Annotated in this window: 32 protein-coding genes and 1 tRNA gene; 17 read left to right on the top strand and 16 right to left on the bottom strand. The window is 39.9% G+C overall.

What is annotated here, in order from left to right:
* Positions 1-81: IS3 family transposase (locus tag ACFSR6_RS18380; RefSeq protein ID WP_379081631.1), on the top strand; the 81-nt coding region annotated here is incomplete at its 5' end.
* Positions 82-377: 296 nt separating this feature from the next.
* On the opposite strand, the gene asnS is transcribed toward ACFSR6_RS18380, so the two are convergent.
* The 4 genes from asnS to ACFSR6_RS18400 form a co-directional block, all read right to left on the bottom strand.
* Entirely contained in the window at positions 378-1,826 is a 1,449-nt protein-coding gene (gene asnS / locus ACFSR6_RS18385; RefSeq protein ID WP_379081564.1) for an asparagine--tRNA ligase, read from the bottom strand.
* A 287-nt stretch (positions 1,827-2,113) separates the two neighbouring features.
* Positions 2,114-3,106 carry a transglutaminase family protein gene (locus ACFSR6_RS18390; RefSeq protein ID WP_379081566.1) on the bottom strand — a complete coding sequence of 331 codons (993 nt, stop codon included), beginning with the start codon at positions 3,104-3,106 and terminating at the stop codon, positions 2,114-2,116.
* 117 nt (positions 3,107-3,223) lie between these two features.
* Complete coding sequence (locus tag ACFSR6_RS18395; protein ID WP_379081568.1) at positions 3,224-4,159, bottom strand: alpha-E domain-containing protein; 936 nt, start codon at positions 4,157-4,159, stop codon at positions 3,224-3,226.
* Positions 4,160-4,172: 13 nt separating this feature from the next.
* On the bottom strand, positions 4,173-5,621 hold the full coding sequence (locus tag ACFSR6_RS18400) for a circularly permuted type 2 ATP-grasp protein (protein WP_379081571.1): 1,449 nt from the start codon (positions 5,619-5,621) through the stop codon (positions 4,173-4,175).
* A 726-nt stretch (positions 5,622-6,347) separates the two neighbouring features.
* Here ACFSR6_RS18400 and ACFSR6_RS18405 point away from each other — a divergent pair.
* On the top strand, positions 6,348-6,869 hold the full coding sequence (locus tag ACFSR6_RS18405) for an AAA family ATPase (RefSeq protein WP_379081633.1): 522 nt from the start codon (positions 6,348-6,350) through the stop codon (positions 6,867-6,869).
* A gap of 152 nt (positions 6,870-7,021) precedes the next feature.
* Here the strand turns inward: ACFSR6_RS18405 and ACFSR6_RS18410 are convergent, their stop codons facing one another.
* The 6 genes from ACFSR6_RS18410 to lpdA all read right to left on the bottom strand — a co-directional run bounded on the left by ACFSR6_RS18410 (position 7,022) and on the right by lpdA (position 12,708).
* Positions 7,022-7,153, bottom strand: coding sequence for a hypothetical protein (locus ACFSR6_RS18410; RefSeq protein ID WP_379081573.1), 132 nt, complete (start codon positions 7,151-7,153; stop codon positions 7,022-7,024).
* Positions 7,154-7,301: 148 nt separating this feature from the next.
* Complete coding sequence (locus ACFSR6_RS18415) at positions 7,302-7,829, bottom strand: ferritin (protein WP_379081575.1); 528 nt, start codon at positions 7,827-7,829, stop codon at positions 7,302-7,304.
* Between the two features lie 671 nt (positions 7,830-8,500).
* Positions 8,501-8,860, bottom strand: a complete 360-nt coding sequence (locus ACFSR6_RS18420; RefSeq protein WP_379081577.1) for a hypothetical protein — start codon at positions 8,858-8,860, stop codon at positions 8,501-8,503.
* 101 nt (positions 8,861-8,961) lie between these two features.
* Positions 8,962-9,801, bottom strand: a complete 840-nt coding sequence (locus tag ACFSR6_RS18425; protein WP_379081579.1) for an MBL fold metallo-hydrolase — start codon at positions 9,799-9,801, stop codon at positions 8,962-8,964.
* An 89-nt stretch (positions 9,802-9,890) separates the two neighbouring features.
* Complete coding sequence (locus tag ACFSR6_RS18430; RefSeq protein WP_379081581.1) at positions 9,891-11,027, bottom strand: acyltransferase family protein; 1,137 nt, start codon at positions 11,025-11,027, stop codon at positions 9,891-9,893.
* Positions 11,028-11,319: 292 nt separating this feature from the next.
* Positions 11,320-12,708, bottom strand: coding sequence for a dihydrolipoyl dehydrogenase (gene lpdA, locus ACFSR6_RS18435; protein WP_379081583.1), 1,389 nt, complete (start codon positions 12,706-12,708; stop codon positions 11,320-11,322).
* 673 nt (positions 12,709-13,381) lie between these two features.
* Here lpdA and ACFSR6_RS18440 point away from each other — a divergent pair.
* Complete coding sequence (locus tag ACFSR6_RS18440) at positions 13,382-16,744, top strand: TonB-dependent receptor (protein ID WP_379081585.1); 3,363 nt, start codon at positions 13,382-13,384, stop codon at positions 16,742-16,744.
* 475 nt (positions 16,745-17,219) lie between these two features.
* Here the strand turns inward: ACFSR6_RS18440 and ACFSR6_RS18445 are convergent, their stop codons facing one another.
* The 3 genes from ACFSR6_RS18445 to ACFSR6_RS18455 all read right to left on the bottom strand — a co-directional run bounded on the left by ACFSR6_RS18445 (position 17,220) and on the right by ACFSR6_RS18455 (position 21,921).
* A complete protein-coding gene (locus ACFSR6_RS18445; protein WP_379081587.1) occupies positions 17,220-17,615 on the bottom strand; it encodes a c-type cytochrome in 396 nt (131 codons plus the stop codon).
* A gap of 164 nt (positions 17,616-17,779) precedes the next feature.
* Positions 17,780-18,961 carry an AIR synthase related protein gene (locus ACFSR6_RS18450; RefSeq protein ID WP_379081589.1) on the bottom strand — a complete coding sequence of 394 codons (1,182 nt, stop codon included), beginning with the start codon at positions 18,959-18,961 and terminating at the stop codon, positions 17,780-17,782.
* 785 nt (positions 18,962-19,746) lie between these two features.
* The gene (locus ACFSR6_RS18455) at positions 19,747-21,921 is read right to left on the bottom strand and encodes a glutamine synthetase III family protein (RefSeq protein WP_379081591.1); all 2,175 of its coding nucleotides are present in this window, start codon (positions 21,919-21,921) and stop codon (positions 19,747-19,749) included.
* 203 nt (positions 21,922-22,124) lie between these two features.
* On the opposite strand from ACFSR6_RS18455, the gene ACFSR6_RS18460 reads away from it, so the two are divergent.
* Positions 22,125-22,973 carry an energy transducer TonB gene (locus tag ACFSR6_RS18460; protein ID WP_379081593.1) on the top strand — a complete coding sequence of 283 codons (849 nt, stop codon included), beginning with the start codon at positions 22,125-22,127 and terminating at the stop codon, positions 22,971-22,973.
* An 18-nt stretch (positions 22,974-22,991) separates the two neighbouring features.
* The gene (locus ACFSR6_RS18465) at positions 22,992-23,342 is read left to right on the top strand and encodes an FEKKY domain-containing protein (protein WP_379081596.1); all 351 of its coding nucleotides are present in this window, start codon (positions 22,992-22,994) and stop codon (positions 23,340-23,342) included.
* Positions 23,343-23,938: 596 nt separating this feature from the next.
* Here ACFSR6_RS18465 and purL read toward each other — a convergent pair.
* A complete protein-coding gene (gene purL / locus ACFSR6_RS18470; RefSeq protein WP_379081598.1) occupies positions 23,939-27,622 on the bottom strand; it encodes a phosphoribosylformylglycinamidine synthase in 3,684 nt (1,227 codons plus the stop codon).
* 329 nt (positions 27,623-27,951) lie between these two features.
* On the opposite strand from purL, the gene gloA2 reads away from it, so the two are divergent.
* The 4 genes from gloA2 to fbp all read left to right on the top strand — a co-directional run bounded on the left by gloA2 (position 27,952) and on the right by fbp (position 30,716).
* Positions 27,952-28,335 carry an SMU1112c/YaeR family gloxylase I-like metalloprotein gene (gloA2, locus tag ACFSR6_RS18475; RefSeq protein ID WP_379081600.1) on the top strand — a complete coding sequence of 128 codons (384 nt, stop codon included), beginning with the start codon at positions 27,952-27,954 and terminating at the stop codon, positions 28,333-28,335.
* 1 nt (position 28,336) lies between these two features.
* Complete coding sequence (locus tag ACFSR6_RS18480) at positions 28,337-29,038, top strand: tRNA1(Val) (adenine(37)-N6)-methyltransferase (RefSeq protein WP_379081602.1); 702 nt, start codon at positions 28,337-28,339, stop codon at positions 29,036-29,038.
* Positions 29,039-29,125: 87 nt separating this feature from the next.
* Positions 29,126-29,617, top strand: a complete 492-nt coding sequence (locus ACFSR6_RS18485; protein WP_379081604.1) for a metallophosphoesterase family protein — start codon at positions 29,126-29,128, stop codon at positions 29,615-29,617.
* A 19-nt stretch (positions 29,618-29,636) separates the two neighbouring features.
* Positions 29,637-30,716 carry a class 1 fructose-bisphosphatase gene (gene fbp, locus ACFSR6_RS18490; protein WP_379081606.1) on the top strand — a complete coding sequence of 360 codons (1,080 nt, stop codon included), beginning with the start codon at positions 29,637-29,639 and terminating at the stop codon, positions 30,714-30,716.
* Here fbp and rnhA read toward each other — a convergent pair.
* Complete coding sequence (rnhA, locus tag ACFSR6_RS18495) at positions 30,713-31,180, bottom strand: ribonuclease HI (protein ID WP_379081609.1); 468 nt, start codon at positions 31,178-31,180, stop codon at positions 30,713-30,715. The genes fbp and rnhA overlap by 4 nt on opposite strands.
* A 174-nt stretch (positions 31,181-31,354) precedes the next feature.
* Here rnhA and ACFSR6_RS18500 point away from each other — a divergent pair.
* The 3 genes from ACFSR6_RS18500 to ACFSR6_RS18510 all read left to right on the top strand — a co-directional run bounded on the left by ACFSR6_RS18500 (position 31,355) and on the right by ACFSR6_RS18510 (position 33,920).
* Positions 31,355-31,430, top strand: a tRNA-His gene (locus ACFSR6_RS18500).
* Between the two features lie 401 nt (positions 31,431-31,831).
* Complete coding sequence (locus ACFSR6_RS18505; RefSeq protein WP_379081612.1) at positions 31,832-32,434, top strand: DUF416 family protein; 603 nt, start codon at positions 31,832-31,834, stop codon at positions 32,432-32,434.
* 739 nt (positions 32,435-33,173) lie between these two features.
* A complete protein-coding gene (locus ACFSR6_RS18510) occupies positions 33,174-33,920 on the top strand; it encodes an aspartyl/asparaginyl beta-hydroxylase domain-containing protein (RefSeq protein WP_379081614.1) in 747 nt (248 codons plus the stop codon).
* A 180-nt stretch (positions 33,921-34,100) separates the two neighbouring features.
* On the opposite strand, the gene ACFSR6_RS18515 is transcribed toward ACFSR6_RS18510, so the two are convergent.
* On the bottom strand, positions 34,101-35,027 hold the full coding sequence (locus tag ACFSR6_RS18515; RefSeq protein ID WP_379081616.1) for a bifunctional UDP-sugar hydrolase/5'-nucleotidase: 927 nt from the start codon (positions 35,025-35,027) through the stop codon (positions 34,101-34,103).
* A gap of 161 nt (positions 35,028-35,188) precedes the next feature.
* Here ACFSR6_RS18515 and ACFSR6_RS18520 point away from each other — a divergent pair, with 161 nt between their 5' ends.
* The 5 genes from ACFSR6_RS18520 to ACFSR6_RS18540 all read left to right on the top strand — a co-directional run.
* Positions 35,189-35,728, top strand: a complete 540-nt coding sequence (locus tag ACFSR6_RS18520; RefSeq protein ID WP_379081619.1) for a phage tail protein — start codon at positions 35,189-35,191, stop codon at positions 35,726-35,728.
* A gap of 10 nt (positions 35,729-35,738) precedes the next feature.
* A complete protein-coding gene (locus tag ACFSR6_RS18525) occupies positions 35,739-36,284 on the top strand; it encodes a phage tail protein (protein ID WP_379081622.1) in 546 nt (181 codons plus the stop codon).
* A gap of 23 nt (positions 36,285-36,307) precedes the next feature.
* Positions 36,308-36,856 carry a phage tail protein gene (locus ACFSR6_RS18530; protein ID WP_379081624.1) on the top strand — a complete coding sequence of 183 codons (549 nt, stop codon included), beginning with the start codon at positions 36,308-36,310 and terminating at the stop codon, positions 36,854-36,856.
* 22 nt (positions 36,857-36,878) lie between these two features.
* On the top strand, positions 36,879-38,024 hold the full coding sequence (locus ACFSR6_RS18535) for an ABC transporter substrate-binding protein (RefSeq protein ID WP_379081627.1): 1,146 nt from the start codon (positions 36,879-36,881) through the stop codon (positions 38,022-38,024).
* Positions 38,025-38,061: 37 nt separating this feature from the next.
* On the top strand, positions 38,062-40,636 hold a 2,575-nt coding region (locus tag ACFSR6_RS18540), incomplete at its 3' end, for a beta strand repeat-containing protein (protein WP_379081629.1).

Genomic DNA, 40,636 nt, shown 5'->3' on the forward strand with positions numbered 1-40,636 from the left:
TATTATAACAATAAAAGGATAAGATTGAACTTAAATGGAATGAGCCCGGTTGAATACCGGGCACAAGTCTTAAATAATTAATAAGTTTGTCCAACTTTTTGGGGGCAGTCCAGCGCTGTGGGCTTTTTGCTTCAATCAGGTTTAGGTGGCTGCAACAGAAGAAGGGTTAAGGGAGGGAATGACCAACCGTTCCTACGGAACGACAACGCCCATTTTACAATTGGCTACCCCTGAATCGTCACGATGGGAGGAAATAAAAAAAGCGGTCAGATTTTTTAACCTGACCGCTTTTTTATTTACAGGGCTTGTTCTTTTATCGCCAAACGCTGATCGCTAATCGCTTTACGCTGATCGCCTGGCGCTAACCCTAGCCACCCTTAAAACTCTGCGTTTTTAGGGAATCTTGGGAACGCAATTACATCGCGGATATTGGTCATGCCGGTTACGAACAATACCAAACGTTCAAAACCTAAACCGAAACCAGCGTGCGGTGCGGTACCAAAGCGGCGGGTATCTAAATACCACCACAATTCCTCCTGCGGGATATTTAAGGTTTCCATGCGTTGGATTAAGCGATCTAAACGCTCTTCACGCTGCGATCCGCCAATCATTTCGCCAATGCCCGGGAACAGGATATCCATAGCGGCAACAGTTTGCCTGCCTTCGGCATCCGGTTCGTTCTGGCGCATGTAGAACGATTTAATATCTGCAGGGTAATCGGTTAAGATTACCGGCTTTTTAAAATGTTTTTCTACCAGGTAACGTTCGTGCTCGCTTTGTAAATCAGCTCCCCACTCATCAATCAGGTATTTAAATTGTTTCTTCTGGTTAGGTTTAGAAGATTTTAATATCCTGATGGCCTCTGTATAGGTTAAACGTTCAAAATCGTTGGCCAGGCAGAAATCCAGTTTTTCCAATAAACTCAATTCGCTGCGCTCGTTTTGCGGCTTTTGTTTATCTTCTTCAGCCAGGCGGTTATTTAAAAATTCCAGTTCCTCTTTGCAGTTGTCTAAAGCATATTTAATTACATACTTCATCATGTCTTCGGCAAGCTGCATGTTGTCTTCCAGGTCGGCAAAAGCAAACTCAGGCTCAATCATCCAGAACTCGGCCAAATGGCGGGTGGTATTTGAGTTCTCGGCCCTGAAGGTAGGTCCGAAAGTATATATCTTACCAAAAGCCATGGCAGCCAATTCGCCCTCTAACTGGCCCGATACGGTTAAGTTGGTAGCACGGGCAAAGAAATCCTGCGAGAAATCAACTTTACCTTCGTCAGTGCGTGGCGGGTTGTCGAAATCTAAAGTGGTAACTTTAAACATTTCGCCGGCACCTTCAGCATCACTGGCCGTAATTACCGGGGTGTGCATGTACACAAAGCCGCGTTCGTTGTAAAACTGGTGGATGGCGAATGCTAATGCATGGCGAACCTTAAAAACGGCGTTAAAAGTATTGGTACGGAAACGCAGGTGTGCAATTTCGCGTAAAAACTCCAGGCTGTGTTTTTTAGGTTGCAAAGGGAATTTCTCCGGATCGCTGTCGCCTAAAATTTCAACACTGGTGGCTTTAATCTCAACGGTTTGGCCTTTACCAAGCGATTCGATCAGTTTACCCGTTGCAGAAATGGCGGCTCCGGTAGTGATTCTTTTTAACAGCTCATCAGGCAGATTATTAAAATCGATCACAACCTGGATATTACTCATGCAAGATCCGTCATTTAAGGCAATAAACTGATTATTACGGAAAGTTCTAACCCATCCCATAACCGTTACTTCTGTGTCAAATGCTGTCGACTTTAATAAATCTTTAATTTGCTGTCTCTTAATCATATTGTTATTTGTAAAAGGCGCAAATTTAGAAAAAAAGTTTATCAGTTGGCAGTTTTCGGTATACAGTTTTCAGTTTTTTGCATAAGCTTGGTTTAAACTGCCAACTGTACATTGGTTATTGGTTATTAGTTCATTGGTAATTGCAAATTGATTATTGGTCATTAGTTCATTGGTCATTAGTTCATTGGTAACTGCAAATTGATTATTGGTCATTGGTCATTAGTAATTGCAAATTGATTATTGGTCATTAGTTCATTAGTAACTGCAAACTGCCAACTGAAAACAGCCTACTGTTGTTGTTGTTGCTGCTGCTGCATCGCTTCCATATACTGCTGATAGCTGTTTTTGGTTCTTGCAGTAGTGATTGTTCCAGTGGGTTTGCTGTAATTCACTTCCTTTGGCTGGAAATAGGTTTCGTTGTCGTTAAAATCTTCATCGTTATAGCCAACCGAAACATTCACTTCCATAATGTGCTCAAAACTGCCTTTATAAACACCTTTTACAGGTGAGCAGTCTGCAAAATTACGGCCTACCGCCAAACGTACATGGTTTTCGTTTACGATGCAATTATTGGTGGGGTCTAAACCCAGCCAGCCGTATGCAGGCAGGTAAGCCTCTGCCCAGGCGTGGGTAGCGCCTTCGCCGCGCATGCCGTCTCTGTTGGGGCAGATGTACCCGCTTACGTACCTTGCCGGTATTCCGGTTAAGCGCAACATGGTAGTAAGTATATGTGCAAAATCCTGACATACACCGGCCTTCAGCTTCAAAATCTCTTCAATGGTAGTATCGACAGCCGTTACGCCTTTAATATATTCGAAGTTATTAAAAACGTAAGCGCAATATTTTATGGCAGTTTGGTAGGGGGTATCATCAGCCTCCTTAATGCCCAAAGCTGTTGCCTTAAGTTGGCTAATCCCATCGAAACTTTCCTGTCGTAAATAATCAATATAAGGTACTTCATATTTAAGCGCATCCAGGCTGTTCCATTGCTCGCTACTAAACATATCGTCTTGCGGTAATGGCTTTGCAAAAGTTTCTACACTTACCTTCGAGAAGATTTTGAGCTGGGTGTGGGGTTCGTTTTGAGTGAAAGTACCCACCTCGTTGCCATAATAATCGATAAAGATTTCAATTTCAGGACTCCCGGAAATATTCAGGTCGTGTTTAACCACTTTTTGGAACTCATCTTTAATCGGAAATAAAATAATCTGGTTCGCGCTATCCCGAACGGGCGATTCGTATTTGTAATTGGTAATATGTTTGATTTTAAAAATTGGCATAAGGGTTATTGTTATTTATAGGTTACCACAGTTAATAAGGATAAACACCACCGGATAATCGGTAAAAAATAGTATCTGTGTTAATTTGTGCCCATTTGTGCTTAAATATTGAATTGTTTATGAATTTGCAAAATAATATTCATTTAAAAGATTTCCGATGCCGAAGAGTTCAGCCCTGATCTCGGTAAGGTAATGATGCAACTGCCCTTCGTTCATGGTGTTAACGGAGCTATAGGTAATCATACTTTTTAAACGACCTATTTTAAAAGATAAACTGTTGTAGTGCTCGATATTACTTTCGCTCTTTAGCCGTTTGAAATACCTTTCTATGTTGTTCATGGCATATAATGCCGAACGCGGAAAATCGTTGTTGAGCATCACCAGTTCGATGATGTTTTTCGCATCAAAGCCTTGCCTGTAAGTCTTCAGGTATAATTCATAACCGCCTAACGATAATAATAAATGTTTCCAATAGGAAATATCGGTTAATAAATCGGGATTGCTGCTGATCGAACTGAATTTAATATCCAGGATGTCGACTGACTGTATGCCCCGCTCCAGGTGCTTGCCAATATTCATAAAACTCCTGCTTTCGCCACGTTCCATTGCGCTATCAGCTGTCCCGTTATAGAGCATTATCTGTTTGATTAAAATATCCAGGGCAGTAATGGGGTCGTCTTTTTGCACGTACCATAACAGCTTTTCATCTTTAACAGTATGGTAGTATTCGTTCAGGCATTGCCATAAATCTTTGGGGATGTGCTCCTGCACACTCCTTGCATTTTCGCGGGCCAGGGTAACAATGTTTAAAATCGAATTTGGATTTTCACGGTTTAACAGCAGGTATTCGATTACCGCACGGCTATCATGCTGGATGTTCAATAATTCGTTTTCATCGTCTGAAGAAAAAATCCTGATGACGGGTTTCCAGGTAAATTCCTGTATGGTATCTTGTGAGGAAGCATAATTTATTTTTAACATGCGCAGCATACCGTCGCTGCGCTCAACATATCTGCTTAACCAATATAAACTTGAAGCAACTCTACTTAACATATTATTCTGTATTCTAAGAAGTTAAAACCCATGTATCTTTACTGCCGCCGCCCTGCGAACTGTTTACCACCAGCGAACCTTCTTTTAGCGCTACCCTGGTTAAGCCTCCGGGAACAATTGAAATGCCATCAGGGCCATTTAAAGCGAACGGGCGAAGGTCGATCCGCCGCGGTGCCAGTTTTCCGTTGATAAAGCACGGTGCAGACGACAGGCTGATGGTGGGTTGGGCAATAAAATTGCGCGGATCTTTCAATACCTCAATTTTATATTCTTCCGTTTCCTGTTCGCTTGATGCATGCCCCATCAGCATGCCATAACCGCCACTGCCATTGGTTTTTTTTATGACCATGGTATTGATGTTTGCAAAAACATAATCGAGCTCTTCTTTATTGCTGAGCTGGTAGGTGGGTACATTTTTTAAGATGGGATCTTCGTTCAGGTAATACCTGATCATATCCGGCACATAGGTATAAACGGCTTTGTCGTCGGCTACACCATTGCCTACGGCATTAATAATGGCTACATTGCCTTTACGGTAAGCACCCATCAGGCCGGCTACACCCAGTACACTGTTTGGGTTAAACACCAAAGGATCGAGATAGTCGTCGTCTACACGGCGGTAAATCACATCTACCTGCTGCAGGCCTGTAGTGGTTTTCATGAATACCTTTTGGTTTTTAACTACCAGGTCGCGTCCTTCTACCAGTTCTACACCCATTAAACGGGCCAATGTGGTATGTTCGTAATAAGCAGAATTATACATGCCCGGACTTAGCAGTACAATGGTTGGATTGGAAACTGCCCTTGGCGAAAGGGCCATTAAATTTTTATACAGGATAGCCGGATATTCGGTTACGCTCCTTACGCCGCACTGGGGGATAAGATCAGGGAATAACCTTTTGGTAATTTCCCTGTTTTCGAGCATATAACTTACGCCAGATGGCGTGCGCAAATTATCTTCCAGTACGTAAAATGTACCGTCGTGATCCCTGATCAGGTCTATTCCGGCAATATGGATATAGATATCGTGCAGTACATTTACATTATGCATCTCCCTAAGGAAATGCGGACAGGAATAAATGACATTTATAGGTACAATTTTATCTTTTAAGATAAATTGATTGCTATAAACATCTTTTAAGAAAAGGTTAAGTGCTTTTAAACGTTGTTTTATTCCCTTTTCTATAAAATTCCATTCAGAAGAGGTGATAATACGGGGGATAATATCAAAAGGAAAGATTTTTTCGATTCCTTCGCCGCTATCGTATACGGTAAAGGTAATTCCCTGGCTCATGAACAGCTTTTTGGCGAGTTCTTCCTTTTTGTTTAGGTTTTCGAGCGATTCTTTAGAGAAATTGTTGATAAAGTTTGTGTAATGATCACGGTAATGATCACCATTTAAAAACATTTCGTCGTAGGTTTTAGGATGATTTGAATAGCTTTTAATAAAATCTTCTATCATTTTTCTTAAATATTTCCTTAAAATATGTTTTTATAAGTAAATAATGATGTTTTTTATCTATAAAATTAATATTTATACTGATTTTTAATGTTTTGTATGGTTATTTATGTGCTATTATTTGTGTTTTTTATATTTTTTATTGAAATATTTAATTTTTTTAAGAAAAATACTTGCAAATATTAATAAAGTTCGTACTTTTGTAGTGCTCGTTAATTATTATTATATATTTGGTTTAAAAAAAGCGCTGTGATAGCGCTTTTTTTATAAAACTCTTAAGACTTATTCATAATCAACATAAACCAAACAATCCAAACCAAGAAAGCTCCAGAAAAACTGGAGCTTTTCTTTTTTAGAATGTTGCCCGCGTTATACGATAATGATCAGATGAAGTGAAGCTGGAAAGGTAAGCAGTATCGTTATTTCGACTGAAACACAGTGAAATTAAGATGCTTTGGGATTAGAATAGTCGTCATTCTCGCATCTGGCCCGGCCTGATGCTATATGTCTTACGATTTCCCAATTAATGATTTAATAAAATCCTTTTGGGTCTTCGGCTCTTTTCCGGATGATCTGCAGGAAACAAAGGGATTTGGTTGAGCTTTTTCCCGCAGATTTAAAAAAGATAAGTAACGCGGATTAAAAGATGATTAAGTTAAGGTTCCTCTAAAAATCTTCTATTCTTAACGCGTAATTTATTTAGAATAAGTAGCTTTGATAAAAGAATTTATGCTATTAATACTCTTTAGAGGCCGACCTGGAACAGGTAAGACAACGATGTCAAATTTGGTCTCTGCTAAAATGAGCGTACCAATTATTAGGAAAGATGACATTTACGATCAACTTGTTTCCTTATCAGGCAACCATGATCTACGGAATAAAATAACCTTTAATATCATTTATAGCCTCGTTACCAGTAACATTCATAATTCATCGACATTAATCATAGACTGTCCTTTTCAATTTGAAGAGGATATAACCTCATTTAGAGCGTGGTGCAGAACTCATCAAGTACACTTGAAAACAATTCTTGTGACTTGTAGTGATGAGCGGATATGGTCAGAACGGTTTAAAGAGCGTGTAATAAATCCAGCACCTAATCAGCTTATCACTGACTTTGAAGAGTTTAAAAGTAGATACAAGGTGATGCAACTCCAACCTGATGAAGGTGAACTTTTGATTGACACAATTGTGCCACAAGATCACAATGTTAAGACTGTGCTAGAATTTTTAAGCTCGACAAGTATATAGCTTAAAAAATAAGTTTCCTCTGCGTTCTCATGGAGCAAGCCTGGGTGCTATTTAATAGTTAGGCAACTTAGGTTACAGACTATTTTCTCTAAAACCTTATCCGTCCTTTTAATATTGTATATGTTATGATTCAGTAGATGGCCACTGCTGCTTTATCCGATAATACAACGCAGCTTTTGCCTGTAAGAAATAAAGCCAACGATCTTGTCTTTGTGCATATTCAGGCCGAACGCTTTGTCCAACTGCGGAACAATGTTTACATCTGCATTATTCTGCTCTTTCATAAATGTCCTCCTTTTCTATACGAAAGACATTTTTGTAAGCCTGGGAGTTTTATTGAATCATATCACTTAGGTACTAATACGGTATCAAAAAAAGGCAAAAAAAAAGCTACCCGGTTAGGAGTAGCTTTAAGCTATGTTTTGTTGTTGTTTATTCTTCGGAATAATTGATTTTGTTCACGTGTTTGTCGATTTCCCATCTTCCGGTACCTTCTTCGCCAATTACTTCGAACAATTCTAAGGCCCTGCGTGCTTTGTATTCTTCTTCGCGTTGCTCTTTCAGGAACCAGTTTAAGAATTCCATGGTTACAAAATCCTGCTCTTTGTGGCATTTAGCTGCAATGTTTTTGAAGCTTTGGGTAATTGCGATTTCTGCTTCCAGGGCATCTTCAAAAACTTCTCTGAAACTGGAGAAGTCTGTTTTGATTCCGCTTACTTCAGGAGAGATGGCATTTCCACCCATGTCTAATACATATTTAAACAATTTAAGCTGGTGTACCCTTTCTTCTTCAGATTGTTTTAAGAAGTAATCTGCCGAATAGTCGAAGCCATTTTGATCGCACCAAGATGACATAGATAAATATAGTGATGAAGAGTGTGCCTCTTTCTTGATTTGTTGATTTAACAATGCTTCAATATCCTGCGATATTAAACATTGGATACGCATTAAGTCTTTCATAATTCTGTGCTTTAATAACAATACAAATGTAAAATGAATTTGTTCGGCTTTATAATTTATTTACAATATGAAATTAGTCTAAATTGCTGATAATTAGTTATTTGTAATCAGTTTAAATAAGACGGGAGGGCGGTGGTAATGTTAGAATAACGCGATACGGATTGTAGTTGAGGATCAGGTGTATAGTGAGTAGTTTTCAGTTGGAAGTTGACAGTTTTCAGTTGGCAGTTTTTAGCACCTGACTATCTCTTTCCAATAATCTGTCATCCTGAATGCAATGAAGGATCTTTTATAATGCAGGTATACGGAGAAAGGTTTCTCTATGGCGTTACACTCCGGTCAAATGACGATTCGGTTAGCGGTTTGCAATTTGGAGTTAGTAATTAACCGGTTTATACAGCTAACCGATTATTCTGACCATTAAGAAGTTAAGAAAATTAAGGTTTTAGTAATGGTTATAAGGGATGTGGCTATTAATCATTGTTAAACCACTCGTTTCAGATCCTGAATCAAGTTCAGGAGGACGGCTGTGAGTAATTGCAGTTAACCAATTTGCTGCACCGACGAACAAATAACTAATGAACCATTGAACTAATGCCCAATAGACCGATGACTAATGACCAATGAACCAATGACTAATGACGAATAAACTAATGCCCTATGAACCAGATCTAGTAAACCAACCTATAAAGACAGTCGCTTATAATGTGGTTTAGCTTAAACATGGTAAATGTTCCTTGCAGTAAATCTTTTAAAGCAATGATTTCTAGTGCGCTTAATAAATAGATATGTTCGCAGCCGTTAAAGGTAACGAGTTCAAAATTGGCTTTTTGGGTATTTAACAGGAGGGCGTCGATATTGATCTCTTCTACTACCTTTTTTAATTTTTGAAGAGATAAGCAGTTGAAGCGGGCAAATTTGCCTCCAAAATCTACATAAAAGCAATTTAGTTTATCTGATTGATAAACAGAACCATGGTTGTTTGAGAATACGTTAACCAGTTGGTTGATATCGACACATGCTTTTTCCATTGGTTACAAAAATTGTGATTATTTAGATTAAATACAAATAAAATCCAAAATAAATTTGTGTGGTACCCCATGGAAAGTCCAATAATAAAGTAATGATCCTGTTAAACTTCGCTGAGTTTAAAGGTTTCTGCTACACGGATACCTTTTTCTGTGCGTTGTAGGGTACAGCATTCGTTAAGGGGATCGTGTTCCAGGTATAAGATATAATTGTTGTTAACAGCTTCTTCTAAAAAGGCCTGCTTTTCGGTCAGTGTTTTTAATGGGAACATATCATAAGCCATTACATAGGGCAGGGGCAGGTGACCAACTGAGGGTAAAAGATCGGCCATGTAAACGATGGTTTTGCCTTTATAGTTAATTTTCGGCAGCATCATGGCATCGGTATGTCCATAAGCAAAGCTGATGTTGATGTCTTTTTGCCAGGCTATGTTTTCCTGTTCGGCAATAAATTTAAGCTGGCCGCTTTCCTGTAAGGGTAAAATATTCTCCTTTAAAAATGATGCCTTTTCACGTGCATTGGGCGCTATTGCCCATTGCCAGTGCTTTTCATTGCTCCAGTAGGTGGCATTGCCAAAAGCAGGTTTCAGTTTATCCCCGTCCCTTACTACTGCACCACCCACATGATCGAAATGAAGGTGTGTTAAAAAAACATCAGTAATATCGCTGGTCCTGAATCCCAATTGTGCCAGCGATTTTTCCATGCTATCATCGCCATGGAGGTAATAATGGCTGAAAAACTTCTCATCCTGTTTATTTCCAATTCCGGTATCCACCAAAATCAGTTGATTGCCTTCTTCGATCAGTAAACAGCGCATGGCCCAGGTACAGAGGTTATTGGCATCGGCCGGATTGGTTTTTTGCCAGATTGCTTTGGGCACTACGCCAAACATGGCACCGCCGTCGAGTTTAAAAAAGCCTGTGTTTATGGTATGGAGTTTCATCTGTAGAGTAAGGAATGTGATTGGTAAAATTACACAAATCTTTTCGGTTTGATTGATCGGGTTATGTTGGACTGGTAAGTTACTGTTTTTTAATCCCTCGAAGGAATCAGTGTATAGCGGTTCTTTAATTTAAGGAAAGGTTTTTCAAAATAACGGTAAGATAGTGATGCCAACACTACGGTTATAATAAATGCAATGATAAAACCGATGCTGTTTTTCCACTCGGCCAGGCCTATCGTTTTGCTGAATGCTGCCAATTCATTTTTGAAGATGACATAGGTTATCCAGTAAATAGTGATGTGGAATATATACATTCCATAAGAGATGCGGCCGAGGTAAACAAGTGCGCCAGGCATATATTTTGATGATGCTCCGTAAAACGATAAAAACATTGATGTTACCCCGATAAGAATAAGAAACCAGCCGCTTACCGATTGCATTACGGTATTGAGATGAGGGGCATCGGCTGTTACTTGGCAAACCATTGAGGCCATTAGCCAGCAAACGATTCCGGTAATAAAAAGACCGATACGTACGGCAGCGTTCCATTTGGGTAACCTGCCCTTTAAAAATATGGATAACAGGATCCCTGCAGCAAAAAACTGAAACTGAACGAAACTATTGGTCCATTGACCATTAAATCCACTTGTGGGCCTTAGCGCATAATACACAATGGTGATGTAGGCGGCTAAAATTGATAGGATCGAAAAAGCAATGGTACCTTTCTTTCCAGTAAAAAGCAGGATCAGTGGCAACAGGATGTATAACTGTTCTTCGACAGACACGCTCCATAAAGGGTTAATACAGTACGACTGCCATTCGTTAAAGGTAATATACCAGTTGCCGGCAAAAAAGGTAAAGGCCAGCTGTGCTTTTGCGGGGATAGCTGATGAGAAAATATGAGTGGTATGGGTTAGCAGTACCATGGTGAAGAAAAATGTAAAATACAAAGGCCAGATGCGTAAAATACGTCTGATGTAAAATGATTTAACCTCTATTTTTCCAAAATGCATATCCTCCCGCCGGAGGAGTTCCGTAATCAGAAAAGAACTCAAAAAGAAAAAAAGTGGTACACCGTAATTGCCTAAGAGGCTTAGGTGGTAAGCCCAAAAGTATTTGCCTGTATCAACAGGTGCTAAATCCAGCCGGTGCACAAAGAAGACAAAAAGGAATGCGCAAAAACACAGTACATCAAGTTCGGGTTTGTAATAACGGTTTACACTCATAATTTGATTTAGGCAAAAAATAAATGATATAAAGGTGCATGTAGCCTTTATCAGTACTTATAATAAAATATTTGGTTTATGGCCCGATGTAAATCTTTGGCGGCCGGGCTAAATATATGAAATACAGGTGCTACCGGCAAATAAAAAAAGTGATAAATGGCCTGAAGGGGAGGATTGGTTGGGCGTTTGCAGCATATATCATAACAAAAAACCCTTTAGAATTAGCTAAAGGGTTTTATAATAATATTGATTTCGCTTATGGTTTGGGCCTTATGCCTTCTACCTTTAAACCTTACAAATGTATCACTTCTCCATAAGCATCGGCAGCAGCTTCCATAATGGCTTCGCTCATGGTTGGGTGAGGGTGAACCGATTTAATGATTTCGTGTCCGGTTGTTTCTAATTTACGGGCCACAACAATTTCGGCAATCATTTCGGTTACGTTGGCACCGATCATGTGTGCGCCCAATAATTCGCCGTATTTTGCATCGAAAATTAGTTTTACAAAACCATCTTTAGCACCGGCAGCACTCGCTTTACCTGAGGCCGAGAATGGGAATTTACCGATTTTTAACTCATAACCTGCTGCCTTGGCTGCTTTTTCGGTGTAACCAACCGAAGCAATTTCTGGCGTGCAATAAGTACATCCCGGAATATTATTGTAATCTAAAGGCTCTACATGCTGACCCGCAATTTTCTCTACACAGATAATACCTTCTGCAGAAGCAACGTGAGCGAGGGCTTGTCCGCCAACCACATCGCCAATAGCATAGTATCCTTTTACCGAAGTGTTGTAGAACTCGTCGGTAACAATTTTACCTTTTTCGGTTTTGATTCCTACTTCTTCTAAACCAATGTTTTCGATGTTGGCCACAATGCCCGCCGCAGAAAGTACGATATCGGCTTCGATGGTTTGCATACCTGAAGCTGTTTTAACCGAAACTTTGCAACCTGCACCACTGGTATCAACAGATTCAACACTGGCTGAGGTCATTACATCGATACCGGTTTTCTTTAAGCTGCGCAGCAGTTGTTTTGAAACGTCTTCATCCTCAACCGGAACAACGTTTTCCATGAACTCAACAATGGTTACTTTGGTGCCCATGGTGGCATAGAAATAAGCAAACTCGACACCGATAGCACCTGAACCTACTACTACCATGCTTTTTGGTAATTCAGGAAGTACCATGGCCTGGCGGTAACCGATAATTTTTTTGCCATCCTGTTTCAGGTTAGGCAATTCTCTTGAACGTGCACCTGTAGCTATGATGATATTTTTAGCGGTAAGTTCTTTTTGCGAACCATCAGCACCTTTAACTTCTAATTTATTGCCGGGTTTAACTTTACCCGTACCCATAATCACGTCAATTTTATTTTTCTTCATTAAAAACTGAACGCCTTTACTCATGCCATCGGCAACACCACGGCTACGTTTTACCACAGCAGCAAAATCGGCAGTAGCACCCGAAGTAGTAATTCCGTAATCAGCAGCATGATTGATATATTCGAAAACCTGAGCGCTTTTTAAAAGTGCTTTGGTAGGGATACAGCCCCAGTTTAAACAAATACCACCTAATGATTCACGCTCAACAATTGCAACTTTTAGTCCCAATTGAGAAGCTCTGATCGCAGCTACGTAACCACCTGGGCCGCTGCCTAAAACAATAACGTCGTAATTCATCTGTTTTTTCTAATTTGTTTTTTATCCGTCAGACGGAGCTTACCATAATTTAACCATAATTATGGACGGTTCATATCTATTTTAAAGAGATTTGTTTTTAATTGTTCTGCATTAACCGGTAATCCAAAGGTCACGGTTATCTGTTCATCTAATTCTGTACACTACAAAAGTTAAAGGCTTTATCCCTTTAATAATCGCTCAAAACTAAAAAAAAAATGTCAATTGAATAGGGCAATGTTAATATAGCCTTTAAAAATTACATTGGAGGGTTATTGTTCAGAAAGTTCTGTTTGAAAATAATCGTTATTATCCGGTTGATTGGCAGAATAATATATGGTATAGGTAATAAAAAGTTAAATAATCAGGATGTTCGGGGTAAAAAAATGGTGTTAATATATATAATTTAAATAATACCAAAGTTAACATCAGTTTTATGTTTAAATTATAATCAACTGAATGTTTCGTTATTAAAAATTTAGCTTTAATGACAATGTATTGATAAACTGAAAGTTATATTTTGGGTAATATGTGTTAAATGTTGAAAAGTTTTGGCCGACTTAATAATTTTTTAACATTGGATGTTAAAATGTGTTAAATTTTATTAAGACATTTGCAACAATAAAATCCCTATTAGATTATTATTCAACAACAAAAAACATTTAAAGAACAAAGTATGAAGAAATCTTTACTTTTAAGATTAGTACTGGTTATTGTTGCATTTGTAGGTATTACTTTCGGCGTTAACGCACAGGTAACCACTTCATCAATGACAGGAACAATTAAGGATGCCAAAGGCGCCTTGCCTGGTGCGAGTGTTAAAGCAACGCACACACCAACCGGGACTGTTTATTCGGTATCTACAAATAACGATGGCCGTTTTACCATCGGTGGTATGCGTGTTGGCGGTCCTTACACCATTGAAGTAAGTTTTGTTGGTTACAGGCCAGAGAAACAAACTGAAGTTTATTTGAAATTAGGTGAGCCTTATCTTTTAAATTTAGTGTTAACAGACAACAGTTCTACACTTGCAGAGGTTAAAGTGGTTGGTCAAAGTACCAATTCAATCATGAATTCAAGTAGGAATGGTACTTCTACGGTGATCAGTAAACAGCAGATCCAAAGTCAACCAACTATCAGCAGAAGTGTTAACGACTTAACCCGTTTAACACCACAGGCTAACGGTACATCAATTGGTGGCGGTAATTACCGTTCAAACAACTTCACTGTAGATGGGGCTAATTTTAACAACCAATTTGGTATTGGTCAGAACATTCCTGCGGGCGGTTCTCCAATTTCAATCGATGCGTTAGAGCAGATTTCGATTAACGTGACTCCATTTGACGTTCGTCAAACTGGTTTTACGGGAGGTTCTGTTACAGCCGTAACCCGTTCTGGTACCAATACTTTTTCTGGTAATGCTTTTTATACTATGCGAGGAGAAGAGCAGCAAGGAAAAAGAATAGGCGAAACTTATAGAATCCCTGTTTTACAAAAACTTGATGAGAAAAATTACGGTTTTAGCTTAGGTGGCCCAATTGTAAAAGATAAGTTATTCTTCTTTGTAAACTACGAAAAGAAACATACTATTCAACCAGGAACCAACAAAATTGCATCAACACCTCAACTTCCTTTTGGCGGTGCAAATACACCATCATTTGTTGCAAAACCAACCGTAGATTTCTTAAATACAGTTTCATCTTATCTGCAATCTAAGTATGGTTATGAAACAGGTCCTTATCAGGGTTATTCTAATATAAGTGATAACGAGAAAATGTTTGCCCGTTTAGATTGGAACATTACAAAAAATCACCGTTTTAGTGTAAGATATAATCAGGTAGAAAGTCAATCACCATCGTCTTTAAGTACTTCTACAACTGGTTCTGGTGTAACTTTTTCAAGTGCCAATAATAGAGCAGCAAGTACTGCATTATCATTTGCAAATTCTAACTATTACCAAGCGGCAAATCTATACTCTGCTGTGGCAGAATTAACTTCATCTTTTGGTAGTAAAGTAACGAACGTAGCAAGGGCAACTTATTCTCATCAAAATGATCCAAGGAAATCGGATAGTAGCCCATTTCCATTGGTTGATATCTTAGATGGCCCGGCTGTAGCAACAACTTTCGGTTATGAGCCATTTACTTACGGAAACTTAAGAGATGTTAAAGGTTATACTTATTCTGATGATTTAAGTATCGCTTTGGGAAAACACAACCTTAGTTTAGGTTTACAAGCTGAATTTAGCACTACCAAAAATGGTTTCCAACGTTTTGGTACAGGTTACTACGTATTTAATTCTTGGGCTGATTTTGTAAATAATGCTAAACCTTCGAATTACGCTGTTACTTATCCCTTAACTGCGGATGGTTCTCAAGCTTATCCAAGTTTTAAATTTAATCAGTATTCTGCCTATTTACAAGATGAATTTACTGTATCTGACCGTTTAAAACTAACAGCTGGTTTGCGTCTTGAACAAGCCACATATCCTGATGTAAGTGAAATTAGAACACACCCATTGGTTGCTGGCTTAAGTTTTAATGGACAAAAAGTAGATACTGGTGTTTTACCTGAAAATAGAATTTCTTATTCACCACGTTTTGGTTTTAACTGGAATGTATTTGGTGATCGCTCGTTCCAGGTACGTGGTGGTACTGGTATCTTTACCGGTCGTATTCCATTTGTATGGATTGTTTCTCAATCAGGTGACGCTGGGTTATTACAATATACCCAAACTTATTCAGGACAAGCAAATACACCGTTTTTTAATCCAAGCATAGCTCCAAATTTACTAAGCGCTGCTCCTGCTGCAGGATCTTCAATTCCAAGCAGCATTAGTGTAATGTCTCCTAACCTGAAATTACCACAAACATGGAAATCAAGCATTGCATTTGATATTAAATTACCTTGGGGTATTATTGGAACTTTGGAAGGTATTTATGGACGTGACTTAAACGTTGCGGTTGCTCAAAACATAAACTTGGTTAACCCAACTGCATTAAACATCAGTGGTTATGGCGATAATAGATTAATGTTCCCTTCAGGTGGTCAATTGCCTACAACATCAGCAGGAGCTTTCGCCAGACAATTTGTTTCATTAACAAACGGCGGTGCCGTTGCATCTACCGCAGCTACCACAAGTTCATCTGGTTTCAACGTAATTCAGATGACAAATTCAAAAGGTGGTTACAACTGGTTAGCTACTGCACAGTTAACGAAGCAATTCCAAAGCGGATTATCTGCAATGATCGCTTATACCAGATCTGATCAGCGTAATTACGGCGATGGTGGTGGTGACCAGTTATTGAACTTGTGGTCAATTCCTGCAACTTCTGGCAACCCAAATAAACCAACTCTGAGTTATTCTCAAAACTTAAATCCTGATCGTATTATTGCTAACATTTCTTACAGAAAAGAGTATTTCGGAAATTTAGCAACTTCGTTCTCATTATTCTATGAGGGAACTCAACAAGGAAGATTCTCTTATACTTATAGTACAGATTTTAACCGTGATGGTCAATCGGGAAATGATTTAATTTATATTCCTAAACCAGGAGAAATGACAGCTTCATCATTCGTTGCTATTCCTGCTGGAACAACCAATTATAAAGGAGCGTATAGCGCTCAAGACCAGGCAGATATTTTCGAAGCTTATATCCAGCAAGATGCCTATTTAAGTAAACACAGGGGTGAATTTGCTCAGCGTAATGCAGCAACTTCTCCATGGAGAAATCAGTTTGATTTTAGGTTAACACAAGAGGTTTTCAAGAACTTTGGTAACACTAAAAATTCTTTCCAATTTACAGTGGATATCTTCAACGTAGGTAATTTATTAAACCGTAAATGGGGTAATGTAAACTTTGTAAATAGTTCTTCTATCTTAGTTCCACAAAATGTTGGCGCTATAAGTGATACTACAAAGCCTACATTTAGACTTAATAACAGTCAAGGTGATATTACTAGAGAAACATTTGGTACTTCTCAGACCATTTCTTCAACTTACTACATGCAGTTTGGTGTTCGTTATAACTTTAACTAATACTTAATAGTTTATATTATTAAAAGCGCCGTTCATATTTGATCGGCGCTTTTTTTATTAAATCAAAACCATTTCCTTTCGAATATGATGCTATGATTAGTCTGTCGACTAAAAACAAATTTATAAACAATGAGCAGTTCGAAACAGATACATAACCATCAACCATTAAAGCATGGGCAGAGGCGCATGGTGGCGTACCTACCATAGTTGCTGATACCTCAAAAAGCAAAGGAGCCGGTCTTTTAAGAATACATTTCCCTATCTAGGGCAATAACTCATCCGGCTTAAAAGAAACTGATTGGGATACTTTTTTTAAAACCTTTGATGAGCATCAACTCGATTTTTTGTATCAGGAAAATAAAGCTAGTGGAGATGAAAGTGCCTTTCACAAGTTTGTAGCAAGAGATTAAAAGCAAGAAGCCTGATCAGAAAATCAGGCTTCTTGCTTTTTGTAATTTTAACAGGATCCGTATTGTTACTTAGCTGGCTCTGTTTTACCATTGTGGCAGGTGATACAGGCAATTTGGGTAATGGTTTTGCCCTCCTCTAAAGCCTTGTGAAAATATTTCTTATTGATCTTGGCTGTCATACGCATCATATCGCGTGCGATTTCCTTCTCCGGTTTCTCATCACTGGCGAAATCCATTTTACGTGGGTTATCTTTCATCGGGGCATGGCAATGGCTACAGCGCACACCTAAAGCAAGTTTAAAATCGTCCATTACTTTGTCCAATTCTTCCTTGCTGATATTTTTAGGCAATACCTTCAAGTTTTTTGCTTTTGGCGCTGGTTCGGTTTTTGGCATAAAGGCACTCAGGCTGATGACAAGGCAGGCCAGTAAGCCCATTACAATGGTCTTTTTATAGTTCATGGTTTGTTAGTTTATTGTCACGAATATACTTTTTTGACTTGTAATAATGGTTTTTACCAATTGTAAAGAGTTTATTGCAATAGAAGATAAAATACGATATGATGATAAAAAAGAAAGGCTTCGGAATTTATCCAAAGCCTTTATATGAAACGCAAAGTGCGAATTTAGTGGTAAACAAATGTTCCTTTATCACTCTCTATCGTTACCTGTTTCTGACCACCTTTTTCTACGCGGCCGATAATTTTGGCATCGATATTAAAGCTTTTTGATATGTCGATAATTTGATCTGCGATTTCCTGTGGTACATAGAGCTCCATTCTGTGCCCCATATTAAACACTTTGTACATTTCTTTCCAGTCGGTACCTGATTGCTCCTGTATCAGCTTAAAAAGCGGCGGAATAGGAAACAGGTCGTTCTTGATCACATGGATATCATCATTGATGAAATGTAACACCTTAGTTTGTGCACCACCACTGCAATGCACAATACCATTGATCTGGCTGCGGTAGCTTTCTAAAATCTTTTTAATTACCGGTGCATAGGTACGGGTAGGTGACAGCACCAACTTACCAACAGTTGTTTTGCCGAAACCTTCGATTTCTATTTCTTCGGTTAGTTTTTTACCACCTGAGAAAACCAGGTCGAAAGGCACTGCAGGATCAAAACTTTCAGGGTAGCTATGGGCAATAGATTTATCAAAAACATCATGGCGGGCAGAGGTTAAGCCGTTTGAGCCCATGCCACCGTTGTATTCGGTTTCATAGGTAGCTTGTCCGTATGATGCCAGAGCTATAATCACGTCGCCAGGTTTAATGTTATCGTTGCTGATGACCTCTTCGCGCTTTAAGCGGCAGGTCACGGTAGAATCGACAATAATGGTACGTACCAGATCGCCCACATCGGCAGTTTCGCCGCCGGTTGAGTAGATGGAAATGCCCTGTTCGCGTAAATCGGCCAGAATTTCTTCTGTTCCGTTAATTACGGCAGCGATGACTTCGCCTGGTACCAGGTTTTTATTGCGGCCAATGGTAGAAGACAGCAGGATGTTATCCGTAGCACCCACGCAGATTAAATCGTCGATATTCATGATAATGGCATCCTGTGCAATACCTTTCCAAACCGAAATATCGCCGGTTTCTTTCCAGTACACATAAGCTAAAGAAGATTTGGTGCCGGCACCATCAGCATGCATGATGTTGCAATAGGTTTCGTCACCTCCCAAAATATCGGGGATGATCTTGCAGAATGCTTTTGGGAAAATTCCTTTATCAATGTTTTTGATGGCATTGTGCACATCTTCTTTTGAGGCAGAAACGCCGCGTTGATTGTACCTGTTATCACTCATGTTGCGCAAAGATAGTTTTTTAAGGTGGAAGGTAAAAGGGTAGAGGGTAAAAGGTTGATAGAAAGTCCGAAGTCTGGTAGCAGAAGGCTAAAGTTGATGATGAAAATATTAATTTGGTGTTGGGTTTTACCTGATGATTTACCGCCTTAGGGACCTAAGCGTAGGTAAGTTGGGCTAAGCAAAAGGCATTATGCACAAAGGTTTATATTCATATAACAGCAAGAGATTGCGGCTTATTCTTTTTGGGAAGTGAAGGTTCGTATTCCATGGCGGCTTTCAGCCCCGCTTTTCCTGCTGCCGTTTTTAAATTTCTGAGATTAAAAAAACTGTCTATTAAAACGGCATTCGTACAATCGGGCTTAGGGTACTGAGGGTTGTTCTCTGTAGCGGGTTTTTCCTTTGCACCGGCCTTTGTTAAATAAACCTGATGGAATTTGCAGTTACCAATGAACCAATTTACAGTTGATAGTTTACAGTTACCAATGAAGTAATGACTAATGACCAATAACCAGTTGACAGTTGGCAATTTGCAGTTACTAATGAACTAATGACTAATGACCAATGAACCAATTAACAGTTTGCAGTTGGCAATTTGCAGTCACTAATGAACTAATGCCCAATGAACTAATGAACAATAACCAGTTGACAGTTGGCAATTTGCAGTTACCAATGAACTAATGGCCAATGAACTAATGAACTAATGACCAATAAAATAAATGAACCAAAAGAAAAGGGCGTAAAGTTAAAACCTTACGCCCTATACCTTAAACCTTACGGCTTGAAATCTATTTCATGAATAATAATTCTCTGAATTTTGGTAAAGGCCAAACACTGTCGTCAACAATCTGCTCCAATTTATCAGCGTGGTAACGGATGGTATCGAAGTAAGATTTAACCTTCTCATCGTAAGCAATTGCTTTTTCGCGGGTATCTTCGATTTTGTTGGTTACTTTACGTTCTTCTAACATCGCATCGATATTGGTTTTCACAATTTCTAAATGCTCTGATAATTTTTTCACGATATCGATAGAAACTTTGCTGTCTACACCGATTGCTTTTAATCCTTGTACGTTTTCGATCAAAGAGTTTTGGTAAGCAATGGCAGCCGGGATAATGGCAGTATTTGCCACTTCGCCCATTACACGTGCCTCGATCTGTAATTTTTTGTAGAAGTTTTCTAACATGATTTCATGACGGGCATGAATTTCACGTGGGCTATAAATGCCTGTTGCTGCAAATAACTCAGCTGATTTTTCAGTTAAGTAAGCATCTAAAGCTTTTGGTGTAGTTTTGATGTTTGATAAACCGCGTGCTGCAGCTTCATCTTCCCACTCTTGGCTATAACCATTACCTTCGAAACGGATATTTTTAGATTCTTTGATGTATTTTTTGATCACGGTTAATAAAGCGATATCTTTTTTATCACCTTTTTTGATCAATTTATCTACTTCAGCTTTGAATTTAACCAATTGCTCAGCCATAATTGCATTTAAGATCGTCATCGGAGCAGAAGAGTTAGCAGACGAACCTACCGCTCTTAACTCAAATTTGTTACCTGTAAATGCGAAAGGAGATGTACGGTTACGGTCGGTGTTATCCAATAAAATCTGAGGGATTTTAGGGATACCTAACCAAAGTGCATTATCTTCTTTGATTTTTTTGCTGATACGTGAATGCTCAATCTCATCCAATACATCGTTCAATTGTGAACCTAAGAAGATAGAGATAATTGCCGGAGGAGCCTCGTTAGCACCTAAACGGTGATCGTTGCTTACCGATGCAATACTTGCACGTAATAAATCGGCATGTTCGCTAACCGCTTTAATGGTGTTAACAAAGAAAGCAAGGAACATTAAGTTATTTTTAGGCGTTTTACCTGGTGCCAATAAGTTTTTACCGGTATCGGTAATTAACGACCAGTTATTGTGTTTACCTGATCCGTTGATACCTGCATATGGTTTTTCGTGTAACAACACACGGAAGTGGTGACGACGGGCAACTTTTTCCATCAAATCCATCAACAATTGGTTGTGATCGATAGCTAAGTTGATTTCTTCATAAATCGGCGCGCACTCGAACTGAGAAGGTGCAACCTCATTGTGACGGGTTTTTAAAGGAATACCTAATTTTAGGGCTTCGTTTTCGAAATCTACCATGAAAGTGAATACACGCTCAGGAATAGAACCGAAATAATGATCTTCCAATTGCTGACCTTTAGCAGACATGTGTCCGAATAAAGTACGGCCGGTTAATAATAAATCCGGACGGGCGTTAAATAACGATTCATCAACAAGGAAATATTCTTGCTCAATACCTAAAGAAGCATTTACTTTAGTGATGCTTTTATCGAAATACTGGCAAACATCAACAGCAGCTTTATCTAATGCAGCCAATGCTTTTAATAAAGGTGCTTTATAATCTAATGCTTCTCCTGTGTAGGATACAAAAACAGTAGGAATACAAAGGGTTTTACCTGCTTTACTTTCCATAATGAAGGCTGGAGATGAAGGGTCCCATGCAGTATAACCGCGGGCTTCGAAAGTGTTACGGATACCGCCGTTAGGGAAACTGGAAGCATCTGGTTCTTGTTGAACTAAAGCGCTACCTGAGAATTTCTCGATAGCTCCATCGCCACTTGGCTCAAAAAATGAATCGTGTTTTTCTGCCGTTGTACCAGTTAATGGCTGGAACCAGTGTGTATAATGCGTTGCGCCAGCACCAATCGCCCACGCTTTCATAGCGGTTGCAATTTGGTTAGCATCGTCTGAATTAATTAATTCACCCTGGTTGATAGATGAAATTAATTTTTCATACACGTCCTTAGATAAGAAATCTCTCATTTTTTTCTTATCAAATACATTTGAGCCGTAAAAATCAGAAATTTTCGATGAAGGAGATTTAACTTCAGGTGAAATTCTGTTTTGAGCCTCTTTTAATGCGATGGTTCTTAAGCTTTTCATTAATTTGTTATGTTTTTTGTCAAAAATAGTACATTTTATTAATTCTCGTAAAAAAATCACATTATTTTTATGAATTTTATTGAAAATGAAATAAAAAAATGTTTTTCAGATGAAAAATTTCATTTTTTGCAAAGAAAATTGATTTTTTAAAGCGTTTATGGAATCGGCGGTTTTGCAGCATCATGCTATAAAACTTAAAAGCTATGTTCAACTCTTTCATTAACGTATACAAAACCGAGTGGCTCGATCTTGTATTTGCAAATCGCAACAAAAATTATGGTGCTTACGAATTAAGGTCTAAATCATCAGCGATTATGACAAAAGCCCTTTTCCTATCAGGCAGTTTATTTGTACTCGCCTGTTTCTCTCCTTTAATTTATGCGAAATTGTTTCCAAAGGATATCATTCCGGAAGAAAAAGGGTTTGTTACCGAGATTACACCACCAGACCTTATTCATCAAATGAAAAAAGAAGAACCTAAGCCGGAAGAAAAACCTGAACCCAAAAAAGCAGAACCGGTTAAGGTTAAAACGGTAGCACTTCCGTCGCAGGTGGTAGTGGTGAATAAAACAGAACTTCCGCCGCCACCTACGGTTGATGATATAAAACTGGCAGTAATTAGCACCAAAACGCAGGATGGTATTGTGGCTCCAAATGCGGTGGTAACTGATAATAAAGGTAATGGCGATGGAAGCGGAACCGCTAAAGAAGGGGCAGGAGCAGGCGAAGATAAAGAGATCTATTTGGGTGCTGATGAATACCCCGAGTTTAACGGTGGAGCCAAAGCCTGGGCTAAATACATGGAGCGTAATTTAAGGTATCCTTCAAGAGCGCAGGATGAAGGGGCGTCGGGTAAGGTATTTGTAAGTTTCGTAGTAGAAAAAGATGGTTCGATTACCGATGTATCCGTTATTAAAGGAATTGGTTTTGGCTGTGATGAAGAAGCTGTGAAAGTGATTAAAAAATCGCCCTTGTGGAAACCTGGTAAAAATAAAGGCGTTCCGGTACGGGTGAGGTATAATATGGCCATTAATTTTCAGATATCTAATTAAAGTTTACCAAGGCCAATTATGAAAAAGCACACTTTAATATGGATGATTCTTTGCCTGGTTTCGATACAGTTAAATGCTAAACCCGGAATATTTGATGATAGTATTAAAAAAGAGAGCATTAAACAGGCCAATGCGGATATCCGTAAAGGACAGCTTAAGTTTCTGATCCACGGAGGTATTGCATCTATCCATGTTAAAGGTCAGGAAATATTTGAGCGAAAATATGGCCTGGAGTACTATGATTTTGGGTGCATAGCCCCTTGGGATATCAATATTGCAGATTATAATAAAGTAATAGCTGCTTTTATGGATCGTAAATATGGAAAAGGCTGGCGGAAAGAGGTGAGGAAGGATATTCAAGGGATTTAAGGAGATAAATTCGTCACCCTGAACTTGTTTCAGGGTCTACCCCAGGGAAAGATGCTGAATCAAGTTCAGCATGACGGCTAAACAATTTTTCTATTCATGCTCTTGTGGGAAAATGTAAGGTTGGGTAAATTGAAACGGTTTGAGCGGTGCTCAGGCCGTTTTTTGATAAGATTCGTCACCCTGAACTCGTTTAAGGGGTTTTATTGTATGTTAGATTCATAAGTTCAGCGTGACAGTATTCCGTGGTTTGTCATTCTGAACGTAGTGAAGAATCTTTTGTTTAAGAATGAAATACGTAATGTTGTCGGTTTAACCATTTTAAAACCGTGCTAAATTAAAGTATGCGATTGTCTGTTAAAGATTCTTCGTGCCTCAGAATGACAGATCCTATAGAAGAATCGTTCTTTCAGACTGAAGCCAGCCGGTTTTGCCGGCAGCGAAATGGAGAAATCTATAGAGGCAGATTTAGCTTCGCTGAGCACTCCGTGGTTCTCGGCTTCGTTGCACTCCACTCGAAATGACGGGTAGGCTGTAAAACAAAAAAATGGATGAAAGTTTTTATGCCCATCATCCATTTCACATCTTCCATCAATTGATTATCCTTGTTGCTCAATCCATTTTCTGGCATTTACAAAAGCTTCCATCCATGGCGAAACTTCGTCTTTCCGGCCTGCCGGATAATTTGCCCAATGCCATTGGAACAATGAACGCTCAATGTGCGGCATCATCACCAGGTGACGGCCGGTTTCATCGCACAGCATGGCGGTATTGTAATCAGAACCGTTCGGGCTGGCCGGATAGGTTTCGTAAGCATATTTAGCTACAATTTTGTATTGATCTTCTGCGTATGGTAGCGAGAATCTTCCTTCGCCATGCGATACCCAAACCCCTAAGGTGCTGCCGGCAAGGCTTGATAACATCACCGAGTTGTTTTCCTGTAAGGTTAAAGAAGTGAAAATACTTTCGTGTTTGCCACTTTTGTTATGCAACATTTTAGGTTTATCGGTATGGTCTTTATTAATTAAGCCCAGCTCGATAAATAACTGGCAGCCATTACAGATACCTACAGATAAAGTATCAGGGCGGGCAAAGAATTTTTCCAGTGCAATTCTTGCTTTCTCGTTATATAAAAATGCACCAGCCCAGCCTTTTGCCGATCCTAAAACATCAGAGTTGGAGAAACCACCCACCGCACCAATGAACTGGATATCTTCTAAAGTTTCCCTGCCGGTAATTAAATCGGTCATGTGTACATCTTTCACATCAAAACCGGCCAAATACATGGCATTTGCCAGTTCGCGTTCAGAATTACTTCCCTTTTCGCGGATAATGGCCGCTTTTGGCCTTGGCTTGGTTTCGTCAATTACCGGTTTTTTACCATCGAAAGTAAGCGGGAAACTGTAATTTAAAACGTGGTTTTTGTAATTATCGTAACGCTCTTTGGCTAAGCCATTGCCGGTTTGCCTGCTATCTAATAAGTATGACGTTTTGAACCAAACATCGCGTAAATGATCGATATCGAAATTAAAGCTATCGGCAGCATTTTTAACCTCAAGCGTGGCCGAATTGCTTACTGTACCGATTTTGTGGAAAGTAACGCCGTTTTCGGTTAATGTTTTCTCTACAGCGACATCGGCCTGGAAAACTACGGCAATATTCTCGGCAAAAAGCAATTTAATGCTATCCTGCTCTCCTAAAGCCGATAAATCCAGCTGAGCGCCTAATGCGCGGTCGGCAAAACACATTTCCAACAGGGTAGTAATTAAACCACCGCTACCAATATCGTGTCCGGCCTGGATCTGGCCAGCTTTAATTAATTGCTGTAAGGTATTAAATGCCTTTTTAAACTGAGCTGCATCTTTAACATCAGGTGTTTCTGCACCTACTTTGTTTAAAATCTGTGCGAAAGATGAACCACCCAATTTATAGCTATCGTTTGACAGGTTGATGTAGTAAATGGCGCCACCATCTTTTTGCAATACCGGTTCAACTACTTTAGTGATATCATCGCAGTTGGCACCTGCAGAAATAATCACGGTTCCGGGAGCAATCACATCGCCGTTGGCATATTTCTGTTTCATAGATAAGGAATCTTTCCCGGTTGGGATATTGATGCCTAAGTCGATTGCAAAATCAGAACAAGCTTTTACGGCCGAATATAACCTGGCATCTTCGCCTTCATTTTTACAGGCCCACATCCAGTTGGCAGAAAGCGAAACGCTTTTTAAGCCATCTTTTAAAGGCGCCCAAACGATGTTTGAAAGTGATTCGGCAATGGCGTTGCGGCTACCTGCAGCCGAATCAATCAGTGCTGAAACAGGCGAGTGGCCAACAGAAGTGGCAATACCTTCTTTGCCCTGAAAATCTAAAGCCATTACGCCACAGTTGTTTAGAGGCAGTTGTAACGGACCGGCACATTGTTGTTTGGCTACACGGCCACCCACACAGCGGTCGACCTTGTTGGTTAACCAATCTTTAGCGGCTACTGCTTCTAATTGAAGCGTTTGCTCTAAGTAAGTATTTAACTGGCTGGCATCGTAACTTAAGTCGCTGTATTTACGTTCTACCGTGCTATCTTCCATTACAATTTTCGGCGAGCTGCCAAACATGGCTGCAAGCTCTAAATCCATAGGTTTTAAACCGGTTGTGGCCGATTTAAAGGTGAAACGGTGATCGCCGGTCACTTTACCTACGGTATACATAGGAGAACGCTCGCGGTCGGCAATTTTTTGCAGGGTTTCGATATGATCGTTACCGATTACCAGACCCATTCTTTCCTGCGATTCGTTACCGATAATTTCTTTGGCCGAAAGGGTAGGGTCGCCCACAGGAAGTTTATCGAGGTTAATTAAACCGCCGGTTTCTTCAACCAGTTCTGATAAACAGTTTAAGTGGCCACCTGCACCGTGATCGTGGATGGAGATAATCGGGTTGTGATCGCTTTCTACCAAACCACGTACTGCGTTGGCGGCACGTTTCTGCATTTCGGGGTTCGAACGCTGGATGGCATTTAATTCGATACCGCTTCCGTGTTGACCAGTATCAGCAGATGAAACTGCTGCTCCGCCCATACCAATCCTATAATTTTCGCCACCCAGGATGACGATGTTATCGCCTTCCTGAGGTTTAAGTTTTTGTGCCTGGCTCGTTTTTCCGTAACCAATCCCACCGGCTAACATAATTACCTTATCAAAACCCAGGGTACGGTTATCTTCTTCGTGTTCGAAAGTTAAAACCGAGCCGGTAATAAGTGGCTGGCCAAATTTATTTCCAAAATCGGTAGCACCGTTTGATGCTTTGATCAGGATATCCATAGGGGTTTGGTACAACCATTGTCTTTCTTCTACCCCTTGTTCCCAGGGGCGGTTTTCTTCCAGACGCGAAAGGGCAGTCATGTAAACTGCGGTTCCGGCCAAAGGTAAAGAACCCTGTCCACCTGCCAAACGGTCCCTGATTTCGCCGCCAGAACCCGTTGCTGCACCGTTAAAAGGCTCTACCGTGGTCGGGAAATTATGGGTTTCTGCTTTTAAGGAAATTACAGAATCGAAATCGCTTACCGCATAAAAATCGGGCTGATCGGCACGTTTAGGTGCAAACTGCTGTACTTTAGGTCCTTTAATAAAAGCCACGTTATCTTTATAGGCCGAAACAATATCGTTCGGGTTTTCTTCAGATGTTTTGCGGATGAGCTTAAATAAAGAGGTAGGTTGCTCTACACCGTCGATGACAAACTTTCCGTTAAAGATTTTGTGTCGGCAGTGTTCTGAGTTGACCTGCGAGAAGCCAAAAACTTCCGAATCAGTTAATGGTCTTTCTAATTTTTGCGCTAAAGAATTTAAATAATCAACCTCTTCATCACTTAAAGAAAGTCCTTCCTGTATATTATAAGCAGCAATATCCGTAATTTCTAAAATTGGCTCAGGCTTAATGTTAATGGTATAAATATCCTGGTCAATCTTATCGTATTTTTGAGAGAGCATCGGGTCGTAATCGGCAAAGGCTTCGTCAACCTGTTTAAATTCTTCGATCCTGATAATGCCCTGCATGTCCATGTTCTGGGTAATTTCTACCGCGTTGGTACTCCAAGGAGTAATCATAGCTGCACGTGGTCCTACAAAAAAGCCCTTAAGAGCTGTTTCCTGCGAGATTTTGGCACCGCCAAATAACCATTCGAGTTTAGTAATATCAGTTGTAGAAAGCGCTTTATCTGTTTGTAAAACAAAAACCGCCTGCGATCGCCCTTCGACAGGCTCAGGATGACTAGAGAAGAAATGAATCATGCTTTTTTTTTGAAGTCGCAAATTTAGCGTTAAAAATTTAAAAAGCTTGTTGTAACGTATAATATAATTGCGCTTTTATTTACTTTTGACGTTAATGTAACTTGCAGGTCGTCATTTCGGGTTTGAATTTATAACATAACCTGGAATGACAGAAAGTTGAATAGGATAGAGCCATTGGGCGTCATCCCGACTGGAACGCAGTGGAATGGAGAGATCTGTCTTGATAGATCTCCCGACTACGTTTTACTCCGCTCGAGATGACGAATTTATTCAGAAGAAATCTTATAGAAATTGTCGCTGCAAATGTGTTTTTCCATTAAATCAAATCTATGTTCAATAAAATCCACCACATTGCCATTATTTGTTCTGATTATGAAAGATCGAAAGATTTTTATGTAAATAAACTCGGCTTTACGGTATTGGCCGAAGTTTACCGTGCCAAAAGGAAATCGTACAAACTCGACCTGGCCGTAAATGGCGTTTACCAGATCGAGCTTTTTTCTTTCGAGAATCCGCCGGCACGGCCGTCGCGCCCCGAAGCACAGGGTTTACGGCACCTGGCCTTTGAGGTGGCAGATATTGAAAAGGAAATTAAGCGGTTAAATGAACAGGGAATTGTTACCGAACCGATACGCATTGATGAGTTTACCGATAAGCGCTTTACCTTTTTTGCTGATCCTGATGGTTTGCCATTAGAATTGTACGAGATTTAGGATGAGTGTTTTTAAGTTCAAGCAATTTGAGGTCGACCAAGCCGGTTGTGCCATGAAGATCAATACCGATGGGGTTTTAATAGGGGCTATGGCCAATCACCACACACCTAAGAACATCCTGGATATTGGAACGGGTACCGGCGTAATTGCCTTGATGCTGGCGCAGCGTTTTCCTCATGCGAACATACATGCGGTAGAAATTGATGAGCAAGCTGCTGAAACTGCTGAACGGAATTTTCAACAATCGCCATTCAACCGTCGTTTAACCATTAACCATACCGCAATCGAACAATATCATTCCCCCGAAAGATTTGATCTGATTGTTTCCAATCCGCCTTTTTTTGTAAACGACCTAAAGAATGAAGAGGTACGAAAAGGAATTGCACGGCATGCTGCGGAAGGTTTTTTTAGCGTGCTGGTAAAAAAGATAAGCGAGTTACTGGCTGCTGATGGCGAAGCCTGGCTGATCTTGCCGGTAAAGCAGGCTGATGAAGTCGTATTTCATGCGCAGCATTATGGGATTGGGCTGATGGAGAGGATTCATGTCCATTCTGACCGGTCGAAGGCCGCGTTCAGGCAGATCATTCGTTTAGGGAAAAATGAAACGGTGTTGCAGGAAAGTGATTTTTATCTTTATGAAGATTTGAAAGTGCACACAGCAGCATATAAAACATTACTAAAGGATTTTTTCCTGGCTTACTGATTAACATGTTCAACCTTGTAGTTTTTAATTGAATTTAAGTATTAGGGTTGATTATCTTTTACAGACCAGGCAAAATTAAGTTACACCATGAAAAAAATAGGACTAATTTCGGATACGCACGGTTTTTTGGATGATGCGGTTTTTAAGCATTTTGAAAGTGTAGACGAAATCTGGCATGCCGGCGATTTCGGACCGGGTGTAGCTGGCCCCTTAGCCGCATTTAAACCTTTGCGGGGGGTGTTCGGGAATATAGATGATGCAGCCATCAGGAATGAGTTTCCGGAGAATAACCGGTTTAAATGCGAACAGGTAGATGTGTGGATGACGCATATTGGCGGGTATCCGGGTAGGTATTCGAGTTTGGTGAAGCCTGAAATATACACTAACCCTCCGAAATTGTTTATCACCGGGCACTCGCATATTCTGAAAGTAATGTTCGATGAAAAACTGAAATGTTTGCATATAAACCCCGGTTCGGCCGGAAAACACGGCTGGCATAAAGTGAGAACCTTGATCCGTTTTTGCATTACTGACGAAAATATTCATACCTTAGAGGTCATAGAATTATCAGGTAGATAATGTAAAAAGTACACTAAGTATGGTTTGTGGCGTTAAAACACTAGGACAATTTATTATCGAAAAACAGGCAGATTTTCCCTATGCCAAGGGCGAACTTTCAAGGCTGCTGCGGGATATTGGCATTGCCGCCAAAATTGTTAACCGCGAAATTAACAAGGCAGGTTTGGTTGATATCCTGGGCGATATGGGGACCACCAATATCCAGGGCGAAGAGCAGAAAAAACTGGATGTATATGCTGACGAACAGTTTATTGCCGCCTTAACCAGCGGTGGCGAATGTTGTATTGTAGCTACTGAGGAAGAAGACGAGATTATTCATATCGATTCGCCGGTTTCGCAAAATGCAAAGTATATTGTTTGCATCGATCCCCTGGATGGTTCATCGAATACCGACGTGAATGTAGCCGTGGGCACTATTTTTTCTATTTACAGGCGAAAATCGGTTGAAGGCCGGGCCAGTTTAGCCGATGTGCTTCAAAAGGGTACAGAGCAGGTTGCTGCGGGTTATGTTATTTATGGCTCTTCTACCATGCTGGTTTACACTACAGGCAAAGGCGTGAACGGCTTTACGCTCGATCCTTCTATCGGAGAGTTTTGTCTTTCGCATCCGCAGATGAAAATACCGGAAAACGGTTATATGTACTCGGTAAATGAGGGGAATTATGTACATTTTCCGGATGGGGTTAAAAAATACATCAAATATTGCCAGGTAGAAGATGAGGCTAGCAAACGCCCTTATACCTCGCGTTATATCGGTTCGATGGTGGGCGATATTCACCGTAATTTAATTAAGGGGGGGATTTATATTTACCCGACAACTGCACGCTCGCCCAATGGAAAACTGCGTTTATTGTACGAGTGCAACCCCATGGCCTTTATCATTGAGCAGGCCGGGGGGAAAGCCAGCACCGGTTTTGATCGCATTCTCGACATTCAGCCAACAGAACTGCATCAAAGGGTGCCGGTATTTATCGGGTCGAAAAATATGGTAGAAAAAGCAGAAGAAATGATGCTTTTATATACTGCCAAATCAATTTCGCCTGAAGCCAGGGTAGAAAATACCCTGCAAGATTTAGGTGTGGTAGGGGGGATAGACTAAATTCCCTTAGCCCGTTCTGCTTCGAATACCGTATCGATTGCCAGATTTGCTTTGTCTTGCGAGGCAAAAACCGCTAAACGGTCGCAACGTTCATTCTCAGGATGGTCGTTGTGACCTTTTATCCACACGAATTTTACCTTATGCAGTTTGTAGAGTTCAAGAAAACGTAACCAAAGATCCTTGTTTTTCTTGTCTTTAAAGTTTTTGCTTAGCCAGCCAAACACCCATTTTTTTTCGACCGCATCAACCACATATTTAGAATCGGAGAAAACCGTAACCTCCTGGTTTAAACTTTTTAATGCCTCCAAACCCTTAATTACGGCAAGCAGCTCCATGCGGTTGTTGGTGGTCATCCTGAAACCACCGCTTAGCTCTTTATAGTGTTTCCCGGCCCTTAAAATGGTGCCCCAGCCACCTGGTCCGGGGTTTCCGCTGGCTGCTCCGTCTGTATAAATTTCGATCATAAACGCCGTAAAGGTATGTTTTTAGCGTTAAAATAGCTTGTTTTAGGTGTTATTGAATTTTTTTTTCAAATTCAAATAATTGAATGTTAATGGATTAAAAATTTGTTTCAAAAACTTTAATAAAAATATTTGCAGGGATGGTTAAAAGTCGTACTTTTGTAACTCCAAAAACACGGTGGTTTTAGCTCAGTTGGTTAGAGCGCCTGATTGTGGTTCAGGAGGTCGTGGGTTCGAGCCCCATATTCCACCCCGAGTTTTAAAGCAGTTCTGAAAAGAGCTGCTTTTTTTGTTTAAAGTGTTTATTTCAGTTAATTATATTTTATTTAATATCTTGAAATGTGGTTCGATGCTTCGGATCAGGCAAAAAAAGGGATCAAGCGGAAAAGTTGGGGGGATAATAATTCTCATGCATATATTTTTGATGATCTGAAGATGAAGAATTCAGCATTCCTTACTCCCCTGAATTCAGCCCTAAGCTGGCGCACGCGTGCCGCGTGTGAGAGACGAATATAATTGTAGCAAAGCCCTGCAACTTAAAAAGTTTCAACTGTGCACTAACTATACAGGCTAATGGTGTAGCAGCTGTAACGCCACTAAAGCCAGTGAAACTCGTATTGCCGTTAAAATCAGTTACAAACCAATAGCGATAAGATGGATATATATAGAGAAGATATAAAAGATAAATTAAAGTCTCTTACGGCAGAACAGCAACTTTTGTTCGCTGCGCTAACATGTGAAAGGCTTTATCCAAACTATGTTTACTTTCATGAGAAGTTTGATTGGGGTGATCCTAAAGTACTTCTTGATTCAATCGAGATGATATACCAATCTCTATTCATTAAAAACCTTTTTGGCAGCGACGAAATCCAGGAGCATGCAGAGGCTATTGATATGATAACACCCGATACTGAGGATTATTCAGAAGTTTTTGTGTCTTTTGCTTTGGATGCATGCACTTCTGTCTATAGCACACTAAATTTTATGCTAGACCAAAATCTAGATCATGTTGCAGATGTCGCAAGCTATGCCCGAGATACCGTCGATATGTTTATTCAGGTTAGGGACAACCTCAATATTCACGTTAATGATCTAGAAACTAGAATTGCCAACGATCCTTTGATGATACGAGAAAAAAGTAGGCAGTTGTCCATAATAGAAAAACTCAAATCTCTGAACGATCAGGACGTTAGTGATAGTTTAATAGAAGACTTAAGAGATAAGTCATTTATCATTGATACTGAAGCTATATCATAAATCCTTAAGTTTGTTTGATAACAGGCAAATATTTGATGTACATTTTAAAAGATACATTGGATCTTGTCAATATGCGGGGTTCTATAAAGGATGTTTGCAGAGGACTTGACATGGGTACGAATCTTTTAAGTAAATAGAGCGGTGTTTGAACTTGGGTTGTGTCAAAACAATTCTTCATACCTGTCAGTACTCTCGAGCTTTAGGGTTGAGTGTAAGGAAATTGGATTAATTATAGGAGCAAATTTTAACAATTCAACGAGGTCGACTTTGAAAGGTGACATAAGGAAGCATAGGGATTCGGCAATAATTTCCCATCACTTAATGCGTATGGATAATCATATATTCTAAACTTTCCTGTTGTTTTAAAATTTTCGAAAAACCGCATATTTCAAGCAATTCGTCCACAAAATGGTTCGAAATACACACCGCCACCGACCCTTAAGGAGATAATCATTTAGATTGTCTCCTTTTTTGTTTGTAATAACTAATTGATAATTATTAGTTTAAGCTCTTGTTTTGGATCAAGCGGAAAAGTTGGGGGGATAATAATTCTCATGCATATATTTTGATGATCTGAACATGAAGAATTCAGCATTCCTTACTCCCCTGAATTGAGCCCGGCGCTTTGATTTTCGCATTGAAAGATTCAGCTGAGGTATATTAAAATTAAAGTCGCAACTTTATAAGTATTTAAATTGGCTTAAATATTTGCCAAATCGGTTAAAAAGCGATTAAATATTTGCGCAATAACAAACACTTAACTAATATTACAAAAAACATCTCAGCCTTGCTCAAATACATTCGGTTTAGTCAAAATTATAACGTTCCGCTACTCAAAGCCGAACTTGCCCTTGCATTAAAGCAAAATTGGGTAAATCATTTCAATAGGCAAGATTATGAAGGGAACTGGCAATGTATAGCACTTCGTTCGGCTAGTGGCAACGAGCATGACGTTTCAGCTCACTATGGAGTAGATCATCATCAGGATACTCCGCTTTTAAAACAACTTCCTTATATACAATCGATCATACAAGAGTGGCAATGCCCAAAACACACTATTCGGTTACTTGCATTACATCCCGGAGCAGAAATTAAGCCCCACAGAGATCGTGGTTGTAATTACGAAGGAGGAGTGCTAAGGATTCATGTTCCCATTCAAACCAACAGTGAGCTGAAGTTCATGGTAGCAGGAGAGCAGTTGAAACTGGATGAAGGTTCGTGCTGGTATATCGACTTTGATCAAACGCACAGCATTATCAACGCTGGCGATAATGTGAGGGTTCATTTGGTAATAGATGCACTAAGAAACGAATGGACGGATCGTTTATTCGAAACTTATGGCTATAAATTTGAAGCAGAAAATCAACCTCAAACCTTTGACCGGATCACAACCTTGATGATGATCGGAGAATTGGAGCGAATGGATACGCAAGGGGCTAAAGACCTGATTGTGGAACTGAAAAAACAAATAGCATGTGCGCCTTAGCAAACTGGATCCCGTTTCAGCTAAATTAGTATTTATTTGAAGAATGGAAATAACGCAATTGCTGCATATTGTTGGCTAAGGAAGGTAGTTTAAATGACTTAATTTATGCAGAAAGCTATTTAAAAGCTTGGTAAAGAGGTTCTGTCTTATTCTTGTAACGAGTAAGATAGAACCTCAGAATTAAACTAACTCAGCAGTTAGCTTACGGTATAAGTTTTGCGATTGCAGTGAATTTTTCTTAAAAGGAGAACCCGGAATCAGGTATTCATGGTTAAAGTGATTCCGAACTTTATCAGTATTGAAGCCAAAAGTTGTTTTTCCAAGAACCAAACCATTGTAGTTCGCTGCGCTAACAATCACCTCCTTTTTATCTGCATTTTGCAAAATGATAGCACCATTTTGCATTTGGTCGTTTTTAGTACCTATAATAAAATCGAGATATTTAGAAGCAGTTGCCAAAACCTGATTGTTAAACTTTTTATCGTTCGTATCCAAAGCAGAAAGACAAATCACCAAGTCGCAAGCCTCCTGTTCTTTTAAAACTTTAGTAATGTAATTAACACGCTTGTAAGGATCGCGAAAAGTTAGGCCTGTTGTTTTAACTTCCGAACAAACTCCGGTAATACCGATTTTGAGTTTACCGGCATAGACAATTGAATAAGGCCTTACTTTTGTTGAAGATTGGAATGTATAATTACAATTTACAATTGGAAAGCTGGTTTCAGATACCAATTGTTCAAATTTAGCTGCTCCATAAATTAATTCGGTAATTCCGATGGTTGCTGCATGATAACCTGTTTTATTCATTTGATAGATAATATCAGATGAGAACGATTTGTTAACAAAGTTACCTGCATCTAATACCAAACCGGATGTTTCCGATTGATTAATGGTATTGCGGATTTCCCGAAGTCCGCCAATTAAATCGGCATTGGGATTGATATTACCATTCAGTTCTGCTGTATGGAAAATGCTAATGCTATTGCCTTTGGTAAAATTGTTAATGGATTTGTTGATTGCTCCAAAAGATTCGATTGGCGAACCTAGAAGCGCCGTTCCGGCTATTATAGAGGCGTTTTTGAGAAATGACCTGCGTTTAAAATGCATAGGGCGTAAATAATTTGATGTAAATGTTGTGAAAAAAAATGGAAAAAAGGTATGGCAACGATATAAATACTTAAATATTGTGATTTTGCTATTTTTTTTGTTTGTTCTGAAAACTTTGCTTTACATTTACATATACAAATCATCCAAACTATTTTTACATCATGGGAATTACATCTGACGCTTACCTAGGTGAGATAAGTCTAGTGTCTTTTAATTTTGCTCCAAGAGGTTGGGCATTATGTAATGGACAATTCTTGCCTATTGCTCAAAATCAGGCGCTGTTTTCCATTTTAGGAACCACTTATGGTGGAAACGGGGTAACAACTTTTGCATTACCTGATTTTAGAGGGAAAGTTCCGGTTCACTGGGGAAACAGTGTCTCGCTGGGACAAATTGCAGGAGAGGAAAATCATACGATAACAATTTCAGAACTTCCACAGCACGTTCATTCGGTTACGCCCGGAGAGGTTAAGGCCAAAACAGGTGCCGTTGCCAATAAAACTACGCCCGAGGGTAATTATTTTGCAGAAAATACGGCAGAAACAAAAAGGTTTACTAATCTGCCCGATACCAGCATGGGTAATGTGGCACCAATTACTACGGCAGCTATTGGCGGCAACCAGGCGCATACCAACATGCAACCCTATACCGTAATCAATTTTATTATTGCCCTTCAGGGGATTTTTCCTTCACGAAATTAATTAAACGAATATGCCAGCAACTCCTTTTGTAGGTGAAATATTTATGTTCGCCGGAAATTTTGCAATGAACGGTACAGCCCTATGTAATGGTCAATTGCTACCCATATCTCAAAACACTGCTTTGTTTTCGCTTTTAGGAACTACTTATGGTGGAGATGGAAGAGCTACTTTTGCCTTGCCTAACCTTCAGGGAACTGTGCCATTAGGGCAGGGGCAAAGTACTACCGGGTCAATGTACGATCTTGGTCAAACTGCAGGTTCAGCTACTGTAACCTTGCTTCAAACCGAAATACCTTCGCATAATCATACCCTACAGGTTGCGATGGGTACCGGTACAACTCCACTTACCGCTACAGCTGTAGGATCGCTTCCGGCAACGACCACAACTAACCTCTATAGTGATACTGCAGGGGCCAATTTTATGACACCACTCAACGTAAATTTAAATACAACAACTGAAATTACAGGAAGTGGTTTTCCTCATAACAATATGCAACCTTATTTAGCAGTAACATTTGTAGTAGCAATGCAGGGGGTATTCCCGGCAAGAAGTTAATTTATACTAAACACAAAGAGATTATGAACCCATACGTTGGAGAAATTAGAATGTTTGGAGGCAATTTTGCCCCGGTAGGATGGGCATTTTGCAATGGCCAGTTACTTCCCATATCAGAAAATGAAACTTTGTTTAATTTAATTGGTACTACTTATGGTGGAGACGGACAAGAAACCTTTGGTCTTCCAAATCTTAATGGCCGGGTGCCTGTACACATGGGTACTGCAACAACAGGAACTACCTATGTGATTGGACAAATGGCCGGCGTAGAATCGGTTACTTTAACTGTTAATCAAATGCCTGCTCACCAACATAATATTAATGGAGAGCTTACACTTACAACCCGTGGAGATTCTTCAGGTAATTTTTCTTCGCCTGATAATCATGCCATAGGGATAGCGCCTTTAAAGAAATTTTTCAGTAAAACATCAAGCGGATTAAAAATGGCCCCTTTGGCATCTACTACTTCAATAGGATTGGCCGGAGGTTCGCAGCCGCATGAAAACATGCAACCTTATTTAGCCATCAACTTTATCATTTCCTTATTTGGAATTTTTCCTTCTCCAAACTAATCAGGTAAACAAGTAAAAACAAATGAAAGTAGGTTTATTATTGCCCCGCTCCACAACTCACCCATTAATCGCTTACAGCTTTATGGATGGGATTCATGCGTTTTTAGATCAGTATGAGTTGGGCCAGGATATTACCTGCGTTACCGTTAATATAGGATTTGGAACAGATGCAGTCGTAATCGCAGAAAAGGCTGAAGAGTTACTGATGCAGTATCAGGTAGACTTACTGGTAGCCTACGCCGATTTTCCTGTTATCGAAGCGTTGTTTCCGCTTGTAAAAGCTTTAAACAAGCTCCTGATTGTAGTTAACCACGGTGCTAAATATCCTCAAACCTGGCAGGGACATCCTAATGTAATCCATCATCATTTGAGTAGTGCCCTGGGGAGCTGGTGCACTGGCGAAAAGGTAGCAAAAGAACACCAAAAGGCAGCCTTCATCAGTTCATATTACGATGGGGGATATTCTTTATGCCATGCTTTTTCAACTTCGTTCTCCAATACAGGTGAAAATATTGGCTTCAATTTAATTGGTCATCAGTTAAAAGATAATTTCGATGCAGCCCCGCTGTTGTCTTTTTTAGAAGAAGATCGCGAAGTGAAGGCTTTTTTAACCGTTTTGAGTGGAGAACTGGTTCCGGAAATACATGCTCAGTTTAATAAAACCAATGTTAATACCGAGGCAACTTTCTACGGAAGTCCGGTTATGATCGAAGAATCAGGCGCATTAACCAATACAGCTGATTTTTTAGCTGTTGAAGGTTATACTTCCTGGTTCCAGAATAATCCCCTGCCAGAAAATGAGCAGTATTGCTCATCATTCCGGAAACGCACAAGCAGAACACCAGATAGTTTTGGCGTGTTGGGATGGGATACTGCTTTAATTCTTAAAACTATTGCTACCCTATGGGAAACAGGTGAATCAAATCCTCAAAATATAATTGAATTACTTTCCGGTAAAACACTGGCCGGTGCTAAAGGAAGCATGCTATTAAATGCTGAAAGCCACCAGTATATGGCCCCGCTGTATTATGTACATACTGCAGCAGGAGAGATACAACATCTTCAAACGCTAGATATTAAGGCGGTAGAAGATACTTTTAAAAGAATGAGTGGGCATAAAATAACAGGAATTTCAACAGGATGGTTGAATACCTACCTATGCTCATAAAATATTTATCATTAATCATCCCTAATCAGCGCTCTCTATGAAAGCACTTTTACGTAAACAACTTTTGAGGTACCTGGTACCTTTTTGCCTGGCCCTGTGTATTGGTTTTTCTGCCTCTGCACAATGTACGCTTGGCCCGGGCGATTTGGTCTTTACAGGCTATAATCAATTAGATGATGGTGTAAATGGTTCAACAGTAGATGATTCTTTCTCTTTTATGATATTGAAAGATGTAGCTGCTGGTCAGGTAATTTATTTCACTGATTTAGGATGGACCAGCGCCAATGCTTTTCAACCTGCCGATAAGGGTAGGAGTGATGCCATATTGAAGTGGACAGCAGATGTGGCCTATCCTGCAGGTACTGAAGTGATTGTTACCTGTAAGTATATTCTAACTGCTAAATCTCGAACTGGAGCAGCCAGAGGAAGCATAGCCATACAACAAGATTCTTATAATACAAGTGTCTTAAATGTAACTCCAGCTGAACACATGAGTTTGGCTGAGATATCAGGCGATCAGCTATTTGCTTTTGTAAATACAGTAGCGAGTCCTACTTTCCTGGCAGGTATCAGTATTAACAGAGACCCTTCTGCAGGTACATATTGGGATGCTACCTTAGCAAATACTACTTTAGGAGCTGAAAAATCAATGTTACCTGCTACATTGGCTAGTGGCGCTCAAAATCTGGGTATCAGGCTTGCCGATCCGGGCGACCCATCGTTTCCTGCAGCTCAGATAGCAAGATATAATAAAACAGCAAACCTTAAAACAGGAACGGCAGCTGCATTGCTTGCAGCAATCAATACTGCCGGAAATTGGGAGATAGAAGGAACAGGTAATCCGTGGAACCCTACGGTTACTGCCGAAGCATATGTGGTAAACGGAGTAGGTATTACTACCCATCCTGCCGATCGAAATAATGTATGCCAGGGTACTTCGCCTACCTTTACCGTGGTGGCTACCAATGTTTGTGCTTACCAATGGCAGGAAAGTACCGACGGAACAAACTTTTATAATTTAACCGAAGGAGGACTTTACACAGGTACTAAAACGGCAACATTAACCATTACAAATGCCTCAACACTAGGTGGTCGTAAATATCGGGTTGTGCTTTCGGGCGCCAATGGTTTAACTTCTAATGCGGCTACCTTAACCCTTGTAAATCCGACTTTAACATTTAATACTACGTTGCCCGCCAACGGAACTTACAATACAGCATATAGCCAAACAGCCAATGTCACTTCAGGTGGAAGTGGTACGTTCACTTATACTGTAAATTCAGGAGCGTTACCTAACGGCCTTACCTTAACTGCGGGTACCGGTGCAATTACCGGAACGCCTACTTTAGTGGGAACTTATAATTTTGACATTAAAGCAACTGATAATTGTACAACGGCCAATACGGGAATAAAATCTTATACTATTGTTATTGCTAAGGCCGACCAAACCATTACCCTTACCGATCAGACTAAAACTTATGGCGATGCGTCATTTACATTAACTGCTAATTCTGATGGAGGACTTCCTATTACCTATTCATCAGGAACGCCAGCTGTTGCAACCATTTCTGGGAATACGGTAACTATTGTCGGGGCAGGTTCAAGCGTTATAACTGCAACACAGGCTGGAAATGCCAATTACAATGCTGCAACTACTGTAACCAAAACCCTGACCGTAAATAAAAAGAACATAACGCTTACATTAAACGCAGCTCCGTTAATTACCAGGGTTTATGATAATACAACAACAGCAACCCTGGCTGCAGGCAATTATAACCTGGTAGGAAAGGTTGGGGCTGATGTGGTTACTGCGACTGGTACTGCCAGTTATGATACTGCAGATATAGGCACAGGAAAAACCATTACTGTAAATACTTTTGTTTTAGCAGGTGTTCAAAAAGATAATTATAACCTTACTACCACCACAGCTACTACTACGGGTAATATTACGAAGTTAGATATAAGTGGTAATTTTACTGCCAATAATAAAGTTTATGATGGTACAACTGCTGCAAGTATATTAACCAGAAGTTTAACGGGTGTAATACCAGCCGATGCAGCCAATGTAACTTTAACAGGCGGCTCAGCCACTTTTGGTACTGCTGATGTGGCCAATGGCAAAATGGTTACTTCGACTGGCATGACCTTGAGTGGTACAAAAGCAGGTAACTATAACTTAACAGGCGTTGCAACCACTACAGCAGACATTACAAAGCTTGATATTAGTGGAACATTTACAGCCTCTGATAAAACTTATGATGGAAATGCAACAGCTACGGTTTCTGGTAGAAATTTGATAGGGCTATTACCTGGGGATATTGGAGCAGTAACCCTATCGGGAGGTACAGCTGCATTTAACAATGAAACTGTTGGTACTGGTAAAACAGTTACCAGTACAGGTATGGCGCTAAGCGGAACTAAAGCAGGTAACTATAACTTAACAGGGGTAGCAACCACTACTGCCAGTATTTCAAAACTAAATGTTACCGGAGTTTTTACTGCCGATAACAAGACTTACGATGGTACTACAAGCGCAAGTATTTTAACCAGAAGTTTAACAGGTGTTTTAGCTGCCGATGTTGCCGATGTAACTTTAACCGGTGGCACAGCTA

This window comes from Pedobacter vanadiisoli (assembly GCF_042684385.1).
GTDB lineage: Bacteria > Bacteroidota > Bacteroidia > Sphingobacteriales > Sphingobacteriaceae > Pedobacter > Pedobacter vanadiisoli.

Coding starts and splice junctions, on each gene's coding strand:
- fbp (WP_379081606.1), top strand. CDS start 29,637: ATGGTTTGTGGCGTTAAAACACTAGGACAATTTATTATCGAAAAACAG.
- ACFSR6_RS18455 (WP_379081591.1), bottom strand. CDS start 21,921: ATGAAAAGCTTAAGAACCATCGCATTAAAAGAGGCTCAAAACAGAATT.
- lpdA (WP_379081583.1), bottom strand. CDS start 12,708: ATGAATTACGACGTTATTGTTTTAGGCAGCGGCCCAGGTGGTTACGTA.
- ACFSR6_RS18425 (WP_379081579.1), bottom strand. CDS start 9,801: ATGAAACTCCATACCATAAACACAGGCTTTTTTAAACTCGACGGCGGT.
- ACFSR6_RS18390 (WP_379081566.1), bottom strand. CDS start 3,106: ATGCCAATTTTTAAAATCAAACATATTACCAATTACAAATACGAATCG.
- ACFSR6_RS18445 (WP_379081587.1), bottom strand. CDS start 17,615: ATGAACTATAAAAAGACCATTGTAATGGGCTTACTGGCCTGCCTTGTC.
- ACFSR6_RS18465 (WP_379081596.1), top strand. CDS start 22,992: ATGAAAAAGCACACTTTAATATGGATGATTCTTTGCCTGGTTTCGATA.
- ACFSR6_RS18400 (WP_379081571.1), bottom strand. CDS start 5,621: ATGATAGAAGATTTTATTAAAAGCTATTCAAATCATCCTAAAACCTAC.
- purL (WP_379081598.1), bottom strand. CDS start 27,622: ATGATTCATTTCTTCTCTAGTCATCCTGAGCCTGTCGAAGGGCGATCG.
- ACFSR6_RS18460 (WP_379081593.1), top strand. CDS start 22,125: ATGTTCAACTCTTTCATTAACGTATACAAAACCGAGTGGCTCGATCTT.
- ACFSR6_RS18485 (WP_379081604.1), top strand. CDS start 29,126: ATGAAAAAAATAGGACTAATTTCGGATACGCACGGTTTTTTGGATGAT.
- ACFSR6_RS18520 (WP_379081619.1), top strand. CDS start 35,189: ATGGGAATTACATCTGACGCTTACCTAGGTGAGATAAGTCTAGTGTCT.
- ACFSR6_RS18430 (WP_379081581.1), bottom strand. CDS start 11,027: ATGAGTGTAAACCGTTATTACAAACCCGAACTTGATGTACTGTGTTTT.
- gloA2 (WP_379081600.1), top strand. CDS start 27,952: ATGTTCAATAAAATCCACCACATTGCCATTATTTGTTCTGATTATGAA.
- ACFSR6_RS18440 (WP_379081585.1), top strand. CDS start 13,382: ATGAAGAAATCTTTACTTTTAAGATTAGTACTGGTTATTGTTGCATTT.
- ACFSR6_RS18530 (WP_379081624.1), top strand. CDS start 36,308: ATGAACCCATACGTTGGAGAAATTAGAATGTTTGGAGGCAATTTTGCC.
- ACFSR6_RS18420 (WP_379081577.1), bottom strand. CDS start 8,860: ATGGAAAAAGCATGTGTCGATATCAACCAACTGGTTAACGTATTCTCA.
- ACFSR6_RS18415 (WP_379081575.1), bottom strand. CDS start 7,829: ATGAAAGACTTAATGCGTATCCAATGTTTAATATCGCAGGATATTGAA.
- ACFSR6_RS18535 (WP_379081627.1), top strand. CDS start 36,879: ATGAAAGTAGGTTTATTATTGCCCCGCTCCACAACTCACCCATTAATC.
- rnhA (WP_379081609.1), bottom strand. CDS start 31,180: ATGATCGAAATTTATACAGACGGAGCAGCCAGCGGAAACCCCGGACCA.
- ACFSR6_RS18395 (WP_379081568.1), bottom strand. CDS start 4,159: ATGTTAAGTAGAGTTGCTTCAAGTTTATATTGGTTAAGCAGATATGTT.
- ACFSR6_RS18480 (WP_379081602.1), top strand. CDS start 28,337: ATGAGTGTTTTTAAGTTCAAGCAATTTGAGGTCGACCAAGCCGGTTGT.
- ACFSR6_RS18450 (WP_379081589.1), bottom strand. CDS start 18,961: ATGAGTGATAACAGGTACAATCAACGCGGCGTTTCTGCCTCAAAAGAA.
- ACFSR6_RS18515 (WP_379081616.1), bottom strand. CDS start 35,027: ATGCATTTTAAACGCAGGTCATTTCTCAAAAACGCCTCTATAATAGCC.
- ACFSR6_RS18505 (WP_379081612.1), top strand. CDS start 31,832: ATGGATATATATAGAGAAGATATAAAAGATAAATTAAAGTCTCTTACG.
- ACFSR6_RS18525 (WP_379081622.1), top strand. CDS start 35,739: ATGCCAGCAACTCCTTTTGTAGGTGAAATATTTATGTTCGCCGGAAAT.
- ACFSR6_RS18410 (WP_379081573.1), bottom strand. CDS start 7,153: ATGAAAGAGCAGAATAATGCAGATGTAAACATTGTTCCGCAGTTGGAC.
- asnS (WP_379081564.1), bottom strand. CDS start 1,826: ATGATTAAGAGACAGCAAATTAAAGATTTATTAAAGTCGACAGCATTT.
- ACFSR6_RS18405 (WP_379081633.1), top strand. CDS start 6,348: ATGCTATTAATACTCTTTAGAGGCCGACCTGGAACAGGTAAGACAACG.